The sequence below is a fragment of the Paenibacillus sp. P46E genome, assembly GCF_001909095.1.
Taxonomy (GTDB): domain Bacteria; phylum Bacillota; class Bacilli; order Paenibacillales; family Paenibacillaceae; genus Paenibacillus_AQ; species Paenibacillus_AQ helianthi.
This window is the reverse complement of record NZ_LVYZ01000025.1, coordinates 1-57,671: the sequence shown is the minus strand read 5'-3', so window position 1 is coordinate 57,671 and position 57,671 is coordinate 1. Positions and strand designations below refer to the sequence as shown.

Annotated in this window: 47 protein-coding genes, 2 pseudogenes and 1 riboswitch (1 of these 50 running past the window's edge); of the genes and pseudogenes, 36 read left to right on the top strand and 13 right to left on the bottom strand. The window is 50.3% G+C overall.

The genetic code is table 11. The features are described 5' to 3' along the window. The 6 genes from A3849_RS04665 to A3849_RS04640 all read left to right on the top strand — a co-directional run. Nucleotides 1-534 carry the 3' portion of an ABC transporter substrate-binding protein gene (locus A3849_RS04665; protein WP_074110368.1) on the top strand. 1,083 nt of this gene lie to the left of the window's left edge, so only the last 534 of its 1,617 coding nucleotides appear in the window; the start codon falls outside the window, past its left edge; its stop codon occupies nucleotides 532-534. A gap of 84 nt (nucleotides 535-618) precedes the next feature. After that, nucleotides 619-1,569 carry an ABC transporter permease gene (locus tag A3849_RS04660; RefSeq protein ID WP_074088856.1) on the top strand — a complete coding sequence of 317 codons (951 nt, stop codon included), beginning with the start codon at nucleotides 619-621 and terminating at the stop codon, nucleotides 1,567-1,569. A gap of 4 nt (nucleotides 1,570-1,573) precedes the next feature. After that, nucleotides 1,574-2,419 carry an ABC transporter permease gene (locus A3849_RS04655; protein WP_074110367.1) on the top strand — a complete coding sequence of 282 codons (846 nt, stop codon included), beginning with the start codon at nucleotides 1,574-1,576 and terminating at the stop codon, nucleotides 2,417-2,419. A 16-nt stretch (nucleotides 2,420-2,435) separates the two neighbouring features. Further along, entirely contained in the window at nucleotides 2,436-3,452 is a 1,017-nt protein-coding gene (locus tag A3849_RS04650) for an ABC transporter ATP-binding protein (RefSeq protein WP_074110366.1), read from the top strand. Continuing rightward, complete coding sequence (locus tag A3849_RS04645) at nucleotides 3,424-4,353, top strand: ABC transporter ATP-binding protein (RefSeq protein WP_074110365.1); 930 nt, start codon at nucleotides 3,424-3,426, stop codon at nucleotides 4,351-4,353. The genes A3849_RS04650 and A3849_RS04645 overlap by 29 nt, the downstream gene beginning before the upstream one ends. A gap of 39 nt (nucleotides 4,354-4,392) precedes the next feature. Continuing rightward, nucleotides 4,393-4,839 carry a hypothetical protein gene (locus A3849_RS04640; protein ID WP_074110364.1) on the top strand — a complete coding sequence of 149 codons (447 nt, stop codon included), beginning with the start codon at nucleotides 4,393-4,395 and terminating at the stop codon, nucleotides 4,837-4,839. A gap of 156 nt (nucleotides 4,840-4,995) precedes the next feature. Here the strand turns inward: A3849_RS04640 and A3849_RS04635 are convergent, their stop codons facing one another. Further along, entirely contained in the window at nucleotides 4,996-5,835 is an 840-nt protein-coding gene (locus A3849_RS04635; RefSeq protein WP_074110363.1) for an SDR family oxidoreductase, read from the bottom strand. A gap of 319 nt (nucleotides 5,836-6,154) precedes the next feature. Here A3849_RS04635 and A3849_RS04630 point away from each other — a divergent pair, with 319 nt between their 5' ends. Both A3849_RS04630 and A3849_RS33925 read left to right on the top strand, forming a co-directional pair. Continuing rightward, on the top strand, nucleotides 6,155-7,180 hold the full coding sequence (locus A3849_RS04630; RefSeq protein WP_074110362.1) for an AI-2E family transporter: 1,026 nt from the start codon (nucleotides 6,155-6,157) through the stop codon (nucleotides 7,178-7,180). 289 nt (nucleotides 7,181-7,469) lie between these two features. Then, nucleotides 7,470-7,758, top strand: a pseudogene (locus A3849_RS33925) (LD-carboxypeptidase); the annotation flags it as partial. On the opposite strand, the gene A3849_RS04620 reads toward A3849_RS33925, so the two are convergent. Beyond that, nucleotides 7,748-8,980, bottom strand: a complete 1,233-nt coding sequence (locus A3849_RS04620) for a hypothetical protein (RefSeq protein WP_074110361.1) — start codon at nucleotides 8,978-8,980, stop codon at nucleotides 7,748-7,750. The pseudogene A3849_RS33925 and the gene A3849_RS04620 sit on opposite strands and share 11 nt — an antisense overlap. Before the next feature lie 109 nt (nucleotides 8,981-9,089). Further along, nucleotides 9,090-9,479, bottom strand: coding sequence for an SHOCT domain-containing protein (locus A3849_RS04615; RefSeq protein WP_074110360.1), 390 nt, complete (start codon nucleotides 9,477-9,479; stop codon nucleotides 9,090-9,092). A 312-nt stretch (nucleotides 9,480-9,791) separates the two neighbouring features. On the opposite strand from A3849_RS04615, the gene A3849_RS04610 reads away from it, so the two are divergent. From A3849_RS04610 to A3849_RS04500, 23 genes and pseudogenes are all read left to right on the top strand, one after another. Next, a complete protein-coding gene (locus A3849_RS04610) occupies nucleotides 9,792-10,487 on the top strand; it encodes a response regulator transcription factor (protein ID WP_074110359.1) in 696 nt (231 codons plus the stop codon). Then, nucleotides 10,484-11,950 (top strand): sensor histidine kinase, encoded by a 1,467-nt coding sequence (locus tag A3849_RS04605; protein WP_074110358.1) that lies wholly within the window; start codon nucleotides 10,484-10,486, stop codon nucleotides 11,948-11,950. The genes A3849_RS04610 and A3849_RS04605 overlap by 4 nt, the downstream gene beginning before the upstream one ends. 95 nt (nucleotides 11,951-12,045) lie before the next feature. Then, the gene (locus tag A3849_RS04600; protein WP_074110357.1) at nucleotides 12,046-13,167 is read left to right on the top strand and encodes a TolB family protein; all 1,122 of its coding nucleotides are present in this window, start codon (nucleotides 12,046-12,048) and stop codon (nucleotides 13,165-13,167) included. A gap of 247 nt (nucleotides 13,168-13,414) precedes the next feature. Continuing rightward, nucleotides 13,415-14,455, top strand: coding sequence for a zinc-dependent alcohol dehydrogenase (locus tag A3849_RS04595; protein WP_074110356.1), 1,041 nt, complete (start codon nucleotides 13,415-13,417; stop codon nucleotides 14,453-14,455). A 37-nt stretch (nucleotides 14,456-14,492) separates the two neighbouring features. Continuing rightward, entirely contained in the window at nucleotides 14,493-16,481 is a 1,989-nt protein-coding gene (locus A3849_RS04590; protein WP_074110355.1) for an alpha-amylase family protein, read from the top strand. Continuing rightward, on the top strand, nucleotides 16,444-17,583 hold the full coding sequence (locus tag A3849_RS04585) for a sugar ABC transporter substrate-binding protein (RefSeq protein ID WP_074110354.1): 1,140 nt from the start codon (nucleotides 16,444-16,446) through the stop codon (nucleotides 17,581-17,583). The genes A3849_RS04590 and A3849_RS04585 overlap by 38 nt, the downstream gene beginning before the upstream one ends. An 18-nt stretch (nucleotides 17,584-17,601) precedes the next feature. Next, nucleotides 17,602-18,261 (top strand): dihydrofolate reductase family protein, encoded by a 660-nt coding sequence (locus A3849_RS04580; RefSeq protein WP_074110353.1) that lies wholly within the window; start codon nucleotides 17,602-17,604, stop codon nucleotides 18,259-18,261. 71 nt (nucleotides 18,262-18,332) lie between these two features. Continuing rightward, nucleotides 18,333-19,697, top strand: coding sequence for an MATE family efflux transporter (locus A3849_RS04575; RefSeq protein ID WP_074110352.1), 1,365 nt, complete (start codon nucleotides 18,333-18,335; stop codon nucleotides 19,695-19,697). Between the two features lie 85 nt (nucleotides 19,698-19,782). Then, on the top strand, nucleotides 19,783-20,220 hold the full coding sequence (locus A3849_RS04570) for a MarR family winged helix-turn-helix transcriptional regulator (RefSeq protein WP_074110351.1): 438 nt from the start codon (nucleotides 19,783-19,785) through the stop codon (nucleotides 20,218-20,220). Between the two features lie 77 nt (nucleotides 20,221-20,297). Further along, the gene (locus A3849_RS04565) at nucleotides 20,298-21,416 is read left to right on the top strand and encodes an alpha/beta hydrolase family protein (RefSeq protein ID WP_074110350.1); all 1,119 of its coding nucleotides are present in this window, start codon (nucleotides 20,298-20,300) and stop codon (nucleotides 21,414-21,416) included. Between the two features lie 191 nt (nucleotides 21,417-21,607). Continuing rightward, nucleotides 21,608-22,720 carry an ABC transporter substrate-binding protein gene (locus A3849_RS04560; RefSeq protein ID WP_074110349.1) on the top strand — a complete coding sequence of 371 codons (1,113 nt, stop codon included), beginning with the start codon at nucleotides 21,608-21,610 and terminating at the stop codon, nucleotides 22,718-22,720. Between the two features lie 99 nt (nucleotides 22,721-22,819). Then, nucleotides 22,820-23,743 (top strand): ABC transporter permease, encoded by a 924-nt coding sequence (locus A3849_RS04555; RefSeq protein ID WP_074110348.1) that lies wholly within the window; start codon nucleotides 22,820-22,822, stop codon nucleotides 23,741-23,743. Beyond that, entirely contained in the window at nucleotides 23,740-24,540 is an 801-nt protein-coding gene (locus tag A3849_RS04550) for an ABC transporter permease (RefSeq protein WP_074110347.1), read from the top strand. The genes A3849_RS04555 and A3849_RS04550 overlap by 4 nt, the downstream gene beginning before the upstream one ends. Nucleotides 24,541-24,580: 40 nt before the next feature. Beyond that, nucleotides 24,581-25,624 (top strand): ABC transporter ATP-binding protein, encoded by a 1,044-nt coding sequence (locus A3849_RS04545; RefSeq protein ID WP_074110346.1) that lies wholly within the window; start codon nucleotides 24,581-24,583, stop codon nucleotides 25,622-25,624. A 736-nt stretch (nucleotides 25,625-26,360) separates the two neighbouring features. Next, the gene (locus A3849_RS04540; RefSeq protein ID WP_020433541.1) at nucleotides 26,361-26,597 is read left to right on the top strand and encodes a DUF6953 family protein; all 237 of its coding nucleotides are present in this window, start codon (nucleotides 26,361-26,363) and stop codon (nucleotides 26,595-26,597) included. A gap of 251 nt (nucleotides 26,598-26,848) precedes the next feature. Next, a riboswitch (cyclic di-GMP riboswitch) is annotated at nucleotides 26,849-26,941 on the top strand. 51 nt (nucleotides 26,942-26,992) lie between these two features. Beyond that, nucleotides 26,993-29,077, top strand: coding sequence for an S-layer homology domain-containing protein (locus A3849_RS04535; RefSeq protein ID WP_074110345.1), 2,085 nt, complete (start codon nucleotides 26,993-26,995; stop codon nucleotides 29,075-29,077). A gap of 25 nt (nucleotides 29,078-29,102) precedes the next feature. After that, entirely contained in the window at nucleotides 29,103-36,239 is a 7,137-nt protein-coding gene (locus A3849_RS04530; RefSeq protein ID WP_074110344.1) for a DUF6531 domain-containing protein, read from the top strand. Between the two features lie 14 nt (nucleotides 36,240-36,253). Then, on the top strand, nucleotides 36,254-36,832 hold the full coding sequence (locus A3849_RS04525; protein WP_074110343.1) for a hypothetical protein: 579 nt from the start codon (nucleotides 36,254-36,256) through the stop codon (nucleotides 36,830-36,832). A gap of 408 nt (nucleotides 36,833-37,240) precedes the next feature. Next, a pseudogene (locus A3849_RS33920) lies at nucleotides 37,241-37,510 on the top strand (RHS repeat-associated core domain-containing protein); the annotation flags it as partial. A 36-nt stretch (nucleotides 37,511-37,546) separates the two neighbouring features. Then, complete coding sequence (locus tag A3849_RS32285; protein ID WP_218619206.1) at nucleotides 37,547-38,296, top strand: nucleotidyltransferase domain-containing protein; 750 nt, start codon at nucleotides 37,547-37,549, stop codon at nucleotides 38,294-38,296. A gap of 13 nt (nucleotides 38,297-38,309) precedes the next feature. Beyond that, a complete protein-coding gene (locus tag A3849_RS04510) occupies nucleotides 38,310-38,690 on the top strand; it encodes a 1,4-dihydroxy-6-naphthoate synthase (RefSeq protein WP_074110342.1) in 381 nt (126 codons plus the stop codon). Nucleotides 38,691-39,061: 371 nt separating this feature from the next. Then, nucleotides 39,062-39,625 carry a hypothetical protein gene (locus A3849_RS04505; RefSeq protein ID WP_143191737.1) on the top strand — a complete coding sequence of 188 codons (564 nt, stop codon included), beginning with the start codon at nucleotides 39,062-39,064 and terminating at the stop codon, nucleotides 39,623-39,625. A gap of 20 nt (nucleotides 39,626-39,645) precedes the next feature. Beyond that, nucleotides 39,646-39,990, top strand: coding sequence for a hypothetical protein (locus A3849_RS04500; RefSeq protein WP_074110340.1), 345 nt, complete (start codon nucleotides 39,646-39,648; stop codon nucleotides 39,988-39,990). A gap of 677 nt (nucleotides 39,991-40,667) precedes the next feature. Here A3849_RS04500 and A3849_RS04495 read toward each other — a convergent pair. From A3849_RS04495 to A3849_RS04470, 6 genes are all read right to left on the bottom strand, one after another. Then, nucleotides 40,668-41,291: a hypothetical protein gene (locus A3849_RS04495; protein ID WP_074110339.1), complete on the bottom strand. Its 624-nt coding sequence runs from the start codon at nucleotides 41,289-41,291 to the stop codon at nucleotides 40,668-40,670. Beyond that, nucleotides 41,281-41,733: an RNA polymerase sigma factor gene (locus A3849_RS04490; protein ID WP_143191740.1), complete on the bottom strand. Its 453-nt coding sequence runs from the start codon at nucleotides 41,731-41,733 to the stop codon at nucleotides 41,281-41,283. Before A3849_RS04490 ends, A3849_RS04495 begins: the two co-directional genes overlap by 11 nt. A 256-nt stretch (nucleotides 41,734-41,989) precedes the next feature. After that, nucleotides 41,990-42,523, bottom strand: coding sequence for a hypothetical protein (locus tag A3849_RS04485; RefSeq protein WP_074110338.1), 534 nt, complete (start codon nucleotides 42,521-42,523; stop codon nucleotides 41,990-41,992). A gap of 381 nt (nucleotides 42,524-42,904) precedes the next feature. Continuing rightward, a complete protein-coding gene (locus A3849_RS04480; RefSeq protein ID WP_074110337.1) occupies nucleotides 42,905-43,987 on the bottom strand; it encodes a mannose-1-phosphate guanylyltransferase in 1,083 nt (360 codons plus the stop codon). Further along, on the bottom strand, nucleotides 43,980-45,089 hold the full coding sequence (locus A3849_RS04475) for a glycosyltransferase (protein ID WP_074110336.1): 1,110 nt from the start codon (nucleotides 45,087-45,089) through the stop codon (nucleotides 43,980-43,982). The genes A3849_RS04480 and A3849_RS04475 overlap by 8 nt, the downstream gene beginning before the upstream one ends. Then, nucleotides 45,089-46,270: a glycosyltransferase family 4 protein gene (locus A3849_RS04470; RefSeq protein ID WP_074110335.1), complete on the bottom strand. Its 1,182-nt coding sequence runs from the start codon at nucleotides 46,268-46,270 to the stop codon at nucleotides 45,089-45,091. The genes A3849_RS04475 and A3849_RS04470 overlap by 1 nt, the downstream gene beginning before the upstream one ends. Before the next feature lie 199 nt (nucleotides 46,271-46,469). Here A3849_RS04470 and A3849_RS04465 point away from each other — a divergent pair, with 199 nt between their 5' ends. The 3 genes from A3849_RS04465 (at nucleotide 46,470) to A3849_RS04455 (ending at nucleotide 48,347) form a co-directional block, all read left to right on the top strand. Continuing rightward, nucleotides 46,470-46,766, top strand: coding sequence for a helix-turn-helix domain-containing protein (locus A3849_RS04465; RefSeq protein WP_074108466.1), 297 nt, complete (start codon nucleotides 46,470-46,472; stop codon nucleotides 46,764-46,766). Continuing rightward, a complete protein-coding gene (locus A3849_RS04460) occupies nucleotides 46,732-47,676 on the top strand; it encodes a DUF1861 family protein (protein WP_074110334.1) in 945 nt (314 codons plus the stop codon). Before A3849_RS04465 ends, A3849_RS04460 begins: the two co-directional genes overlap by 35 nt. 86 nt (nucleotides 47,677-47,762) lie before the next feature. Continuing rightward, nucleotides 47,763-48,347, top strand: a complete 585-nt coding sequence (locus A3849_RS04455; protein WP_074110333.1) for a 50S ribosomal protein L25 — start codon at nucleotides 47,763-47,765, stop codon at nucleotides 48,345-48,347. A gap of 113 nt (nucleotides 48,348-48,460) precedes the next feature. Here A3849_RS04455 and A3849_RS04450 read toward each other — a convergent pair whose 3' ends face one another. The 3 genes from A3849_RS04450 to A3849_RS04440 all read right to left on the bottom strand — a co-directional run bounded on the left by A3849_RS04450 (nucleotide 48,461) and on the right by A3849_RS04440 (nucleotide 51,604). Beyond that, nucleotides 48,461-49,339, bottom strand: coding sequence for a carbohydrate ABC transporter permease (locus tag A3849_RS04450; protein WP_218619205.1), 879 nt, complete (start codon nucleotides 49,337-49,339; stop codon nucleotides 48,461-48,463). A gap of 18 nt (nucleotides 49,340-49,357) precedes the next feature. After that, nucleotides 49,358-50,242, bottom strand: coding sequence for a carbohydrate ABC transporter permease (locus A3849_RS04445; protein WP_218619204.1), 885 nt, complete (start codon nucleotides 50,240-50,242; stop codon nucleotides 49,358-49,360). A 66-nt stretch (nucleotides 50,243-50,308) separates the two neighbouring features. Continuing rightward, nucleotides 50,309-51,604, bottom strand: coding sequence for an ABC transporter substrate-binding protein (locus A3849_RS04440; protein WP_074110332.1), 1,296 nt, complete (start codon nucleotides 51,602-51,604; stop codon nucleotides 50,309-50,311). A gap of 751 nt (nucleotides 51,605-52,355) precedes the next feature. On the opposite strand from A3849_RS04440, the gene A3849_RS32020 reads away from it, so the two are divergent. Continuing rightward, a complete protein-coding gene (locus tag A3849_RS32020; RefSeq protein WP_083613362.1) occupies nucleotides 52,356-54,314 on the top strand; it encodes an S-layer homology domain-containing protein in 1,959 nt (652 codons plus the stop codon). A gap of 16 nt (nucleotides 54,315-54,330) precedes the next feature. Further along, nucleotides 54,331-56,880, top strand: a complete 2,550-nt coding sequence (locus A3849_RS04415) for a hypothetical protein (protein ID WP_074110331.1) — start codon at nucleotides 54,331-54,333, stop codon at nucleotides 56,878-56,880. A gap of 12 nt (nucleotides 56,881-56,892) precedes the next feature. Here the strand turns inward: A3849_RS04415 and A3849_RS04410 are convergent, their stop codons facing one another. After that, nucleotides 56,893-57,609, bottom strand: a complete 717-nt coding sequence (locus A3849_RS04410; protein ID WP_074110330.1) for a GntR family transcriptional regulator — start codon at nucleotides 57,607-57,609, stop codon at nucleotides 56,893-56,895. Between the last annotated feature and the right edge of the window lie 62 nt (nucleotides 57,610-57,671).

Below are 57,671 nucleotides of genomic sequence, written 5' to 3'. Positions count from 1 at the left end.
GCAGCGAAGGCCAAGGAAATGCTCCAAGCGGCAGGAGTCAGCAATCTGAAGCTGAGATTCATCGTGCAGAGCGGCAACAAGGCGCAGGAAGCCATCTCGCTGTATGTACAGCAGAAGCTGAAGGCTGTCGGCGTGGATGTTGAACTGAAGAGTATGGATTCTTCGGCCTGGGTTCAGAAGTTCATTGACCTGAAGGCTACTGATTTCGAACTGGCCCTGACCGGCTATATTATGGGTTATGATCCGGATGCTTACCGCATTCTGTTCACTTCTGGAGCGTCATCGAACTATTCGCATTATGCGAATCCGGAAGTCGACAAGCTGCTGAATGAAGGTGCAGGCGAAGCTGACCCAACCAAACGTGCGGATATTTACAAAAAAGCGCAGGAGATCGTCGCCGGAGATGCGCCGATTTATCCTATCGCATATACCAAAACCGTTGTTGCGATATCCAAGAACTACGGCGGTCTTGAAGAAGCGGTACTGAAGCCTGTCGTGATTTTCGAAGACCTGTCCAAGATCTATCAGAAATAAGCGCGGGAAAAATAAATGCGGGGAAAAAGTAAGCTGGGCCGCCCAGCTTATTTTTTTGCCGGCGGGGAACGGGAGAAGCTGCGTATGAGACAACTCATCGTCCGAAGATTGCTGCAAACACTGCCGATGCTGTTTTTTGTATCGGTAGTGTGCTTTACCATGATCAAGCTGGCTCCGGGAGATCCGGTGCTGTCTTTTGTTACACCGAATATGCATGCGGATGATATTGAGCGTATCCGTCATAACCTGGGACTGGACAAACCGGCCTATATTCAGTATTTCATCTGGATCAAAGAAATGGCACAGGGGAACTTCGGGTATTCCCTGGTTAATCACCAGCCCGTCCTTGGGCAAATTCTGGAGCGCCTGCCGGCAACCGCCGGTCTGATGGGCAGCGCGATCGCGCTGGCTGTGCTGCTCTCGATTCCGCTCGGCCTGATTGCCGGAGCGAACCGCAACCGCTGGGCCGACAAGCTGATTAACTTCATTTCCTATGTTGGAATCTCCATTCCATTATTCTGGCTGGCGATTCTGTTGATGTACCTGTTCGCGATCAAGCTTCACCTGCTCCCAAGCATGGGCATGCGCACTATTGGGGTAGAATCCGCGGCAGATGTGCTTAAGCACGGCATTTTGCCTTGCTCCGTGCTGGCCTTTGGTTTTCTTGCCGGTTATGTGCGTTATATCCGCTCCAGCACTATTGGGCAGCTGAAGGAGGAATATGTACAGATTCAGTATGCTTTTGGCTCCAAAAAGTCGACGATATTGTTCCGTCATGTCCTGAAGCATGTGCTGCTGCCGGTGATTACGCTGCTCGGTATGTCGATGGGGGATCTGGTGGCGGGTGCTATCGTGACGGAGACGGTTTTTTCCTGGCCGGGCATCGGCTCACTGGGCATGACAGCAGTCAAGGGAATGGATTATCCGCTAATCATGGGGATTACCCTGTTCTCCTCCCTGATGCTGATCTTTGGCAATCTGGTGGCAGATATACTCTACAGCTTCGTGGACCCGCGAATCCAACTAAAGGGGTGACCTCATGAACCGCAGTAAATGGAAAAATGTAAAAGACGAGCTGTTTGCGAACGGTCTGGGTGTCGCCGCCTTGCTGACGCTGATCGTGTTCACGCTTGGGGCAGTGTTTGCCTTTCTGTCCGGCTATGACCCCAATGCCATGGATGCCATGGCCCGGCTCACGCCGCCGGGTACCGGCCACTGGTTCGGTACGGACGACTATGGCCGGGATTATCTGGCGAGAGCGCTATACGGCGGGCGCATCTCTCTCCTGGTCGGCTTCGCTTCAATGATTGTGGCGACAGGCATCGGGGCTACCATAGGTGTAATCAGCGGCTACTTTGGCGGCTGGCTGGATAATCTGCTGATGCGGATGCTGGATGTAATCATGTCGATTCCGTCCTTTCTGATTCTGCTGCTGCTCAGTGTGTATTTGAAGCCAAGCGTCGGTAACCTTATCATTATAATTGCTCTCTTGATGTGGATGAACGTGGCCCGGGTTGTCCGGGCGGAGACGATGACGATCAAGGAACGTGAATATGTGCTCTATGCCAAAGCTTCAGGACAAAGCGCCTCCGGCATCATTTGGCGGCATATTCTTCCCGGCCTGGTCCCGGTCATTATCGTAGGTGCGACGAACAATATCGCTTCAGCGATTATGATGGAATCCTCGCTGAGCTTTCTCGGGTTTGGCGTGCAGCCGCCGAATGCGACGTGGGGCAGCATGCTGAACAGCGCGCAGGGTTATATTGCCCAGGCGCCTTATCTCGCGCTGTTCCCGGGTCTTTTGATCCTGCTGACTGTACTGAGCTTTAATGTGCTGGGTGATATTTTACGTGTCGGCTTTGAACCGAAGCTGATGCGGAGATAGGGAGAGTGAAGACATCATGACAAAGCGGCTGCTGTCTGTTGAGGATTTACAGGTTTCGTTCGCTACCCGGGATGGGGAGAATCAGGCCGTCCGGGGGGTCAGCTTTCATATCGATGCCGGTGAAACGGTGGGGATTGTCGGGGAATCCGGCAGCGGCAAAAGTGTCACGGCCAAAGCGATCATGTCGCTGATTACGCCTCCGGGACGTATAACAGCCGGGAATATCGAGTTTCGGGGCGAGCGTCTGACCGGGCTTTCAGAGAAGGAGTGGCGGAGTCTGCGGGGCAACCGGATCGCAATGGTCTTTCAAGACCCGATGACCTCCCTGAATCCGGTGAAAAAAATTGGCCAGCAACTGACGGAGGTCATCCGCAGACACCGTGGACTGAATAAAGAAGCGGCGGTTGCCGAAGCAGCCAGGATGCTGCTCCAGGTAGGTATCCAGAATCCGGAACAGCGTCTGAAGCAGTATCCGCATGAATTCAGCGGCGGAATGCGTCAGCGCGTAATGATCGCCATGGCGTTGTCCTGCCAGCCGGAGCTGCTGATCGCCGACGAGCCGACAACAGCGCTGGATGCGACGATACAGGCGCAGATCCTGGACCTGTTCAAGGAGCTCAAAGAGAACTCTGATACGGCCATTGCATTGATTACCCATGACCTGGGTGTGGTTGCACAGGTCTGCACCCGCGTGATTGTGATGTACGGAGGGGTGATTATGGAGGAAGGGACGGTGGAGGATATCTTTTACCGTCCCCGGCATCCGTACACGGAGGGCCTGCTGCGCTCGATTCCGAAGCGCGGCGGCGGTTCACGTGAGCGGCTGATTCCGATTGAAGGCACACCCCCGGATCTGCTCGACCCGCCGCCGGGATGCCCGTTCATGGAGCGCTGCCCCCATGCTTTTGCCCGCTGCAGCGAACGTCCGCCTGTAGTAGAACTCACTCCGGGCCACCGCTCTATGTGCTGGCTGGCAGAGGGTGCGCAGGATCAGACTGCAGTTCATGCTGAAGGGAGGAATTCCGGTGAGTGAGAGCAAAGTATTGGTGGATGTGAATAATCTTCAAAAGCACTTCTCTAAAGGCAAGGATATGCGCGGACGCGATACAGCTGTGCTGAAGGCTGTCGATGGCGTAAGCTTTCAGATCCGCCAGGGAGAAACCTTCGGGCTGGTGGGCGAATCGGGCAGCGGCAAGTCCACGGTGGGGCGCTGCCTGCTCCGGTTGTACGATTATACCGGCGGTGAGGTGTTCTTTGATGGCCGGCCGCTTGGCAAGCTTGGGGAGAAGGGACTTAAGCCTTTCCGCCGCCGCATTCAGTCGATCTTTCAGGACCCGTATTCTTCCCTGAATCCGAGCTTGAATGTGCTTGAGCTGATCAGTGAACCGATGAAGATCCATGGCATCTATAAGGGGGAAGAACGCAAGGAGGCGGTCGCTGCACTGCTGGAACGGGTAGGGCTTAAGCGGGAGCATCTGTACCGTTTTCCCCATGAGTTCAGCGGCGGGCAGCGGCAGCGCATCTCCATTGCACGGGCGTTGTCGGTCAGGCCAGAATTTGTCGTCTGTGACGAGCCCATTTCGGCGCTGGACGTTTCGGTTCAGGCCCAGGTCGTCAATATGCTGGAGGATCTGCAGTCCGAGTTCGGACTCACCTATCTGTTCATTGCCCATGACCTGTCGATGGTCCGGCATATATCGGACCGCATCGGCGTCATGTACGGCGGCCGGCTGGTTGAGGTAGCGGACAGCGACGAATTGTATGACAACCCGCTCCATCCCTACACTAAGGCATTGCTATCCTCCATTCTGGAGACGGACCCGCGTAAGGGCAGCCAGAGAATCAGGCTGGAAGGCTATTCTGGTGAAGGGGAAGCAGCTGCACAGGCAATGCTGCGTGAAGTAAGCCCGGGCCACTATGTGGCTCTTGACTGAATACAACACCAATTTACAATGATAATGGGAGGTAATGAGATGACAGAGACCGTACAAAAAGTAAAGCTTTCGCAATGGGATGCCCTGCTGGTAGAATCTCTGCGATCCCTCGGCTGGTCCGATGACGAACTGCTGCGCAGAGTAGAGGCAGGCGAACTGCCGGTGGATGAAAGTGAATATGAATTTGATTATGCCCAGCTGGCCGTTCTGGCGGGTGAGCAGCCGGAAACATTCCGTCAGGCGGTAACACAAGGCTACCAGATCAAATACAATACCATTCGCGGCATCCGCAGCTGGATTTCTGTTGCTCTTGGCAAGCAGGCCGAGCTGGAGCTGGAGGAAGGTAAGGAAGCGGCGGAAATAGCTTTGACCGAGGCCGAAAAAAACAGACTGGCATCTGTGCTCTCCTTCGGCTGGCAGATTACAGGCGGGTCATCAGATACTGGTGGAACCGGAGTATACCGGATTGAGCCGATTCAGAGATAAGTGTGATGTGAAACGCGAGGACAGGCAATAGACAGTTGTTCGCCTATGGCGTTCCAAACGCAGGCACAACTGAAAACCGGACCGGGCAAGCAGCTGCCCCGGTCCGGTTATTTTTTCATCTATTTGTGCTTTTTCAGCAGAAGGGGTAAGCGTGACCTACATATTCAACTGGATCTTACGGGTGCTGAGCACACCTTCCAGGCCGGTAGGGTCTGTGCTTACTTTGCGGGAGACGAATTTCTCAGCCTGCTCTGAAGTGCGGATACGGAGCGGCTTGGTCTCCATTTGCACCAGGTCCCACATCACTTCGGCGACGGAGTCAGCGGTCTGAGGCTCCGTATTACGTTCAAGGAACGTGGCTCTGTAGGCATCCAGAATCGGCTTATATTCGTCTTCCAGAATGCCACCGGTATTGGCTACATGCCCAAGCACGGTGTTGTTGAACTCCGTGGCAATTGCCCCGGGCTCAAGCAAAGAGATATCAATGTTGAACTGTGGTTTGTAATAGGTAGCCATACTTTCCAGTAAGCCTTCCAGTGCGAACTTGCTGGCACAGTAGATCTCGTTCATAGGCTGGCCCACTAGTCCGCCTACGCTGGAGGTTGCCACAATATGTCCATATCCGGTCTTCCGAAGCAGAGGAAGCGCCGCACGGATCGTATGCATCACTCCATAGACATTGGTGTCGAATACGCGGTGGATATCTTCAATCGGTGCTTGTCCAAGCGCCCTAAGGTAGCCGAAGCCAGCGTTGCAGAACAATACATCCAGGTGGCCTTGCTCCTGCTCAATCTGATCGATTACCCGCTGAATGCTGTCAGGTTCTGTGACTTCCAGTTCTACGAATTTCAGATGGGCCACTTCGCTGTATCGCTCCTGATCCCGTTCCAGGTTGCGGGTTCCCGCATAGACAGTCCAGCCCTCCTTAGCGAATTTCAGAGCCGAAGATAGCCCGATTCCGGATGATGCGCCGGTGATGCAGATGATTTTCCCCATAAAGGTTAAGCCTCCATTTGTTTGCAAATTATAAGGATTTGTATATAGTACGGTATAAATCATACTTCGATTTCTCGCTGAAACGGATTCCTGAAAGCGATACGCAGTATCGCTGCTTAAGAAGCATAAGTTTCTAAAAGAAGCGAAGCCGTTTCTACTGGCATATTATAACATATAACAGTCCAGCTCCCGAAATCCGACATAAAGTTAGTGTTTTCGCATATTTGAAGAGGCTTGCAGTTGCTATATGTGATTTCGGTAATGTAGACTATATTATAAAGGTCCTAATTGCAAGCGAATGGAGAGGAACAGAGGAACAATGGATGTATTTAAGCGTTATTATGCGAATTTAACGGTCCGGCGCTTTTTGATTCTGGCGCTGATCGCACTGTTGCTGTACAGTATCCGGGATATGCTCAATCTGGTGCTGCTGACATTTTTGATTGCTTATGTAATGAATAGCTTTCAGGTGCTGCTGTCCAAGCAGATCGGCAAATTCGTCAAGGTGAACAGCAAGGTGATTATTATCATTTTATACCTCGCTCTAATCACGATGATCGTGCTGGCGCTCGTCAAGTATCTGCCCAAGGTATATACGCAGATTACGCAATTGACCGATTTTCTAACCACCCTAACCTCTGAAGATCTCCCGCAGAACGAAATTACACAGTACCTGTTCAATCAGTTGAAGGATTTGAATTATGAATCCTATATGACCCACGGAATTGGATATATACTCAAAATCAGTAACTGGGGGACTACCTTCGTATTATCAACCATTCTGAGCTTTGTCTTCATCCTTGAGAAGAACCGTATTGTCAACTTTACCTCCCGTATGAGAGACAGCAAGATTTCCTGGTTCTATGTGGAACTGGAGTACTTTGGTAAGAAATTCATCTCTTCTTTCGGCAAGGTCATTGAAGCACAAATTCTCATTGCTCTTTTTAATACCCTGTTCACTGTGATAGGCTTATGGATCATGGGCTTCTTTTTTGAACCGTTCCCGTACCTTTTCGCGCTCGCGATCATGATCTTCCTGCTTAGCTTGATTCCGGTGGTTGGGTTTTTAATTTCACTCATTCCGTTGTGTATCATCGGCTACAATATCGGCGGTCTCGTAATGACGCTGTACGTGCTGGGACTGATTGCTGTGCTGCATTTCATGGAAGGCTACTTCCTGAATCCGAAGCTGATGTCCTCCAAAATGAATCTGCCCATGTTCTACACCTTCATTGTGCTGTTGTTTTCCGAGCACTATATCGGCGTATGGGGTCTGATCCTTGGGATTCCTATTTTCGTCTTTTTCCTGGATATTCTGGACATTACCCGGGAGCCTAAAGCCTAAGCTTTGCCTGGCGAAGTTCAATAGCAAGTGGAAACGGCTTCGCCGTCCTTATAAAAGCTTATGCTTCCGAAGCAGCGATACTACATATCGCTTTCAGGAATCCGTTTCAGCGAGAAGTAGAAGGATGACTTATAGCGTGAAACATATAAATCCTTATATTTAAAACCAAAGTGACATTCCTGCTGACCGTAGTGTGAATGTCGCTTTTTTTATTGGGGGAGATTTCAATGATCCGATATCCATCTTTTCATGCGGGAGCCACAATAGGCACAACCGCACCCTCATCTGTGTACAGATGCAGGGCCGCATGCTTGGCGGTTGCATCGGTGTAATCAGGCATTTGATCGGTAGCCGTTTGGCGATGCAGTATTTCCGGAAGCAAACTACCAGGTTGAGGACTACACAGTGGATGATGTATACCAAGAAGCTGTCAGGAGGAGCTGCAGGTTCCTGTCCTCTACGATATCGATTGCGGGCATGTTCCGCCGCAGTTCACCCTCATCAACGGCGCGTATGCCGAAGTAGAAATGAGGGCCGGCGAGGGCGTTGGCTCGTTAAGACAGACTTTTAAACCGTAACGGGGCAAAAAAGAGGGCATCGCCATGCGTCATCGGCGCAGCAGGCCACCGGGCACGAAACAACGGCATAAATGCCGTTATTGGCGGCGCCGTAGGCCGCACGGCGCGAAACAACGGCATAAATGCCGTTACTGGCATCGCAGCAGGCCACTGGGCGCGAAGCAACGGCATATATGCCGTTATTGGCGGCGCAGCAGGCCACCGCGCGCGCAACAACGGCATAAATGCCGTTACTGGCATCGCAGCAGGCCACTGGGCGCGAAGCAACGGCATAAATGCCGTTATTGGCGGCGCAGCAGGCCACTGGGCGCGAAGCAACGGCATAAATGCCGTTATTGGCGGCGCAGCAGGCCGCACGGCGCGAAACAACAGCATAAATGCCGTTACTGGCCCCGCCGCAGGCCACCGGACGCGAAGCAACGGCATAAATGCCGTTACTGGCCCCGCCGCAGGCCGCGTGGCGCGCAACAACGGCATAAATGCCGTTACTGGCCCCACCGTAGGCCACGTGGCGCGCAACAACGGCATAAATGCCGTTACTGGCCCCGCCGCAGGCCTCGTGGCGCGCAACAACGGCATAAATGCCGTTACTGGCCCCACCGTAGGCCACCGGACGCGAAGCAACGGCATAAATGCCGTTACTGGCGGCGCAGCAGGCCACTGGGCGCGAAGCAACGGCATAACTGCCGTTATTGGCGGCGCAGCAGGCCACACGGCGCGAAACAACAGCATAAATGCCGTTACTGGCCCCGCCGCAGGCCACCGGACGCGCAACAACGGCATAAATGCCGTTACTGGCCCCGCCGCAGGCCACGTGGCGCGAAACAACGGCATAAATGCCGTTACTGGCCCCGCCGTAGGCCGCACGGCGCGAAACAACAGCATAAATGCCGTTACTGGCCCCGCCGCAGGCCACCGGACGCGAAGCAACGGCATAACTGCCGTTACTGGCCCCGCCGCAGGCCGCGTGGCGCGCAACAACGGCATAAATGCCGTTACTGGCCCCGCCGCAGGCCACGTGGCGCGAAACAACGGCATAAATGCCGTTACTGGCGGCGCAGCAGGCCACCGTGCGCGCAACAACGGCATAAATGCCGTTACTGGCGGCGCCGTAGGCCGCACGGCGCGAAACAACGGCATAAATGCCGTTACTGGCATCGCAGCAGGCCGCACGGCGCGAAACAACGGCATAAATGCCGTTATTGGCGGCGCAGCAGGCCACCAGGTGATATCGCCGCCGTTACCCAAATAAAAACAGGTTATCTCCTAGCAGTTTTCTGCGGGGGAGACAACCTGTTTTTTCAGACTATATCGAGCGTATGTACCCTCTGTCAGCCGAATGAAGTCATTACACTTTGGGTTACAATCTCTTGTAATTCAGCTTTTTGCGCGGTATATTGCTGCCGGGTGATGCTACCGCTGGCGAGGCGTTGATCAAGCTGCTGTGTAAGCTGGTTCACCTGCAAATTAATGATGCTTCCAATATTTCCGCCATTCTCCACAGCGATATCCTTCAGCGACTTACCGTCGTACAGCGCGTCATACAGCTCTTGGTCCGAGGATTGATTCAACGCTTCCAGCAAATCATCTTTCTCGGCTACATTGGTGGCAGACCATTTGGCGACTGGACTCGCATTTGCGATGGGTTTGCCCCAGGTGGTTCCACCGAAGGAGATCGCTACAATCATGCTCCCGACAATCATCACTCGTTTAATATTCATACTATTCATCCTCTTTTCAAGTTATATTATATCGGCACAGGGTTATTAGTTTCATGGGATAGGATACTTATGCTTAAATTCATTGTAACCGGCAAAGCTGAGGTTAAGCTTAACTCTTCTTTAAGATAACCTAAAGAATAGGCCTCTGCCGGATACTACGTTTTACATCATACGGGGTCTCAACTATTTTCAGGCAACGGAACTTTTCCGCACGGTGTCCGTCTGGAAGTATATGTGCACTTAGGGGCAAGATTAAGGCTGAACAGGCCGGGCATGAAATAAATAACCGCAAGTGAAAGAGGTGAACCTCCATTGACCAAAAAAGTGCTGGTAGTCGATGACGAGCCTGGTATTGTAAATGCGATTGCCTATGCGCTGAGGCGTGAAGGCTATGAGGTGGATACCGCCGGAGACGGAGAAGAGGCGCTTGCCAAAGCACAAATTTTTCATCCCAACGTGATGGTGCTGGATGTGATGATGCCGAAGCTGAACGGGTATGATGTATGCCGCAAGCTGGAGGACCGTGATGACATAGGGATTATATTGCTTACCGTCAAAAATGACATTGTCGATAAAATCGTCGGCCTGGAGCTGGGAGCGGACGATTATATGACCAAGCCGTTTGAGATCCGCGAGCTGCTGGCCCGGGTGAAGGCGCTGCTGCGCAGGCTGGAGAAGAATACGGCCGAGGTCAAAAGCGAGCTGATCGAATATGGTGCGTTGCGGGTTCACCCGGACCGGAGATCGGCCCAGCTTGGGGAGGAGCTTCTGGAGCTGACACCGAAGGAGTTCGATCTCCTGCACCTGCTGCTCTCCCATCCGCAGCGCGTCTATATGCGCGAAGAACTCCTGGAGCAGGTCTGGGAAATGGACTATGCGGGCGGTACGCGCACAGTGGACATTCATATCCAGCGGCTGCGCAAAAAACTGGGCGAGCCCTACCAGAATATTCTGCAAACCGTCTATGGGGTTGGTTACAAGGCTGTTCCGGCGGGTAGCTTCGCATGAGGATGAGCATCAAGCTGAAATTCAGCCTGTTTCTGGCGGTGCTCTTGATTCTATCGATTAGCATCCTGAGCTATTTCGTACTGCAAGGAGTAGAACGTAACCAGCAGGCACAGATCGAGAGTGCACTCGCCCAGCATGTCAAAACGGTAAATCTGCGCGTCAAACAGACCTATTATACCGGTACACGGCTTGAGCCGCAGGCATTCATGCAGCAGCGGGGGAAAGCGCTGGCTGTAGAGCTGGCCGGGTTCACCGGTCTGCAGGTGACACTGTACGATGCAGACGGGCAGCAGGCGGGGACGTCCCGGCAGGGGGGAGACCCGGCGGCGGGGCAGAAACCCGCCGATGCGCTGGCCTATGCGCTGCAGAACAAAATCGCCTACCAAAGCTCCGGCGATACCATGCTCTATCTGGCACCGCTGCAGGGGCCTGATCAACAGATGGGAGTGGTCCAGCTGGAGTATCCGCTGCAGGATGCCCAGAACTTCCAGCGGACGCTGTTGAATCTCTTCCTGACCACGGGCGCCGCAGTTTTGGTCTTAAGTTTCATTGGCGGCTACCTGTATTTCAACAAGGCCGCCGCGGCCATCGGGCGGCTGAAGAGGGCGGCGGAATCGATCCGCCGCGCCGAGTACATCTCGGCTCCCCCGGTCAAGCGCAAAGATGAGCTGGGCGAGCTGGCTGAAGGCATTTACTTCATGAGCCGGGAGATCGACAGCAGCATTGCCGCGAAGGACGAGGAGCAGCGCAAGCTGCAGCTCGCCGTGCAGAAGCTTCAGGCGCTGGAGCAGCAGCAGAAGCAATACATCGGCAATATCAGCCACGAATTCAAGACGCCGCTGACATCAATCAAGGCTTATGTCGATCTCTTGAACATGTACGATGATGATCCCGGGCTGCTGTCGGATGCCAAGCTCAGTATTGCGAAGGAGACGCAGCGGCTCTATGAAATGGTGGAGAAGGTGCTGCAGCTGACGGCGCTGGAGAAATATGATTTTGAATCCCAGGCGGAGCTGCTGGAGGTAGCGGACGTATTGCAGGATATCTGCGGACGCATGAAGGGCAAGGCAGAACGGTACGGGCTCACCATCACGCTGGACGTACAGCCGGCGCGGATCTGGATTGATAAGGAAAGTTTCATGCATATCTTCATTAATCTGCTGGATAATGCGATCAAATATAATGTCCCGCAAGGGACGGTTCATCTTCACAGCGTGGTCCGGGATCAACGGGTCTGGATCACGTTCAGGGATTCCGGCATTGGCATACCGACAGAATTCAGAGAGAAGATTTTCGAGCCCTTCTACACCGTTAACCGTGACCGCTCCCGACAGTCAGGAGGGACAGGATTAGGTTTGTCTCTGGTCCGTAATCTGGTGGAGAAGCAGAACGGAACCATTGCCCTGCTGGAGCCGGATGGTGAAGGTACGGCGTTTCAGCTGTCTTTTCCCGTCATGACCTGAAGGGCTTAAGTTTACAACTTGGAAACATCTGGCGGGTTATTTGGAAATAAGTATCCGTTATGCTGGGAGCAACTCAATCAGGGGGGAACCATACTATGAATCCTGACCACAACTTCAGGCCAGGCAAAGCGGTGCAGATTCTGCTGTGCTGTGCTATTCTTCTGTCCATGGCTGCCTGCAGCAAGGAGAATACGGATTCACGTCAGACCGTCGAGAAATCGGGCACAACAATCACGGTCATGGATAATACCAGTGAATCCGTATATACGAAGCTGAAGCTTGCGGGTATCGAAAAAACCGAGGGTATACGGGGTTTGGATTTTGTCAGCGAGGAGGTCATCGTACTCGATAAAGAGAACCGTAATCTCCCTCCGCAGACGGTGGAAGGCCAGGAACGGTATCCGCATAATCTCTATCTCCGCACACTCTCTTCGGGTGCAGAAACGCCTCTGCAGGAGGGGGAGAAGAATTATGGCGCGGCGCAGCTGTCCCCGGACAAAAGCCGAGTTTTTTACAAAGAACTCTATGATGCTACCGGAATTGGTTTCATTATGAATCTGGCCACGGGTGTATCTGTGAAGGCGAGTGCTGCAGAGTTCCGAAGTGAGGAAGGGGCGTGGGCCGACAATGAACATGTGCTTTTCCCGGATATGGAGGGGAATATTGTAAGAGCAGATGTGAACGGCAAGCAGGAAACAGTGCTGAAGACTGGCATTCCTTACGTTCATGAGGTTGTTCAGTCCGGCGGCCGGATTCTGTATATTACAGGGGAAGACAGCCAGCTCAGTGCCTATGATACCGAAACGAAGCAGACCAAGGTGCTGAAAAAGAATGTGATGTGGGCGATTCCGTCACCGGACGGAAGCAGACTGGCGATTGTAGAGCGGACGAAGCCTGGAGAGATGGTGCTGCTGATCTGCGACAGTGAAGGCAGTGAACAGTCCCGGCTGGCTGCAGGCCAGCAGATCTTCGGGACCAGCTGGTCGCCGGACGGCAGCAAGCTGGCCTATGTAACCACATCCGCAAACGCTGCCGAGGACCAGGATGGCCTGTTCATCACCGAGGTAGAGACGGGGGAGCAGACACCTGTGCTAAATGACATTGAGGTGTCGGACCAGCTGCGCTGGAGTCCCTCGGGCAAAAAGCTGCTGGCATCCGTTTCGGTCCTGAAGGATAATGCATACCAGTTCATTACGTATGTCGTACGACTGTCTTAATATGCCGAATAAAGGCATCCTTAGGGATTATTGGGGATGCCTTTTTGTGGTTTGGCGGGAAGAAATTCACGACCCCATAAATATAAATAATAACGCTTTCGCATGTGATATTTATGTGAAAATGTTAATGGATAACATTTAATTACAAAATTCACCTTACTTCGACAAAGGCAATGTGATATATTTTGGACGAAATTGAAAGGGAATCAAATTTTTCTGAAAAAAGGATGAAAGTGGAGGCGAGTAGATGGAAGCTCTGGTATGGTCATCCAATCACAAGCTGGAACTCTGCGATTGTGAGGAGCCGCAGATCACAGCGGCGGATGAAGTCAAAATCCGGATTGAAATGACAGGTGTGTGCGGAACGGATCTAGCGGTCATAACCGGTAAAGAGGAGGGTGCTCCAGATATTATTCGCGGTCATGAGGCTGTAGGCACCGTCGTAGAAATCGGCAGCAGCGTCGACCGCGTGAAGGTGGGAGACCGGGTAGTTATTGATCCGAATCAAAGTTGCGGTGAATGTTATTTTTGCCTGAAAAACCAGCCTCACCTGTGTATGGGCATAGACGGAATGGGAATGCCCATAGCAGGCTTGAATCGAAATGGGACATTCACTTTTTTTTACTCAACTGCACAAACGTTTGCACACCGTATTCCGGATCATATGAGCTGGGAGACGGGGGTGTTAATTGAGCCGCTTGCCTGTGTGCTGCACAATTTCAAGGAGGCTGGCGTTTCGGCAGACGATAAGGTGCTCATTCTCGGGTCGGGCCCGATGGGGATTTTGTGCCAAATGGTCAGCAAATCGATAGCAGCGCTCACCGTTGCGACAGAAATTAATCCCTACCGGCTCGCCTTTGCAAGAGAAATTTCAGATTTCGCTATGACACCATCCCAATTCACCGAAGCCACCGTACACGAGATCTGCTCGGGCCACAAATTTGATCTGATTATCGATACAGTGGGCACCCAGCTCGAATTCGCAGAGAGATGGATTGAGCGTGGAGGGCGTATTGTTCCTTTTGGGATTAATGCGAAGTACCGGTACACATTTTCCCCCACCAAATTTGCACAGCAGGCGATCAAAATTATCGCAGCAGGGGAGTACCGCCACATGTTCGAGGAGGCTTTACGATTTGCTGCTGAGACACCGGAATTGAAGAAACTAGTCACTAGAAAAGTGAAGTTGAATCAGCACGAAGCAGCAATTAACGAGCTTATCGGCTATGAATTGGACACTTTGAAGCCGGTTGGGAGTGAAACTGTAAAGACGGTTTTTGTTCCGTAAACGTAGAATTACGATCAACGAGAGGGGGTACCTGCCAATGAGCAAAGACAGCAAATTAAGACTTGTTCAGGATTACTTGTCTACTCACAAGGATAAAGACGTGGAGCCGATTTGGATACCTGCTGTGTGGAACGAGTGCCAATATGAACGTGTTCTCTTCGCCAAAGAGGGTGAAATTTGTGTGCACCCGTATGATTTTATGACAGAGCACTTCAACTATTTGGACAAGCTTTCGTGGAGGTATTTGCTCAAGGAGCGCACGAACCTGGATGACAGTGCGATCTATTCTGCGCTTGTCCGTTACTCAACAGCTTGGGATTACAATCATGACGGAACAACAGAGTCCGGTACTTTTTTGCGGTTCTGTATTCTTCTGCCGCTGCTGAAAAGGATGGGTATCAATATTTTGTACATGCTTCCGGTTAACCAGTATAGCACGTTGAACCTGAAGGGAGACATCGGATCGCCTTACGCTGTGCAATCGTTATTCCGCCTGGACCAGAACCTGCATGACAGCCTGCTCGACGGGATGGACAACTTCACCATTCACGATGAGCTTGGCGCTCTGGTAGAAGCCTGCCATTTGCTTGATATTAAAACCGTTGTCGATTTCATTCCGCGTGTAACCGCCAAAAACAGTGAGTTCATAGCTGAACATCCTGATTGGGTGTATTGGATCAAGACGGATGCTCTCGAAGGCTTTGCACCGCCATCGATTCCAGAGCTTGGTTTTTTTGAGGAATGTACGCCTGACAAGCTGGAGCTGGTCTATCGAAGCCAAGAGACGGAAGCGTTTCTTCGTAAGTTTTCACAGCCGCCAAACGAACTGAATCCAGTCATTTGGCAGCAGTTAAGAGAAAGGGCTGCCAGAACCGGAGAAGAAATACTGACTTTGGTGGAGGAAGAACTGGGGATAACGACTTCTCCGGCGCATTCTGACTGGATTAATGATGTGCAACCGATTTGGACAGACATTACGTTCTTGCGCCTCTATAAGGATTTCTCTCCGCAAGTGAGACATCTTATACGTCCGGATCAAGCGCCATTTGTGCTGTTCGATACCATTAAATGCAATGACTACCCGGGAGAAGAACCCAATCTTGAGCTGTGGGATGTTCTGGAGCAGGCAGTACGGTTTAATCTCGAAACATATGGTATTGACGGCTTCCGGATTGACATCGGACATGTGCTTCCGACTCAGCTGCTTACCCGTATTTTTGACACGATAAAAGAGATACATCCGAATGCCATATTGATTAGCGAAGACTTGTTTAACCGTAATCACAAGAAAGCGGCCAGCACCGGCTACAATATTATGCTTGGCAGCGGATGGAATGTTATGACGCAAATGACGAAGGACAATCTGGTTGCCTACCTGGAGGAACTGCCTGAGTTAAATATCCATGTGTTTGCCTGTGCAGAAACGGCAGATACACCCCGGATTACGAGCCGGGGCGGGGTAGAGGTTGCCCGTATGACCGCGGTATTTAATCAATTTCTTCCGAACGCGATTCCATACGTGACAACCGGTTATGAAATGAACGAAGAGCAGCCGTTGAACTGCGGTCTTGGAGACAATACGAACGGAAGTGACATCCCGCGCGCATTTTTTAATGTCCTGCAGATTAATTGGACGAATCCTGCACCGCTTCTGCCACTGCTGGCTGAGCTAAGTGACTTCAAAAAAGACTGGCTCGAGCTGGTCAAGCCGGACAACTTCTTCGTGGCTGAATCACCGGAGGGGACCGTGCTCTACGGATACATGCGTGGCGATCTAACGATGCTGTGCTGCTTTAATTTGAATGCTGATGCTAGCTCTGAAATTGATTTGATGGCTGCCGTCCCTGGCCGCGGTCCAATGACTGTGGCACTGGATAGCTCCTTAACTACCGGCAGCATAGGTCAGTCGCTAGACCACTTGCTGCTAACACCCAATCAGGCTGTGGTGCTTGTCAGCAACCATAGTCAATTAAAGGAGAGAGGCTGCTATGCAGAGGAACCACAAAGAACTCGTCTTATGGCATGAATTTGACGGTCCGGGGGATACCTCGATTGAAGTGCTGGAGGGAATTTGCAAGCTGTACACGGAGCGCTTCGGTATACAGGTGACCCCACAAGTGATGAACATTACGGAGCTCATTGCGGGTCTGAACCGGATTAAGGACACACGTCAGGGTCCGCAGCTGGCAATGGTTCCTGCTGACATGTCCTCCTATGTCGGGAACGGGCTGTACTCCGAAGTGCCGGGCGGGCTGTTTGCCGATGTGCTCACTGAGAGTGCTCTTTCAACGATGCAGGTAAATGGTGTTCAGTATGGTGTACCGGTATTGCGGGGCAACCATTTGGTTGTCTATTACAATACAGAAATTTATGCCAGTCCGCCGACGGCATGGGACATATTCGAAGAGGCAGCAGAGCAGCTGTCCGCTCAGGGTATCGTGCCCATCGGAGCGGATTTACAGCAAGGCTACTGGTTTATTCCGTTCCTTTCGGCATTTGGCGGTTGGCCCGTAGAGGCAGGCAAGCCGAATCTTGCCACCTCTGAAATGAAGCAGGCGCTTCATTTTATCCGCAACAAGATGGACCAAGGTGTACTCACCAGTCTCGACGGCTCAAACGGGCTGCTTGAGCAGTTCATCGACGGTAAGGTCGGCGCTATTATTTGCGGCGAGTGGATTTATAACCATCTGGACAAGCATATGAAGCATAAGCTTGGGGTTTGTCAGCTTCCAGTCATTGCAGGCCGGCAATCTTTGTCCATGTCTTCTTCCATCGGCCTGCTTTACCCTAATCATTCGTTAGCGTCGGAGGAACGGGACCATATCTTATCGTTCACGCGTTTTATGCTAAGCGAAGAATGCCAGTCGATGTGGGCGTTTCAAGTACAGCGGATTCCGGCTCATGAGAAGGTACAGAATCGTCTGGCCGCTTCTGCCGCCCCTAACAAAAAAAAGATTTTGTCGCTTCTGGATCATGCGCGCCCGATGCCTAACGATTCATTCATGATCCATATCTGGGAGGCGCTTAGTGCCGGTCTGACCGAACTGTCTATGAGTAATCCGGAACAGGCGCTCCAACAAATAGATCTGACGATCCAGAAATCTTTAAGCGCATTTCAAAGCCAATAAGAGACGGGGAGAAGCGAAATGAAAACTACTATATTCAGCCAAATTTCTATAGATGGAAAGCTAACGATGGGGGCAGGCAATTCGAGTAAGGAGCTATTTTCGTTGTTTTCCAGTCAGGATATCGAATTTATCCATCTATTCCGGGGCAATGTACAGGGCATTATGGTCGGTAAAAATACAATTCTGACGGACAATCCGTTTCTCACGAACCGATATGAGGCCAACAAAAATCCAATCCGCATCATTCCGACGACCACTTTGGACATTCCGCTGGACAGCAATGTGCTCTCCGATCAGGGAAAGACGATTATCGTCACGACCGAGAAGGGGCGGGACGAGGAGAAAATGAGACTGATCCGGGAAAAGGGGAAGGAATGCCTCATCTGCGGCGAGGATACAGTCGACTTCGTAGAGCTTGAGCGCCAGTTAGAGGAAGACTACGGTATTACCAGCCTGATGGTAGAAGGAGGAGGCTTTCTGAACTGGCATATATTCAATCAGGATATCGTCGATGAAATTATTCTGATGCAGCTTCCGATCATCATAGGCGGCTCCTCGAACATAACTTTAGTGGATGGGGACGGGTATCAGGAATTGTGCTTTGCGAAGAAGTTCAAGGTTGTAGAAGTTCAGCCAAAAGATAATTATACGCTCATGCGCTACAAAAAAGTGATATGACCTCACTTAAGTCATAGACTTCGAATGGCTTGGGAGCTGTAAATCGAGAATATGGGGGTTGTGTAAAATCTATGCCAGACAAGGACGATTTCTACAAAAGTGTATACAAAATTGCTGTGCCCGTTACGCTTCAAAGCTTGCTGATGGCATTGCTCAACTTGACGGATCAATTGATGGTGGGACAGCTGGGAGATGTGGCGATTGCCTCGGTCGGGATGTCTACAAAAATATACGGGATCATCTCGGTCGTGCTGGCCGGTTTATCGACGGGTGTATCGATTTATGCTGCCCAGTTTTGGGGGAACAAAGATTCCAAAAGCGTATCCCATGTGCTGGGTCTCGGGCTGATCGTAGGCTTCGTGTTCTCGTTCTTGTTCTCCGCAGCGGTCTTCATCGACTCGCCGTTCTTTCTGGGCGTGTTCACCACAGACGTGAATGTAATAGATAATGGGTATATTTTTCTGCAAATTATGTCGTTAGGCTTTGTGCCTGTTATGCTCACGATGATGTATTCTGCGATATTGCGTAGTACCGGCCATGCCAAATGGCCAATGTATGTCAGCTTAATTACAGTTGGTTTGAATATCGTCCTGAACTACGTGCTTATTTTCGGCCATTTTGGTGCGCCTGAGCTCGGACTTAAGGGCGCCTCTATTGCTACTCTTGCTTCCAGGGTTTTCGAATGCTTGTTGATTATTGGTGCCGTGTACCGGTATCGCTTACCGGGAGCGGTTGGTTTAAAGAACTTATTCATCATTCCCAGACCGCTGATCGCCAAGTTTTTTGCAACGACTTATCCGCTTCTGTTGACTGAATTAATCTGGGTATTGGGAGAAACGGCATACGCAATTATCTATAGCCGTATGGGAACGACTGAGATGACTGCGATGACCATTACATTCCCGCTGCAGGGGCTTTGCATCGGTTTGTTGTCCGGACTGGCTAGTGCAGCCGGGGTAATGGTTGGCAACCGTTTAGGCGCGAACGAGACTGATATCGCACTCCATCACGCCAAACGGTTCATTCGCCTTGGAATCATTATCTCTCTGATCGTCGGTGTTGTTATTGCGGCAGGCTCGAAGCTGTATGTCTCAACGTTTAATATCTCCGGGGATGCCAAACAAATGAGCGTTTATATCATTATCGTGTTCGCTGGATTTCTATGGGTGAAAGTATCCAATATGATCATGGCCGGAGGCATTCTGAATAGCGGGGGGGACAGCAAGTTCGTGTTCGGCATGGAATCCACCGCAACGTGGCTTATAGGTGTCCCATCCGGCCTGCTGTTGTCATACATTTGGAAACAGCCGATTTTCCTCGTGTATCTCGTTATATCTCTTGAGGAGGTTGTCCGCTTTGGTTTCGGCTACGCCCGGATTTACTCCCGCAAGTGGATGCGGAATTTAGTTAGCGATCTGAGTAAACTCGAAGTCTGATTTTTTTGCGGTTAAAGGTCCTTGACAAATAAAGGTTGTTGCAGCTACTATAGCTGTGACAACTTGTTGAGGATGGGTGAGGTTTATGCCTGACGGATTTGATTATACAGAGCTGATTGGATTTCAGATTATCAAGGGCGAGGTGCTGATCAAGCGCAGGATGCTGGGCATTTTTATGGAGAAGGGTTACGACCTGACCTTTGAGCAATGGACAGTGCTGAATGTGCTGTATGCGGAGCCTGGGATCATTCAGAGCGAGATTGCGGCCAGAACCTTCAAGGACAAGACGAATGTTACGCGTATTCTGGATGTGCTTGCCAAGAAGGGGTATGTGGCCCGCGAAGCGCATGGTACAGACCGCCGGAGCTATCAGATTTATCTGACAGCAGCGGGAAAAGAGATGTTTGCCGACCTTATTCCTCATGTGAACCATTTAAATGAACAATTTAAGCAAGATATCCCCGATGAGGAACTGGCGCAATTCATCCACACCTTGGAGAAAATTTGCCGGAATGCACAATAAATTTTTTTGTTCAAATGGTTGTTATAGCTATTATATATATAACTATTAAATCTCAACCACGAAAGGATTGGGTGTTCATGACAGAGCTCACGATGAAGGAAAGATTCGCATTCCGGTTTGTATTTAATGAAGAGAGAGTGTATCAGCACTGGTATGGCAGGTTTCTAATGTTCGGGACGGATTATGGAAGACTCCGGAGAGTGGTGGCGAGAATCGGCGATTGGCGCAAATGGTGTGAGATCTGGACGGCGGAAGGAGATGAGGTGTACCGTACTGCGGAAAGGGCACTTGCGGAAGGCAGCCTGGGCAAATCCAGGGCTTTGTTCCATGAAGCGGTGGCCTGCTACCATGCGGGACAGCATATCTTTTTTATCGACAGCGTACAGAAAGAAGCCACACAGGAAAAGGCAAGGAAAAGCTATGTCAAGGCCCTCTCTTTGTATAACGACACGGAGAAGCCTGTCCGGGTGGATATCCCGTATCGCGGAGTCTCCATCCCGGGATATTTGCGAAAAGCGGACACGGAAGGCAGGCCCCTTGTTATTTTTGTGAATGGCATGGATAACATTAAAGAAGCGGAAGGGCATCATTTCGGCTCCGTATTTAGCGGGCAGGGTTTTAACTTTTTTACATTCGACGGACCGGGACAGGGGGAAATGTGGCGTTCGCTAAAATTTGACGCCCGGGATTACCATTCTGCGGTATCCGCGGTAATCGACTGGTTCGAACAGCAGCCGCCGAGCGGAATGGATCTCACAAGGATCGGCCTTGTCGGCTTCAGTCTGGGGGGATATTTGGCGCCTGAGGCGGCAGCACGCGATTCGAGGGTGAAATGTACGGCCGGTAACAGCGGTCTGGTGTATATCGGCGGGTTGCGGGGGTTGAAGCAACTGAATCCGATCTGGCAGCGGGGGGTTACCTATATGACGGGCTGCGAAACACTGGAGGCGGCGCTCCCGCAGTTCAATTATGATATTGAAGAGGCTCCAGCCCTGCGCTCACCGCTGCTCTTTTACCATGCGGGCCATGATGAGGTGATGCCTTCGCCCAAGACGCATGCAGACAAAATGGCGGGCTGGGCCAAAGGGGAAACGACGCTGAATTATATGGAGGATGCGGAGCATTGCACCATGAATTATCTGGATGAAGTCTTCCCGGAAATGTTGGATTGGTTCAAAAAGCATCTGCGTATGTAGGTTGAACGGCGTAACGTACAAAGATTTACAGAAAACAACTGTCTGCAATCCAGGCAGTTGTTTTATTTACAAATGTTACTATTACTCTTAATGTCTGGCGAATAGTGTCCCCCTATACTTCAGTTGGGCAGCGAATAAGCTTGGATCAGAGAGGGAGCCCGCAAATCAGAAATAGGAGTGATAGGGAAATCATGAAAAAAAGATTCGCAAAACTTTTATCCATGGGTCTGCTGTTGTCCTTGCTCGTCCTGTTGCTTGCCGCTTGTGCCAACTCGGAAGCCAAAGCTGATAAAGAGAACGGTAATACCGGGGCCAAAGAGCTGAGCTTAAGCGAAATTGAAGCCGAAGCTACCAAAGAAGGCGCTGTAGTCAGTGTGGGCATGCCGGATTCGTGGGCTAACTGGAAGGATACCTGGAATGATATTACGGCCAAGTATGAAATTACACATACCGATACAGATATGTCGAGTGCAGAGGAAATTGCCAAGTTCGAAGCGGAAAAGGATAAGCCGACAGCCGATATTGGCGACGTAGGCATTGCCTTCGGTCCGGTTGCAGTAGATAAGGGCGTAACCCAGCCCTACAAAACCTCCCATTGGGACGAGATCCCCGCTTGGGCCAAGGATAAGGACGGCAACTGGGTGGTGGGTTATCAAGGCAGTATTGCTTTTCTGACCAATACCAAGCTGGTGGCCAACCCGCCGAAGAGCTGGGAGGACCTGAAGAACGGCAATTACAAAATCATCGTGGGCGATGTGACCAAAGCGGCTCAGGCCCAAATGGCTGTGCTCGCCGCAGCGATTGCTTTTGGCGGAGATGAGTCGAACATTGAACCGGGTATTGCCTTCTTTGAAGACCTGGCGAAAAAAGGCCGGCTCTCCAATGCTGAGGCTTCACTTGCCAACATCGAGAAAGGTGAAGTGGAAGTGACGCTGCTGTGGGATTTCAACGCGCTGAACTATAAGGACCAGATCGACAAAAACGGTTTTGACGTCGCGATTCCAAAGGAAGGCAGTGTGGTAAGCGGTTATGCGACGGTCATCAACAAATGGGCCCCGCATCCCAATGCGGCCAAGCTGACGCGCGAGTATATTCTTAGCGACGAAGGGCAGATCAATCTGGCGAAAGGCTATGCCCGTCCGATCCGCGACAGTGTGAAGCTGCCGGAGGATGTTGCCGCGAAGCTGCTCCCTCAAGCGGAATACGCCAATGTGAAGCCGGTCGGTGATTATAAAGTGTGGGAAAAAACCGCGAAGAGCCTTCCCCAGCTGTGGCAGGAACGCGTGCTTGTGCATTTGAACTAACCGTCTTTAGAATCAGTTTTCATACAAGAGATATGGGGGCGCCTGAGCTGTATGCCTAAGGCGCCCGCTTGCTTATTCTACACGAGAGGAGCGTGCAGGATGAAACAGAGACAACGCGGCCTGATACTGGCCCTGGCTCCGTTAGTGCTGATGGTGCTGGCCTTTCAGGTGGTGCCCGTTTTCTCCATGCTGTCGGGCAGCTTCCGCAGCTCGGACGAAGCGGGTTTCACCCTGGCCAACTACCGGCACGCGCTGAGCAGTGCCTACTATATGCAGGCGATCAAGAACAGCCTGCTAATCTCCGTCCTCTCCAGCCTGATCGGGGTGGGTGTAGGGCTTCTATGTGCATACTGTATTACCCGCTTTGCACCTGCGGTACGGGACCGGCTGCTGATGCTGTCCAATATGACCTCGAACTTTGCCGGGGTTCCGCTGGCTTTTGCCTACATTATTCTGCTTGGCAACAATGGCGTGTTCACGCTGCTGTTCAAACAGTGGGGCTGGAGCGTATTTGACGGATTTAACCTGTACAGCTGGTCCGGTCTGATTCTGGTATATGTCTATTTCCAGATTCCTCTGGCCTTATTGCTGCTGTACCCGGCGTTCTATGGCATTCGTGAGCAGTGGAGGGAAGCGGCTTCCCTGCTTGGAGCAGGACCCTGGCAGTTCTGGAAGACGGTCGGTCTGCCGGTGTTGTCTCCGGCAATCTTCGGTACACTTGGCATTCTCTTTGCCAATGCGATGGGCGCATACGCCACTGCTTACGCGCTGGTTGGGGGGAACTACAACCTGCTGGCCGTCCGCATCGGCTCATTGGTCGCCGGTGATGTGGTGACCCAGCCGGAGATGGGCAGTACACTCGCGGTTCTGCTGGCAGTAAGTACGCTGCTGGCTGTATTTCTTAATCAGCGGATGGTGCGGCGGATGGAAGGATTCGGCGGCAGAAGTCCTGCCAGGCGGGAGCGCAGCAGCGGATTATTCAAACGGCGCTGGCCTGCAGTCCGTGAGGAGGCGGGACAATGAATACGCGCAAAGCGGGCTTCGCCCCGCGCACCTTCATGCTCCTGCTCATGGTCTATCTGCTGCTGCCGCTGCTGGCAACGGGATTATATGCTTTTGCCCAGGATTGGCAGAATACGCTGCTTCCCCGCAGCTGGACACTTAGCTGGTTCAGTGACATGTTCCGGGATATCCGCTTTCTGGAGGCGCTGTGGACTTCGTTGTATCTGTGCATCATCAGCGTGCTGCTCAGTCTTGCCGTGATGCTGCCGGCTGTTTTTGTCATTACGGTTTACTTTCCGCGCTGGGAGAGCTTCATGAAGGGGATTGTTGTTCTGCCTTACGCTGTGCCGGGAGTTGTGGCGGCTGTAGGCCTGATCCGCACCTATTCCTCTGGCCCATTCGACATTTCGGGTACCGCTTATTTGCTGGTAGGGGCTTATTTCGTGGTCATTCTGCCGTATATGTATCAGGGCATCCGCAACAGCCTGCTGAGCGTATCGGCTGTAGAGCTGCTGAATGCCGCCGAGCTGCTTGGGGCCAGGAGACGGACTGCGTTTGTGAATGTGATCCTGCCGAATATCTGGCCGGGGGTCATGGTCTCTGTGCTGCTGTCCTTCTCTGTGCTGTTTGGAGAGTTCGTACTGACGAATATGCTGGTGGGAGGCCATATCCAGACGATTCAGGTCTATTTGTACCAGCGGGTGGGTGAAAGCGGACATTTAGCCAGCGCGATTGCCATTTCCTATTTTGTATTTATTCTGCTGCTGTCGGCCGTGCTGATGAAGCTTGGCTTGAAGATTAAAGGGCAGGCGAAGTAAGGTCTAGCCACCGGAGACCCACAATAAGGAGGATAAAGGAATGGAAGATTATCTGAAGCTGGAAGGTGTCCGCAAAAGCTTTGGTGATGCGCCTGTGCTGGCTGGAGTGGATCTGAACATCGCAGAGGGGGAGCTGATCACACTGCTGGGCCCTTCCGGCTGCGGCAAAAGCACGCTCCTGCGCTGCATCGCCGGGCTGACCGAGCTGGACAGCGGCAGCATTGTGCTCGCGGACAAGGAGCTGACGAAGCTGCCGCCGCGCAGCAGAGATGTGGGCATGGTGTTCCAATCCTATGCGCTGTTCCCCAATCTGACCGTAAGCCAGAATGTGGAATACGGGATGCGCATGCGCGGCGTTGCACCGGCGGCGCGGCGCAGCCGGTGCGAAGAACTACTGGCGCTGGTCGATCTCGAAGACAAGCGCGATGTCTATCCGCAGGCGCTGTCCGGCGGACAGCAGCAGCGGGTGGCGCTGGCGCGCTCGCTGGCCGTCCAGCCGAAGCTGCTGCTGCTGGACGAACCGCTTAGCGCGCTCGACGCCAAAATCCGCAAGAATCTGCGCGCGGAAATCCGCGATATTCAGCGGCGGCTGGGCATGACGACGCTGTTTGTCACCCACGACCAGGAGGAAGCGCTGATCCTCTCGGACCGGATCTGCATCATGAACCAGGGGCGCATGGTGCAGGAAGGTTCCCCGGAGCAGCTGTACACAGCGCCCCGCACAGAATTCGCCGCGCGGTTCATGGGCAGCTATAACGTATTTAACCGGGCGGAGGCACTCGCGCTGTTCCGCAGGATCGACAGCCGTTCCGACCGTTTCGCGATCCGCCCCGAGGCGGTAACCCTGCTGGCTGAAGGTGAAGCGATTCAGGATGATGCGGATGGCATGGTAGATGTACGCGGACAGGTTCAGTCCGTGTCGATTCTGGGCAATATTATCCGCGCCACGGTCGTGGCCGAGGGGATTAGTCTGACCGTAGACCTGCTGAATGACGGCCGCTGGCTGCGGGTTCGGGAAGGGGATTGTGTAACCCTGTTGCTTGATCCCTCCCAGCTGCTGCATCTGGAGCAGGAGGGGGCGTAGAGGCGGGGATATAAGTCCTGACTCCAAGGCTTAGCGCCGATGCTTTCGCTGGAATGGACGTTTGCTATGTGTATCGCCCAACGTTCTTAAATTATGATTACTTATCGTTGATATACAAATTTATTTGGAAAAACTACCACTAATCAGCTGGAATTACGATATCGCAGCACTGAAGTGGAAAAAGTAAAACTAAAAGTCTACTTTCGGCCCGAATTATCCATATTGACCAATATTAAATGGATTAATTCCAACTAATACTAGTATTTCTTCTATTTATAAGAAATTAGTTTTATAAATTCCAACTAATCTCCATCGTGCATAGATGAGCTAGCCTTTTCGTTCAGCATAAACGATATAGAGATGATTTAGAATCGATCTCTGTGAATCGGATGAATCTCTGTAGGAACAGAAAGTTCATTGGGTAGCATATTCGAATTCTTAAGTTAGGCTTAACCACCGCCAAGCAGCGGGCATGCGCTGGGAGGCGGAAGAGTGACCGTCTGCTTTCACTTCTTCCGCTTCTTCCGATCCATTTATGCGAACCCGTTCTGCCCGAATGGCCTTAACTGTTGCCCCGTCCGCCGTGCTGTTCACTCCCCGTTCTTGTTCTTCGGCCCGCCTCTTCTCTCTCCACTATCCCGCCCCTTGCCCCGTCCGGCGAACCTCCCGAGTGACCATATTCATGCTATAATGGGAAGGCATTGTAGAGGGATTTACAGGAAGGAGCAGTACCCTGATGGAAGCAACCGCACAAGAGGTAGCGGAGTGGATGGTCAAGGAGATCCGTTTTACGGGAACCCTGTATCAGACCGCTGCGATTGAATATGTGAAGGCTAACTTTGGTGAGCAGTTTGTATTTGTGAATGAGAACGGGAATGCTTCGTTGTCCAAGGATGTGAAGAAGGCCTTCCGCAAGCTGCACGGCGGTAGAATCGCCTGGGACCGTGACGGATTCCTGTGGGCATGGACCTGAAATATGCCCCCGGGCCAGCTATGACGCTGCTGACCGTTGAAGCCCTTTCTGCTTGTCCAGTAGAAGAAGTATAAAAGCTGATAATAAACCACATGTGGGTTATCCCCTGCATGTGGTTTTTTCTATGCTTAGATCCCTTAAAAAGGAAAAAATAGAACATCTTAATTCTACAGGAATAAATTCCGATAATGATAGAGTCCTGTACATCGAAAGTCACGAATACATAAGGTTAAAGAGACTGAAAACCGAGTTTGGAACAAAGGCAAATCCGTACGAAAGTCGGAGACGCAAAGCCACGGGCCTACTTCATCCGGGAAGGATGTTAGGGCAGCCGGGCCGCTCAAGGCACTTGGTTTTTTGGCGTGCCTGCAAATAGCACTGGGGGAGAGAAGTGAATGAGGTTGGAAAGGAAAATGAAGTTGTCGCGGCCCCTTGTGGCCGCAGTGGCGGTGGTGTGTATGCTTGGGGGCCTGTTAAGCGGGGGGCTCAGCATGAAGCAGGTCTCGGCAGCGGGGACAGATCCGGGCAGAACGGACTATAGTGTATCCGGTGACCGGATTGTATGGCTGGAAGCAGATGCGGGCGGGGTCAGACAGGTGCACGCGCTGAATCAATCCAGTGGTGCAGGTACGGTACTTACGACGAGTTCATCCGCTAAGGATGCCCCTTCTGTGGGCGGTAATATTGCCGTGTGGGCGGACAAGGGAACGGAGCAGGAATCTTCCCTGAACTGGGATATCTACTCTGCCAATCTTGCAACAGGCACCCGCATCAAGCTTAACAAGCAGTCCGGCCAATACGGGAATCCGACTACGGATGGAGTTGGCGTGGTCTGGTACGAGCGCAAAAATTACGGCAGCATGATCTATCATGATCTGGCTACGGGGGTTGAAGCCGACCTCGGCGAAGGACGGTTCCCGGTACTGGCAGGTGGAGATGTGGTGTATAAGAATGCCCGTGACGGGGGCCTCAGTCTGCTGGATGTAAGCAGTGGGGTCACGCGTGCGCTTGTTAGTCTGGGCGGAGCGAATTACGTGGACTGGTTTGTTTTTAACGGGAGCCATGTGTTGTTTAAGCAAAAGAACGGCGCCTCTGAGAGTAAATATGTGCTTCTGAATATCAAAGATCTCACGGCACAGCCTGTGGATCTCACGGAGATGAAGCCTGGAGGAACAGAGTATGCCTTCATGTCCATAGGTGGGGGACAGGCGGTTTTTCAAGAGGATGTTAACGGTGCAGTTACGCTGCAGCAGGTGGATCTCTCTACTTATGCAGTAAAGCCTCTGCCGGCGGTACCGTCCGGGGCGAAGCTGATCGGAATTAACGGAAGTAAGCTGTTGTACAGCAAGAAAGACGACTACATAGAATCAATGGAATTAAAAGATGGAAGCCTCCCGACTCCAAGTCCGGGAACAACTCCATCCCCGGGTACAACGCCAAATCCAGGTACCGGCTCGAACTCGGGCTCAACCCCCGACGTTAAGGTCCCTGTAGTAACCGGAGCCAAGGATAGTCAGGTTATTGGAGCTGCCGCTGGCACCTTATCCGTTCTGAATGGCTGGGCGCGGCTGGAGATTTCAGCAGGAACCTTCAAGGACAATACCACTGTAAGCTTGGCCCAAGCGGAGATGGAGACACAGGCACTGCTTGACGCAAACGGCAAAAAACTGCTGAAGGCAGGCTCCGCCTGGCAGATACAAGCGAGTTCTCCATTCCTGATCCCGGCCAAGCTGGCGGTAGCGTATCCCAAGGAAGAGCCTTGGACGACAGGTCGTGAGAAGCTTGGAATCTACAGCTACAATCCGGCAAAAGGCAACTGGACCTATATCGGGGGAGTGACTGCAGCGGAGAATGGATTTGTGCAGGCCAAGATTACAGCCTCCGGACTGTATGCGGTTATGCTGCGCGATATTGATTTCACAGATTTGTTAGGCCATTGGGCACAGCAACAGGTAGAAGTACTCGCAGCAAGAGGAATTGTGAACGGGATGAACGGAACCCTGTATGCGCCAAAAGGTATTCTGACCCGGGCGGAATTCACGAAGCTGCTGGCAGCAGCTCTTCAGTTGCAGCCGGTGCAGCCGGATACGGCGACCTTCCGTGATGTCCCGGAGGCGAACTGGTCCTACCCTTATGTGGAAGCGGCAGCTAAGGCAGGCATCGTAACTGGAGAAGCCGGACTTTTTCATGGCAATGATCCGCTGACCCGTGAACAGATGATGGTGATGCTGATGCGGGCGATTGACAGCACTACGGGCAACAAGGCTTCAGCTGCGGATTCGGTCAAACGTGAGGCCGGACTCTCTGGATTCAAGGATAATGACAGCATTAGCGCATGGGCACGGGAATCTGTAGCTGCTGCGGTGGAGCAGAAGCTGGTGCAGGGCAGCGGACAGCTATTGAAGCCTAAGGATTCATCCACGAGAGCCGAGGCGGCAGTCATTGTGTACAAGCTGCTGGCCGAACTGAAATTACTCTAACATATAACGGATAGGAGATCAGTCTATGACATTTCGAAAGATTACAAGGAAGTGGCGCAGCGGTAGCATGAAAACACGTGTGAACCTCATGCTTGTACTGCTGCTGGTCCTCTCTTACGTCCCGGTTGTTCCGGGACTTACCAAGCTCACATCGTCAGCCTTTGCAGCGACTAATATGCGGATTGAGCCTAGCGAGCTGAGCCCGGGACCCGGTAAAAGTGTTGAAATCTCGTTCAGCTTCAATGCGGCGGACGACGGCCAGGAGTCTCACAAGACCAACATCAACCTGTGTACTCCGCAAAAAGATGGCTCGGCCCCGCTCCTGGGGGATCTGATTACGAGCGGAGATTATCAAACAAAACAGAACGGTCAATACATCGTTCATAAATATCAGTGGGATGGCAAGATTGGAGGCGTGCCGCTGGAAGAAGGGCGCTATAACGTCTGCATCTCCCCTGCCGAATATAACGGAGTTGGCGTATACTACGGGCAAATTGCCAGCTTCGAAATTCTTGGCGGCGACGAAGTAGCACCTCCGGCAGCATTGCAGATCAAACCTGCTGCCTCCGGACAATCCGTGGTTTCCGGGACTGCTGAACCGGGGACTTCTCTGGAAGTAGAGCTCTACTATCCTTCCAGCGGGGAGGAGAAGCTCTACTCCGATATTCCGGTCAACAGTGCAGGACAATGGAGCCAGCAGATCGGGATCACACCGGGTGAAGCCGCGCATATCACGGCGAGAGCGAAGAAAGACGGCAAGCTCTCAGGGTATTCGGAGCCGCTTGCGGTGCTGCGTGCGCCTATGCCTGCTTTTTCAATCAGCTGGGAAGCCCTGGCGGCTTATTATTATAAGCTGGATACGGTGCAAGCCATGAAGGAGAAGGCACAAGACATTGCCGTCTTGAACCAGTCGGCTGCTTCCTCGGGAACGGTCAGCGGACTGAGCTCCATTTTGCTGGTCAATCCGCAGACAATTCGGGCTATTGCCAGCGGGGATCTGACGCAATTTACGGAAGCAGCCATTCATGACCGACTGCGGATCGTGAACCCGTCGGGACAGGCGCCGGTTGATCCGGCCCGGGGTGATTTTGTCTACTCCTCAGATTCAATTACATTGCAGGCATTGATGCCGCTACAATTCGGGTTGAGCTATTTAAGCCGTGACCCGTTCACAGGTGTCGCTGGACTTGGCTGGCATCACAGCTATGAATGGAAGCTGAAACCGCTGAGCGGCGGCAAGGTGGAGGTCATGAGCCCGGACGGTTCGCTTTTTGAATATGTGCCGTTGTCCGGAGGAGCGTATCTGACCCCGCGCGGGACCGACTGGACGCTAAGTGCGCCATCTGCCGGGACCTATACCCTCACATCGCCTCAAGGCGATGGTTACCGCTTCAATGCGGAAGGACTGCTGCAATCGGTCACGGACTTGAATGGGAATAAGATCACCTTTTCATATCAGGGAACGAAGCTGGAGGCGGTCAATACAGCCGGGGCATCCCTAAGTCTAAGCTATGATGGAGCAGGCAAGCTGATTGCTGTAAGTGACCCGGCCAGCCGGCAAATGTCTTTTCACTACGATACGGCAAGTGGAGATCTGACTTCGATTACAGATGTGGATGGAGCCACAACCAAGCTTACCTATGATAACAGCCATCATGTGCTCAGCGTAACGGATGCCAAGGGTTCTGCGACGATGGGCGTAGCCTATGATGACCATCAGCGTGTGACCAGCTTTACCGATTTTTACGGGAATACGAGTTCTTCGAGCTATGAAGGGCGCGTGGCCCCAGTGGTTCGGGGCGAAGAGCCTGATGACGGTCAGACAGGGATAGATCCTGCGAACGGACGGGATATTCCGGACTCGGATGAAGTGATTTTGTCCGGTACGATGAACAATCTCGCCCATGCACCGGCATACAAGAAGGTAGAAGGGCTGAAGCCGCTCATAGCCGACTATTTAACGGGCAGCATCGGAACCAACGACAGCAAAAGGGATGCCTTCATTGCTTCTGCGGTTGCTGCTCCGGGTGGTATTCCTGCGGTCCAACAAGTTATTGCGGCGAGCAATGCATCCCCGGCTGTGATCAGCACAGGCCAGCTGAATGTGGAGGAGAGCGTTACCTTCGGATCGCCCAGTAAGCCCGTAGTCCTGATCGTGGACGGGATGAATACGAATAAGGATATCACCGTGCGCGTGTACGGCACATTGATTCTGAAGCAGGGACTGAACGCCAACACCAAGCTTGCACTCGACGTGCAGAAGGTCCAAGGCTTATACGGCAATCTGTGGTCCGGGGGAACGATTCATCTCAACAATGATTCTTCCGTTACTGTGGGGGATACGCTGCAAACCGGCAGTCTGACCTACAACAGCGGCGGGCTGACCATAGATGCGAAGCGGATTCTGATTGCCGGAGATTTGTCGATCAACACCCGTGTGGAGATGAACATTGCCCAGGAAATGGTCGTCGGCGGGATTGTGTCCAATAACCAGACCGCGAATTTGACGGTAACCGGCGGTGACTTATTCGTCCGTGACAATGTTAGTGTCAACAATAATCTGAATGTGCAGACTGGCGGGCTATTCGTTCTTGGCGGAGATATGACCCCCAACCAGACACCTATCGTTCATACGGGTGTAGGGACAGGCCAGACGATTTTGACCTATTCACAAAGCGGAGCCAGCAGTGCAAACGGAGCCAATGGAGCGAACGGTGCCAGTGGTACCAGCAGTGCCAATGGAGCCGACAGAGCCAGTTCCGGACATGCTGCTGCGGCAAGTACTGCCGGATTAGCCTCTTCGATCGCCACTACGGCGAACAAGACCACATGGACCAATGCGCTGCATCAAGATACAGCTTATGTATGGAACAACAATTTCAAGGTTGCACAGCGCCAAGCGGCGAATGGAGCCATCGTCAAATACAGCTATGACAGCAGTGACCAGGTAACAGCCATTACGGATGCTAACGGCAACAAAGGGAAATTGGCCTACGACGAGCGCGGAAATGTAACGCAGAGGACGGATGAGAGCGGTTATTCCACACTCACACGTTACAATGCCTTGAACCGTCCGGTTGAGGAGATCGATGCTCTCGGCAACCGCTCCGCGTATGCTTACGATACGGCAGGCAACCTGGTCAAAAGTACGGACGCCCTTGGCCACGCAGTCGCCATTGCCTGGGACAGCAAGGGAGTTCCTCTCTCCGTGACCGATGCGGAAGGGCATACGACGGCTTACACCAACGATGCTGACGGATTCGCCAAGGAGATTAAGGACCCAAGCGGCTACACGACCATTATTGAACGTGATACCCTGCACCGGACCACTCAGATCAAGGATGCGGAAGGCAAACTGCAGGCCGTTGAATATGACAAGAAAGACCGTGGGGTTACTGTCACCAATGCACTGGACCAGACGAGCAGCGTCACCTATGATGCCAATGGCAATCCGGTGGAGCAGACAGATGCAGCTGGAACCAAGAAGGTTAGCAACTATAATGTGTACCGTCTGAACGGCACAGAGGACGCACTCCATAACAGTACCAGCCAGACCTATGATGCGCTTGGCCGTGTCAAAGAAGCGAAGGACGAAGCTGGAGCCGTTACGGCTTACAGCTACGACAGTGTCGGACAGCTGGAGGAAGTTACTAATGCTGAAGGCCAGGCGAGCAACTATACCTATGACGACAACGGAAACATGCTCACCCAGAAGGATGCGAAGGGTAACATTACCTCCTACACGTATGGTAAGCGCAATGAACTGCTGAGCGTAACCGATCCGCTTGGGGCCAAGACCCGTTACCGCTACGATGCGGCAGGCCATACCATCAAAGAGACGGATGCGCTGGGCAACAGCACTTATTATGACTATAATGCGCTTGGACAATTGGTGAAGGAAACGGATGCGCTGGGTGCAGTAACCGAATACCAGTATGACAAGAACGGCAACCAGGTCGCTGTCATCGACCCTAATCATTCGGTCTGGACGACCAAATACGACAGCCGGGGACTGGATGCCGGAACCATCAATCCGCTTAATGAAGAAACGACAGTCACCCGCAATGACCGCGGACTAATGACTGAATTTACAGATGCGGCGGGACAAAAGACTTCTTACGAATACGATGCGCTGGGACGCAGCACACGGGTGCGCAATGCCCTTGGGTATGAAACCTCCTATACCTATGACGCCCAAGGCAACATAGAGAAGATCGTGGATGCGAATCATCACGAAACGGCATTTACGTATGATCCGCTCGGCCGCTTGACGGAAGTGAAGAATGCAGAGGGCAGTACTACTAAGTACGCCTACGACGCCTCCGGCAACCTGCTGGACAAAACCAATGCGCTGGGAGCGGTGACCTCCTACCAGTACGATGCACTCAATCGGGTCACTGAATCAGTGAATCCGCTGCAGGAGAAGACGACCCTTGCCTATGATGCCAACGGCAATCTGCAGAAGATCACAGAACCGGACAGCAATACAACCGTGTATGCCTATAATAAGGGCAATCAGGTGGAGCAGATTAAGAATGGCAGCAATCTTACGGTAAAATATGAATACGACCTCGCGGGACGCCGTACCCTCATGACAGACAGTACCGGGAATACGCGTTATACCTATGACGCACTGAACCGGCCAACGTCAGTCATTGATCCGCGCGGCAATAACGTGCGTTATGAATGGACCGCAACCGGACAACGCAGCCGGATCATCTACCCGGATAACACCGTGGTCAGCTATGATTACGATAAGTTAGACCGGATCAAGCAGGTGACGGATGCGCAGAACCAGATCACCAGCTATCAATATGATGCGGGCGGCCGCCTGACAGAGAAGCTGCTGCCGAACAGCGGGAAGAGTACCTATAGCTATGACGGCGCGGGGCAATTGCTGGAGATGAAGCATACGGCGCCGGGCGGCGGGCTGTTGGAGCAGCTAACCTATGTCTATGATCCGGCTGGCAACAAAACACGCACAGAACGCCAGGAAGGCGGAAGTGATGAGGATAATCCGAGCGGAGCCCAGCGTCCGGCAGACATCTCGGACTATGCCTATGATGCGCTGAACCAGCTGGTGCAGGTGCAGAAGCAGAACGGCTCCAAGGTCGTATACTCCTACGATACCGTGGGCAACCGGTTAGGGAAAGAAACCACAGAAGCCGGAAGTACCACCATGGAGAGCTATACCTACGATGCAGCGAATAAGCTGACCCATTTCGAAAAAGGCAGCGACTACAAAGACTACACCTATGACAAGCGCGGCAATCTGCTGGAAGTGAGCGGGGTCGACAGCGAATCGGCTCTGAAGCTGTTCACGGCGCAGGCGAATGCGCAGAAGATTTCAGTACCGGATAGTGTTTATTCGGATGCAAAGGGATTGGAAGCGGGCAAGAATGCAGGTGCAGATGCTGGAGCAGTCACAGCGACAGGTGCAGGTGCAACTACAGATGCAGTCACAACTACAGGTACTGTCAAAACGACAGATGCATTGTCTGACCTGTTAGATCCGTTGTCGACAATTACTGATCCTTCCGTGAGTTCTGCGGGAACACTCTCACCAGATGCTGCCGAAGCTTCATTATCCAGCTTACCGGATGCGAAGCTTGAGTCTGGTGTAACGCAAGGGGTATACGGGGCAGACAAAGCACTTAACCCTGAAGCGATGCTGAAGGCTGCACTGGCCGCAGGCCCGCAAGTGCTGGAGAGCAACCGCTGGGATGCTTCGAACCGCCTGATAGGGAACACGAATACGTCCGGCGACATCACCACGTACCAGTATGACGGTGACGGCAACCGGGTCAGCATGCGGACTACCCTCGGAGACGGTGCGATTCAAGATGCGTACCAGCCAGGAAATCCTGCCGGCAACCGGGATGGCTGGGAGCCGCAGTACAAGAAACGGCAACTGGACATTTATTTTACCAATGACATCACCATGGGCATTCCGCAGCCTTTGACCGCAAGCGGAGCAGACGGACAGAACTGGAAACAGTCGTATGTGTACGGAGCCGGTGAAGAACGGATCAGCATGAGCTATCTGGTAAGCGGAGACGCGAGCAACGATTGGGAGCCGACCGCCGGAGCCAGCGGAGCTAGCGCTGTGTCTGCTGCGCCGAAGACACTCTTTTACTTGAGTGATGCACAGGGCAGCGTCATCGGGCTGGAAGGCCAAGACGGCAGCGTGTCGGCACGGTACCGCTACGACGAATTCGGCGTAGCTGAGAAACCGGAGAAATTCGACCTGAACGGGTCCGGCCCAGACAACCTGTTCGGCTACACCAGCCTGGGCTATGATTACTACAGCGGCTACTCCCATGCACAGGCGCGGGATTTTGACTCGAGTATTGGGCGGTTTATAAATGAGGATACGTATGAAGGGGAACTGACAAATCCGCTGAGCTTGAATTTGTATACTTATGTGCAGAATAATCCATTGAGGTATACGGATCCTACCGGACATACATCAGAGGGGTATGTTGTAGATAGTTTATTACAACTTGCTAGAAAGAAAGGTGAGAATTCTGAATCCTATTGGAATATAAGATCTTTCTTAGGGGAACAAGCTTTGGGATTTTTCCCCGATGCAAGGGAAGATGGGAATAATTCATTCCTATATCTTTATAATATGGCGACGATGACCAGCTCAATTCAATCGGATAATACACTTGGAAATGCCGATTGGGCAAAACAAATACTAATGGATGCATTTCAACGTCAAAGTGATTATGAATTAGCTGAGTTTGATATGTATCTAAGTGGTTTACTTGTTACATTAGACCTGAATATGCCTAAAATGGCTAAATCCAGTTCTACAATAAGTATTGCCGAGTTAGGGATAGGCGGCGAAGTAAAACTTGGACAGATAATTGGGGGAGGAAGTGCAAATAAATATTTCAGTACGAGTTTAGGAGCAAGATATGTTGATGTTCTATCAAAAGGGATTGCTTACGAATCTAAAGTAGGTTATGTGAAATATGCGCCTAGTAGTCTTGCATGGAAACAAATGTTGAAGGATGCTGAACTTATTAAAAAAGGAGAAATAAAGGGAGCGACTTGGTACTTCTTCAGAAGTTCCAGAACTGGAAAAATAGGTGCTGATCAACGCTTTTTGGATGAGTTAACTAAACGGGGAATAAAATATATTATATACAATTAAAGAGGTGAGCTATTTTGTATCCGAAGCTAGTTGCACCATTCGAAATTATCCCATTTGAATTAATGACAAAAAAAGAAGCCAAGCAATACTTTGATTGGTTTATTTCACAGATACCAATTAGGATTGAGATACTAACTGCACATTATGAAGAGACAACGGGAGGTAGTCAACAGGAATTAAATTTATCCCAAGAATCACTGGTTAGACTATGGGCATGGTTTAGTCAGCGAATAAAGATGGTTCCTAAAACGAGACAAGAGTTAAAGGAAGAGATAGACGCGGTGCCAGATTGGTTGAAAGAAGAGGTCTCTAACAACACCTTGAAGTTCAGCGAGATAACCAGTTCATTAATCATTGATGTGGGTATCTATTTTGGATCAGTGTTTATAAATGAATTACGTACATTGGAGTGGGGGATAGTACACAAGCCTAAAAAATATGTGTATGTTAATCAGCCTATAGTAATAGGCTTCAAAAAATCCGGTCTAAATCCTATTACAGTTGTTAATAATTGTTCACTTATAGAATTGGAACAAGATCCAGATGATAATCGCCTTTTTGATTTGTTTAATGTTTGGAAAGAATATTTATAAAAGTGTTAAATTAGAGGCTATCCCAAAAGCCATGAAATGGCTGCTTGGGATAGCCCTCTGTTTTTAGTAAGAGCTCCGGAACGGGCCATTGTTTCAATTGCTATATGACGAGACTATCAAACGCAAATGTAGCTCCTTCGTTTTTCCTCCGTATGCAGAGAGTACACCACTAACTATGCGCGTGCATCTGGTGCATAACGAATGCGTGGATTCTTTAATGAGGCTTGTCTTCTGGTTTCTTCGATTTCTGGAGCAACAGACCTTGAGCATTACTTTATGGATGGAACTAAATCGAGAGATACGCCAATCGCTTCATCTTCATTTTGGGAAATTTGTAAGTAAGTAAGAAATAGAAAAAGTGAAATTGATGACCCCTGCGATGCAGGCTAGAACTGGAAGCAGTCCAATCTGTACGGAGCGGGTGAAAAGCGAATCGGCCTGAGTTATCTGGTCAGCGGGGAAGGCGGTAACGACCTGAACGGGTCCGGCCCGGACAACCTGTTCGGCTACACCAGCCTGGGCTATGATTACTACAGCGGCTACTCCCATGCACAGGCGCGGGATTTTGACTCGAGTATTGGGCGGTTTATAAATGAGGATACGTATGAAGGGCAGATAGATAATCCGCTTAGTTTGAATTTGTATACGTATGTGCAGAATAACCCGTTGCGGTATACAGACCCAAGTGGGAACAAGCCATGGGAGCCTTATGATGTGAACGAACTTAGGTTCTTACTGAATGATGCAATTGGGAAAAACCTAAATAAAGGAAGCAAACTGTATCAGGCATATCATGATAAAATATGGGAACGGTACGGCTTTGCATCCATTTTGAAAACCAACCGGTACAATTACTTGTTTGGTTTATTGACAGGAACAAGTGCGTATAAGAACAGTGCCGGAAATGCAAGCTGGGCAAGAGAAGAGTTAATCCGTGAATTTTTTGATGCAAATTTGTCAGGGTATATTGCATCTATGGCAATGGATGGGGTAACTCATGTAAGTACCGTTAAGATAAAAAACCCTACGGTGACGGATAGTGAGGCGGTTGTTCCTAAGGGGACGGGAAAACTTACAATTCCTCAAGGGGTGACCAGTGAACAATTCAACAATGCTTCATCAATAATAAGACAAAAAGTAGGCTCTATAAGCGATGATATTGTTGTTCAAGGAAGTAGAGCCAATGGTACTGCAAGACCTGATTCGGACATTGATTTTGCTGTACGGGTTTCTCCTGAGAAGTTCGATGAACTTATTACCCAAAGGTTCGGAATACCTAATCCGGGTTCGGCAAAAGAAAGAACTATGCAACATGCAATAGAAACAGGGAAGATTCAGTCCGGAGAAGCAGGATTGCGTAGTTTGCGTCAAGAGTTACAGAAGGCTTTAGGAATGGATGTAGATATCTCAATTGTCAAGTCCGGCGGTCCATTCGATAATGGAACTCAAATACCATTACCATGATAGAGGTGAGAATATGTTAAATGATGATTTTGACCCTTTTTGTAAAATATTTTTGGACACTGATTTTGCTAGAACTGCCGTTCTAGAATCTGTTAAGGAAAACATTGGTGGAGTGTTAGAACAATCAAGCATTACAAATGATATCTGTAATCTTGATTTATTAAGAAATGATGATTTTCACGAACACAAACGAAACGAATCACCTGACGGGTTTTTGTTTTCAAGATATTTACTTGAGATTGAACCTAATGAGGATGTTGGTACAGAAACATACATCGCTACACTGTCACGCTTGCTCGAAGGATTATGGAGAATAGGTTATAGTGCGGTCGCGTCGTGTGATTTTGAAGAATTGTTACCCCGTAAGGGTGGTTACAATCCCGATAACAGATAGTATTGTGTATCACTTTTCTTACCTTGATTAGTTTATCACTAGTCAAGGTTTTTTTGTGGGGGCTACCCAGTGCCGAATAAACCCATCATTTAACCAATAACACATCTAACCCATGTAATGCCCGTATAAAGATTTCGTTAATTCGGTTGCAGGCACATCAACGCTTGAATGTTATACCCCGAATAATGCTATTGCTTTACATTGAACAGGTTCATTATGGTCAGATATCACCTTGATTGACCTGTGTTTTATTTTATCTCTGTTATAAGGCGCAGAATTCGGACTCAGCATTGGGCCGTTTGTAGATGAGAATCCTATGAGGGGAAAATGACCGATCCGCTGAGCTTGAATTTGTATACGTAAGTGATTACTTGTTTGGTTTATTGACAGGAACAAGTGCGTATAAGAACAGTGCCGGAAATGCAAGCTGGGCAAGAGAAGAGTTAATCCGTGAATTTTTTGATGCAAATTTGTCAGGGTATATTGCATCTATGGCAATGGATGGGGTAACTCATGTAAGTACCGTTAAGATAAAAAGCCCTACGGTGACGGATAGTGAGGCGGTTGTTCCTAAGGGGACGAGGAATGTTAGGAATTTTACTTCAACTGACAAGTATGTAGGCGAAACTGCAAATGCAATTGAAGCAAGATACCCAGGAAAAGTTGTCGATGTTAATAAAAAAGTTTATAGGCCGGATGGAACTCCATTAACAGATTATGATATAGAACTTGACAATGCGATAATACAAGTTAAACAAGGTGGCGGAAAAGGTGCGACGCGGCAAGCAATTAATACTGCCACAAGTACGAGTAAAGAAGTTGTTGTTTATTTACCTGATCAGAGTCCAAATTCCGCTATTGTAAAAGGGCTTCAAAAAGAAGGATTCCGTGTGTATACAAATCAAGAGGAATTAATTAATTATGTTGGTAGATAACAAAGAAGGGAGCATGCGACGTGCAATGGATAATTCTAATAGGCAATGAACATTTTAATCTAAATCTAATTCGTGATCTGCAACATGATGGTGAGAATACAACCACCTGCCTTAATACGAATAGATTTGTTGTAGATTACGGTAACGATCATGTGTTTTATGAGAGTGTGGAAGATATCATTAATGATTATGAAGAAGATGATATAAAGCGAATTCCTTTTCCAAATCCTCATTTCATTATGATGACGTATACGAATGAAAACTTGATGAAACAAATATTATCCCAAGATAATTTTCCACGGGGCATCTATATTGATGATGATAACGGAAATATCTTGCCAATAGAGGAATTCATAGTATCTTGAATCTATATCACTTTCAATCTTGATCGAGTGTACGTTGAATAAGGAATACTTATTTCTTTAAGGTTTGGGGGCTACCCAGTGCCGAATGAACCCAATATTCTACAAACAACATATATATCTCATGTAGTATACCTGTATTAAGATTTCGTCATTTCGTTTGTACGCACAGTAATGCTTGAAAGGTATAACTCAATTAACGCTAAAGCGTTACATCAAACAGGTCGATTATGGTCAGATACCACCATGACCGACCTGTTTTGTGTTATTTGGTTATCTTGCAGTTTTTTCAAAAGAAATCGCAACAATGTAAATAACCGCAACGATAGAAACGGTGAAAGGACTTGGTTGCCTTGCAACTTATGATTGGGGTAAGATGACAACTATTATTGTCAGGTCGTCATCTATCCAAGGAACCTTTAAAGTGAAGAGGATATCAGGTCACTGGTATCATGCAAGGTTCGTAGAAGATTAGTAAATGTTTGATTCAATAATTATAACGAATAGAGAGAACCTAAAAGATTGGACAGTAGGCTAGGTACTTCAACTTGTCGAAGCTTCAGATGGATAAAAGCCCATCTCCCGGAATAGCGGAAGAAGGGCTTGGTTGTATGCCGAATGTCAAACCCTTCTGCATATTTCTATTCACATGTTATCATTCGGGTTTGTGCTTTATGCAATCACCGCACGCTCTCAACAGTATTTTTCAGTTCCTGTTCGGATACAGGCTTAGTAAATTGCACGGAATAGGAGAAGCCATCGTTTTGCCAAAGCGCAAGTACGTATTGATAATCGGTTCCTTTTATAGTCACGACATTTCCATTAATGGTTAAGTCCTTAATACTGGTGTATTCTGCGTAATCTCCACTTACTTCCTCGTTGCCGGATGACATTCTGAACACAACGCTATTGGCTTCTCCCGTGTAGATGACTTGCCCAAGTTCATTCCAGTAAGCCGTATACTGTACGCTATCAACGATAAATGGTAAATGTTCGGGTTCCTGCATGGTAAATCCTACAGCCTTGGACAATTCTTGAACTGAATGGAGTTCAACAATGTTGGGTTTCACCATAACCGGAGGGTCGCTTGGTGTTTGGGTAGCATGCTGGATTATTAATGAACCCGCCAACAAAAACATGAAACATGCTGCTATGGCGATGTACCTTCTGTAAGTTGAAAAAGAGAATCTTGTTTTGTTTGGTTCCTGTTCCCAATCCAGCTTTTGAAGACGATCTAGAATGCGCTCTTGTATCTCTGGGGTAACTTCTATCCTCTCCATCACTTCATTATACTTATTCTTCAAAATCGTACCCCTCCTTCAGTACAACCTTAAGCTTGGCTCTTGCCCGCAGCAGACATGAACGTACCGTTGACTCTCTGGCTGTTAATAAGGATGCGATTTGAGCCGTAGAATAGCCCTCATGATAATAAAGGTGTACGACCTCACGATATTTCATGGGAAGCTGCTTGACAGCCTCCCACAAAAAGGCCAAATCCTCTGCGGCGCTTGCTACCAGGTCTTCATTGAGATCATCGGTTTTACGGACCTTATTATAATTGATCTTGTTTTTGCTAATATTCATGGCAACCCTTAGAAACCATGCCTTTTCATGCTCGGGGGATTCAAAATGAGGTTGAGCTTTTATATATTGTATCAATGCATCCTGCAAGACATCCTCTGCATCACTCATGTTGTGCAGATAAGAATAGGCAAGACGCAAGACACTCTTCCCATAGAGAGACATTAAATTCTGGGCTTGGTCATTTATCTGTGCTGACCGTAAATGCTCCTGCATGGGAATTACCTTGTTACGGCTGTCCCCGGCTGCCGCAGAAAACAAGGAGTACAACGGGGAACAAAGCTCCATCCTTAAGAGAAGGAACCATTCCCAAATCAGATTCCTCTTCCTGCATATACCAATCATCCGATCACCTTCCTGAATTAGGCTATGGCGGTTCTGCGGCTACAGTCCCGCCATCCCCTTACAACCTCTGGTTTAATTAACGAATCGTATCAACCATTGCACTTACGGCAGCAGCATCGAGGACAGCCTCGTCACTTGTAGATGAGATCGAATAGGTATATCCCCCGTCAATCCATGTAGCAACGCGGATTTTACCGTCATCCCCTTTGGTTACGACTTTCTTGTCGCCAACCGTTAACGAAAGATTTTCGCTATATTTGTTATGATCTCCGCTAATATCCTTACTGCCCTTTGCTTTACGGATCACTAACTGCTCATCGCCAGATTGATAAGTAATCTGGATCATATCATTTTTAATCGCCTCGATCAGCTTCTGGGTGTAGCCTGCAGGCACTTGGGAGGGCAGTGTCATAGTAACCCCGGCAAACGCCTCTGCTTCTGCAATGCTATCAAATTTTTGAAAAGGATTAGGAATCTGGACATTCTTTGCCCCGATGACTTGCGTACTTTTCGGCGCTTGAGAATTGTTTTTTGCAGACCCGTTAGTAGAACACGCCGTAAAGGACATCAACATCATACCGCTAAGTACAACAGCTACCATTTTTTTCATTGTTATAACTCCCTCTCTTATTGGGCTCGAAATTTACCACCGTTTCCGTGGTTCTGCCCTATATACATTTGAGGAAGCGATTATGTTGCATGCCTAAAAATTATTTCCAAAAACATTTGCCTTGAAGTAAGCTGAACAGGGAAAAGTTCTTGCTCTGCTTAAGACTAGTTTAAAACCCTTTCTGGAGCAAGGCGTGAAGGTTTTGACAGAATAGATAGAATAACATTCCCGAGAAACATATTAGCCGTAGCAGATTTTATTGTGAAAAACCGTAAATCCCCTTTCCGCAGAGCTGGATAGCTAGGAAAAAGGGGGTTTTCTGTAATCCAAAAGAGACCGTAGCTGAATAGCTACAGTCCTTTTTTCTTTTACCAAACCTGCTTAGATATATTCGAGCATGCCCTTCTCTTTGAGCAGATCCACGATATCCTTGACGGATTGGGCCTTGTTCTTGGGGCAGATCAGGACCGCATCGCCGGTGTCGGCAATGATGAATCCGTCCACACCGATGGTGGTAATCAGCCGTCCGTTGCCATAGATGATCGAGTTGTGGGTGTCGATACCTATATGATTAGCTTTGATGATATTACCGGCATCATCGGGAGGAAAGATGGCACCTAGCGCATCCCAGCTGCCGATGTCATTCCAGCCGAATTGGCCGGAGAGAACAACCACCTCGTCGGAACGCTCCAGAATGCCGTAATCAATCGAGATATTCTGCAGCAGCGGATAGATCCGGCTGATGGTCTCCGCCTCCTGCTCCGTACCGAGCGCTTCGCTGATGGGCAGCATCGTGTTGTAGAGCCGCGGCAGATAACGTTTGAAGTTATCAATAATGACTGAAGTCTTCCAGATAAAAATCCCGCTGTTCCATAGATAATTGCCGGAGGCCAGATAGCCTTGTGCTTTCTGGAAGTTCGGTTTCTCTACGAATTCCGCCACATCATACACTGCTACCGGCTTTATGGCGATGGGTTCTTTATCATACGCAATATAGCCGTAGCCGGTGGAGGGGAAGGTGGGCTTGATGCCGATAGTGACGATTCGATCGCTCTCCATTGCGACCGTGCAGGCTTCATCCAGCGTCAGCCGGAACTGCGGTTCATCGGTTATATAATGATCTGAAGGCAGGACAACCATCAGCGAGTCTTCCTGGTTCATATGCATAATGGAGAAGGCAGCGAATAGAATACTGGCTGAAGTGTTGCGTGCCACAGGCTCTATCAGAATATTGCTCTTCAGCACGCTGCTGTGCATAATGCTCTCCAGCAGCACTGCCTGTGTGCGGTTCGTTACGATGACGGTGTTTTCCTGGGGGATAATGCCCTTGAACCGTTCTATTGTATCGTTTAGCATGATGTCGTTTCCGCTTATATTGAGCAACTGCTTAGGGATCTCTTGTCTGGATAACGGCCAGAAGCGGGTACCGCCGCCGCCGGCAAGAATCGTGGCGAATTTATCCATGGTGGGTCACCAGATGGGCAATGGAGAAGGAAATAATGCTCTCCGAGCCCTGATTCAGATTCAGTCCCGTGCTGTGGATGCCGTCGTAGCAGGCCCCGGTCTGGTTATCCACGAGAGGGAGCTTCAGGGAATTATGCCCCGTGTACCAGGCGTAACAAAGGTCCGCCTGCTTCGTATAGGCCGGGTCCTTGAGCACTGCTGCGGCTTCGCGGCAGGCCATCAGCATTTCGCAGGCTTCAATCGGCTGCTCGTCATACTCCGCAGGTTTACCGCCGCGCAGCAGCCAACCATGGCTGCCAATGGGCTTGTAATAACCTTCTGGTGCGAAGGTGCGTGAAGCCAGGAAATCCAGGCTTTCTTTGGCTGTCGCTTTAAGGTCGGGATTACCGGAAATGCGGAAGGCTCTCAGCAGCGCCCAGGGCAGCATGGAATTGCCGTAGGTGAGGCTGTCCTCGAACCAGTTCCAGCCCTCACCCTTAGTGAGGATGTATTGATTATGCAGCCGGACGGCAATATTTTCGATAAGGTCAGTAATAACACTCTTAGGTAGAAAGGCCGCTTCTTCCGATGTATTCTCAGATATGTGCGGATAAGGGAAGGAATAGGTTAATGCACCGGGTGTATTAATAAGATCGCTCAGACCAATGACAGCGTAGGCTACAGCCCGGGGAGAACCCAGTTTCTCAATATGCGGCAGGGATTGATTAATGAGATACCGGCAGGTATTCAGCAGATTATCCGGCAGAATGGAGGAATAGGAGAGCATGAAGCCCAGCGCCCACAGGGTGCGTCCCTGGCAATCCTCAGAGCCGCTATCTTCGATGAAGGAACGGTTGTAATCCATGAAATTGCGGAAGTTGCCCTGCTCATTTTGCGCGTGATGGACAAAAGACAGGTACGTGTGAATCAGGTCCAATGTTGCGGAATCCGGGCTTTGCTCGTACATGAGTACGGCTGCAATCAAGGCCCGGGCGTTGTCATCGGTGGTGTAGCCCTTGGAGCGGTCAGGAACGCCGAATTTAGTGTGCTGGAAAATACCCGTATCATCGGTTATTCTGCGCAGATAGTCGGTTTTGAACTTTACAGCTGCAGGTGTCTGCATCAAATCACACTCCGGTCTGCCTGCTTGGAGTGGGCAATGATGTCCTGAAAGATGGCAGCATACGTCTTCGCAACCTCACTCCACATCATGGTTCTTCCAAGCTCAAGGGTGAGGCTCTCCATCTCTTTTACCTTGGCCGGATCATCCAACAGCGCCAGAATGCAGGTTTCCAGGGAAGCGGAATCCCGGAAATCAGCCAGCAGGCCGCGTCCCCCGGCAAGCATCTCCTTCGCATACCGGTAAGGAGTAGAGACAATCACCCGGCCATAGCCGATACCGTAAGCGAGTGTTCCGCTGACCGCCTGCTCCTTGCCGAGATATGGGGTCATATAGATATCCGACATCACCAGCGACTGGATTACTTCCTCCTGCGTCAGCAGCTTGTCGACGAATAGCACATTATTGGTCAGGCCCAGTTCATGCACGAGGTTTGTCAGTTTTTCCCGGTATACCTCGCCGATTTCAAGCTTGACTACCGGATGGGTTTTGCCCCAGATGATATAGAGTGCATCCGGATGCTGCTTGACCACACCGCTCATGGCCTCAATAGCATATTCAATGCCCTTGCCGGGACTCAGAAAGCCAAAGGTAGAGAGAATCTTACGGTCACCGAAGTTGTACTGCACTTTGAGATCGGCTCTGGAGGCTGTTTCTACAAAAGGCACTCCGTGATGGATAAAGGCTATTTTGGCTACGTCGATATGATAGACGGAGATTAAGTCCTGTACCGTAGACTGGGCCATCGTGACTACCTTAACGCTCAGCTCGGCAATCCGGGTAATAATCTCGTGCTGCTTGGGGGTTGGATTCGTTAATACAGTATGGAAAATGGCCACGTAGGGCACATGAAGCTTCTCGATAAATTTGAGCAGGTATTCGCCGCTTTCTCCGCCATAGATCCCGAATTCATGCTGAATGACCAGCAGATCGGTGTTGGACTGATTGATAGCTTCGGCGGCATCTATATAATCGGACAGTGTGTTTTGGTTGATTTCCCTCATCACCTGGTCATTGTAACGGTAGGTTTCGTTGTTGTTCATTGCGATAATCTTCGGTTTGTTCCAGCCCTGGAGCTTCGAGAACTGATCCAATAGATCTTGAGTGAATGTAGCAATTCCGCATTCTCTAGGCAGGCTGGTGGACAAAAAGACGATGTTACGGCTGCTGCTGGTGTGTTTCATACTGAGGAGCCTCCCTGTTAATCTTGTAATTTGGTATAAAAAAAGAAAATAAAGAGGACTTTATTTTCTAGGCGGAAAATGGTATAAAATTTTTTATTTGCAATTTATTTCCTTCCTGTACTATAACATGACCATTTTTTCTTGTCAATTTATTGACTACCTTCTGAAGTCCAGATATAGTGTTGTTGGAGGTGTATGAATGCCAGTCATACGCAGTAAGTTAAGCGAGGTTATGGAACGCCATGACCCCAAATTATCCATCCGTAAGCTTGCCAAGGATATCAACTACCATTTCGATTCCGTCCGGCGGATGTACAAAGACGAGATGGTGCAGTATCCCCGGGATCTGCTGCTCAAGCTGTGCACCTACTTTAATATTCAACCGGGTGAGTTGATCCGCATGGAATCGGATGAGAACGATTGGGCAATAGATAGAGCACACGATTATAAGGAGGAAGGCAATGACAAGGAGCCCGGTCAAGACGGCAACCTGTAACGAACTGCTGGATACCTTCTTTGCCAATCTTCGAACAGTGCACGTGGAGAAGCTAGTCTTCTCCGGTGTAGGCAAACGAGATGTATACAATATAACCGCCCCTTTTATGCACGATGGGGAAGCAGTAATCTTGGGAAGAGTTGAGGAACGGGACAGCGAGTTCTCTCAAGTCTTCTTTTTTACACTCCGGGAGGGAGTTTGGATTCCCCGGGCACATACGCATACATACAACCTGCAGGACCCGTGTGTAACCTTAATAAAAGGGGAACTCATTGTCGGAGGGGTAGAGGTTATTACGGCCGCAGATGATCCGAACCGGATCGTCTCGTGGGTGACCCAGTTCTACCGGGGCTATCGTATTGACTCCATGCGCCACTTCTCCTCGGGTCCGGGAACGATGAAGGATATCCGGCTGATTGAGCTTCAGGATGGCAGAATAGGCGTATTCACACGGCCGCAAGGAGCCAAAGGCGGAAGAGGACAGATCGGGTTCACCATCATCGATTCACTGGAGGAGCTGAATGAACAGACCTTCGTAGAAGCAGAGGTATTTCAGGATCAGTTTGTGCCCGAAGAATGGGGAGGAGCAAACGAAGCGCAATTATTGAAAAATGGCCATGTTGGCGTGCTTGGGCATATTGCCTGCTTTGACCGCTTGGGACAAAAACATTATTATTCCATGGTCTTCTCCCTCAATCCCGAAACGTTTGAAACGACACCAGTCAAAATTATTGCTACCAGAGGCGATTTTCCCATTGGTCCAGGTAAACGCCCGGATCTGCAGGATGTCATTTTCAGCGGAGGGCTGGTGCGTGGAGAGAATGGGCGGGCGGTGCTGTCCGTGGGGGTTAGCGATGCCGAAGCCTACCAGATTGAGATCCCGGACCCTTTTTTGGAGTATGAGCAGTAGAAAAGAGGTTGGTTTGACTAGATTCTATGGTCATGGTATACTTGTAATGACAAGAATTTATGGTCGAAGAGAGCAGGAAATAAGAAATGAGTAAATTTATTCTACTGAGCAATCGTACGGCTGAAACTAAGTCCAACCTGAATATCGCCAGAAAACAGGGGCGTATCCCGGCTGTACTGTACGGAATTAATAAAGATACTCTAAGCCTCGAAGTCAATGAAAAAGAGCTGATGGATGTGCTGAGAACGAATCCCCGCGCTATTCTACAGGGTAAGCTGTCTGACAATACATCTGTTCCTGTAGTTGTACAGGATATCCAAAAGGATTCCATGTCAGGCAAGGTCCTGCATATTGATTTTCAGCACGTCAATATGAATATCAGCATGGACAGCAAAGTTACTATTCATTTTGCGGGAGAAGCAGCCGGCATCAAGGCAGGCGGTTCACTGCAGGTCGAAATATATGAAGTTGAAGTCCGCTGTATGCCAGACGATTTGCCAACCTCAATGGAAGTGGATATCAGCGGTCTTGCCATCGGCGACCAGCTGCTCGTGTCTGATCTGATCTTCCAGGATGGCGTTGAAGTGCTGACGGATCCAAGTACAGTGATGATTCAGATCAAAACCGTACATGAAGAAGAAGCAGAAGAACCGGCAGCGACTCCGGCTTAAATACAAGATGAACCATACAGCCCCTTCGGGCAGAACGTGCAGGGAACTCATGATTTCATGATTCCGGCTATGTCTGCTGGAAGGGGCTTTTGTGTTTTTTTCTATTTCCCGCGTTATTTCAGTGCGCCCTCGGTCAGACCGGCAACGATATAGCGGTGGAAGAAGAGGTAGACCACAATCATAGGAAGCGTAATAATCGCCAGTGCCGAGAACAGCAGCTTGTAGTCGGTCATATAACGGCTGGAGAAGGCCAGCAGGCCAACCGGAATAGTCTTTAGCGCATCGTTCTGAATGTACAGCATCGCCAGCAGCAACTCGTTCCAGGCATTCAGCGCTGAGAAAATCCCTACAGTAGCCATATTAGGAACCAGCAGCGGGAGGATGATCCTCCAGTACATCAGCCAGTCCCCGCAGCCATCCATGCGCGCAGCTTCCATCAGTTCTCCCGGGACAGCATCGAGATATGCCTTGAGCAGGAGGACCGCCAGTGGAAGTCCGGTTCCGATATAAGGCAGGATCAGCCCCAGATAGGAGTCTTTTAGATTCAGGTGTTCAAAAATATAGCTTTGGGCAATGAAAAAGGATTGCAGCGGCATAAACAGTCCGAACATGAACAGCAGCATCAGGAAGCCGCTGCCGCGGAAGCGCAGCTTGCTGAAGGCAAAAGCCGCCAAACTGGCAAACAGCAGAATGCCTGCGACGGTAAGGGTAGTGACGATTACGCTATTTTTGGCATAAGTGCTCATGTTACCCACATTCCAGGCTTCGGACCAGTTCTGCAGATTTACCTTCTCCGGCAGCGCGAACGGGGCGGAGAAAATCTCCCTGTTTTCACGGAAGGAGGAGAGTACCAGCCAGATGATCGGGTAGAAGTAGAAGCAGGAAATCACGATCATGAACAGATAATACAAAAGATGCGAAAACCGCTTGCGGCTGGCCGCTTCGCCTCCGCTGTAAGCGTCTTTCTTGATGTCTAGGGCTGTGGTCGTCAAGGAGAGCACCTCACTTTCTCAATACTCCAGCACACTGGAGTCTTTCTTGGTCAACTTGCCGGCAATCAGGCCGATCACAGCAATCACCAGCGTCATAATGACGGCAAGTGCGGAGCCGTAGCCGATGCTCGTATGAGTAAAGACAACTTTAACGAGATAGGTGGTGACGATTTCTGTAGAATTATAAGGTCCGCCGTTAGTCATGACATAGAACAGATCGAAAGACTGGAAGCCGGTAAGTACGCAGAGCATGATGCCTGTCTCTACCAGATTGCGGATCATTGGAACCTTGATTTTGAAGAAAATCTGACCTTCATGGGCACCGTCGAGATAGGCTGATTCATAGACCTCCTTGGAAATACGTTGAATCCCGGAGTAAAAGATCGTCATATAGAACCCTGCATATACCCAGCCGGACACTATGCAGATGGCGTAAAGTGCAGTATCAGGATTGCCCAGCCAGACGCGCGTCAAGCTCTCGAGGCCAATCTTCTCCAATAGAATATTGATCAGGCCAAAATCGGAATTATAGACAAACTTCCATAAATAGGACACAACAATCATGGGCAGCATCACGGGGATAAAGAAAGCGAGACGGAACAGTGCGCTGCCTTTGCGGCCCATGGTGATTAAGCCTGCAAGCCCGAGTCCGACAATCACTTCAACAAAAACGGTGGCGGCAATATAAATGAGGGTGTGACTGTAAGAGTTGATGTAGACCCGGTCGTGGAAGGCGCGGATATAATTGCTGAAGCCTGCGAATTTCATATTGCCGATCCCGTTCCAGTCGTAGAAGCTAAAGACAAATGTCATCAGGACCGGAACAAGCACGACAAAGGCAAACAATAGAATGGCCGGGGCAATGAACAGGTAAGGGGAGAGCTTATGGCTTTTGCCGGACATGGATCCACCTCCAAAATAGGAATAAGGGGAGACCGCCGATGTGCGATGCACGGACGGTCTTTTTGTTTACTTCAGCGGGGAAATGGTTGTTTCAAGCTCGGCCAGCGCGTCCTCCGGTGATTTGGCTCCGCCAATAACCTCGGAGGTAGCCATATTCAGCGCATTGGCTACTTCGATGGAATAGCCAGTGTCGGGAGGCGACACCAGTACGGGGGCATTTTCCATCAAATCGTTCAGTTCCAGTGAGAGTGGAAGCGTGGTAGTCTTGTCGATGCCATCCTTGGTAATGGGCACAGCGCCGGCATCAGACAGTTTTTTGGAGGATTCGGCAGAGCTGTAGAGCTTCATGAATTCTACAGCTTCATCAATCAATTTGGAGTTTTTGTTGACGACCATGCCATTCAGTACTCCGATGACGCTCTCCTGATTGCCCTTGCCGTCCGGCATAGCCGGAGTATTGAAGTAGCCCAGTTCCAGATCCGGTGTTTCTTTAACTGCGGTTGGAACCAGCCAACTGCCGATGGGATGCATCGCACCGCTGCCGTTCAGGAACAGCATGTCGGCTTCACTGTCGCTAACGGCGGTTATGTTGTCATTGATGTATCCTTTATCCCACAGTTCCTGCACATAGCCATAGGCTTTGACGAAGTCCGGCGAATTGAACGGCTGTTTCAATTGCAGAGCCTCGCTATAGGCATCCTCTCCTACAACCCGGGAAATGATATGGGCAATCCAGTTACCTGCCGTCCACAAATCTGAATTGCCGATAACGAGCGGAGTCATACCGGCTTGTTTGATTTTTTCGCACACGGCAAGGAATTCCTCCCAGGTCGCCGGGGGTTGAAGCCCTAGATCACTGAATACCTTTTTATCGTAAAAGATTACATTCGTCACATCGCCTGCGGTTGGAATCATATACGTCTTACCGTCTATGACCATGCCGTTGAAGGTGCCTTCAGCGAACATGTTCTTCAATCCAGAGGTTTGGAGCTGCTCCGTAATATCCGCGGCATAACCATCTGTCACCCGGTTCTGCAGCCGTTGTCCTGCCCATTCAAAGTAAAGGTCAGGAGCGTTTTTGCCGCTTAACAGGTTGGGCAGGCCGATTGTTTGGTAGGTGTCGTCATCCTGGAAGCTGAATTCGACTGAGATGCTGGCATGCTGGCTTTCAAATTCTTTGCCGATCTCCTCCCAGACCTTAATCAGCCCTTCGCCCGGTGAACCCATGGCAATGCGGAGTGTACCTGTTTGGTCATCACTGCTGGTCTTTGCCGTATTGTCCTTTGGATCTTCAGAAGCGGAACAACCCGCAAGAGCGGCAACCAGCATCATCGCAATCCATCCAATCATCCACTTTTTCATTTATTAATCGCTCCTTTAAGTTGGAATGGTATTTTGGTTATTCCGTGTTTTGTCCGAAGACAGCTCCTCAGCCCCCTCTCCTCCATAGAATAAGAAGTCATAACGTCTGCATGCGCTCATTCCTCAGGTAACAACACATACTGCTGTGATTCCACCTTTTATGTAATGTTAGTTAACACAAAGGAGCGATAACGAGGGGCGATTAAAGGAGTTCTGCTCAAGTGGTTCTGATTTGTAGTAACAATATAGTTTTCATTATTAATTATAGTTACTAGCCTGTCAATTGTTTTTCATAGAAAACCGGAGATAAATTTCGTTTTTTTCTAGTGAAAAAAAATATTTCAAGTGTATTGTCTGTTTTTTGAAAGCGTAATCAATGTATATTGTATAAGGTTTACGTGCGGAGCTTATATTCTGCTGTCTTTAGAAAGGGTAAATATACCTCCAATAAATAAATCTGTTGACAACTTGTTGTGATTAAAAATAGAATGTGGATAAATGTTACTACAATAACATTAAAAATATTACATGGAGGTGACACATGGAAGTGAATTAGTACACTGAATGGAATGGTAAAGGCCTAGAAGAGGTTTGGGTGGAGGATCCGGGAAGCGGAGCAAACGGCATTTATTATATGATGCAAGGCGCAACAGCACGTGGTGCGATTCATGAGTTTGGATGCTTACGAAGTAAGTTTTGTCGGAGATTCTCGAGGAAGCATACGCTAACAAAACTTTAAGGGGGAGCGCATATGAAGTTCAACTGGAAGCAGACACTTGGTGTAATCGCTGTTGCCTCATCGATGGTGTTTACCCACGCGTCCGCAGCATCCGCAGAGACAACGGAGAAGATTCCCGTGTGGGCATCGGCGGAAATTGCCTCATGGAAAGACCTGGGGCTGCTCAAAGGTAATGAGAATGGCCTTATTCTTCCCAATGAAGGAATCAAGAAGACAGAATTTGTAGCCTTAATCAACCGTATCTTTCAATTCAGTGAAGAGAGCAGCCAGACTTATACGGATGTCCCCAAGGCAGCATGGTATGCTCCCGAGATCAGCAAAGCAGTTGCGTCCGGTGCGATTATCGGAAGCGGCGGCGGTAAGATTGATCCGCTTGAGATCCTGACCCGGGAAAAGGCCGCGCTTATTCTCAGCAGAGTATTCAATGTTGCAGGCTCCGGGAATGCAAATGCTCCATTTTCAGATGATACAGCGATTTCTGCTTGGGCCAAGGAAGCTATCTATGCCATGAAGGAAGCTGGCTATGTGGAAGGCACACCGCAAGGAGCGTTCCAGCCGAAGAATGCGCTGACACGCGCCGAGGCGGTAAAGATGATCAATAACGCGATGGGTATACTGGTTGCCGACGGCAGCGGTCATTCAGGCCTGTCCGGCAGTAATCTGATTGTCAATACGGCAGGCAGCACTCTAACGAACCTGAATCTCTCAGGCAATTTATATATTACTCCGGGTGTTGGTGAAGGAGACTTGAGCTTGGTCCATGCAACCATCGGAGGCGTCGTCTACATAAACGGCGGCGGCATACACAGCATCACCCTTACGGACAGCACATTGAACAGGATTGTAATCAACAAGCCTTCTGCTCCGGTAAGAGTTCTATTGAAAGGAACGACCGCAGCGATCAATGTGGAGGTAGCCAGCGGCGCCCAGATTGTCAACGAATCAGACAAAGCTGTGGGTACTGTTAATGTGCTGGAAACGGGACAGAAAGCCGTTTCTATATCCGGCAATGTAAGCGAACTGAACGTAAACGGGAAGACCGATTTTACGCTGGCGGGTGGTCAGGTTGGGACATTCAATATCTCTGCCAAAGCTGGCGGGTCGGGCATTAAGCTGAATAAAGGCACGATTGTCAAACGGATGGCCTTCAATGGTGCTGCGAATGTTACCGGGGAGGGAATAATCTCGGAGGCATTAGTCAATGTGGAGGGGGTGTCTCTGACCGCCAAGCCGGACAAGCTGACGATCCATGCTTCAAAAGTAACCATAGGCGGACAGAACTACGACTCTTCAGGCAACCTGATTCCTTCGGCGACCAGCACTCCAGCGGGGGCAGGCACCAATGGCGGCACGGCAAGTCCGAGTCCAACTCCAACTCCAACTCCAACTCCAACGCCAGGTGCGACTTCAAGCCCGAGTCCGGGTACGGGAAGCCCAACCCCAACCCCGAGCCCGACACCAAGCCCGGGTACAGGAACTCCAACTCCAACTCCAACTCCAACCCCAACCCCAACTCCAACCCCGGTTGATCCCGGACCTAAAGTTACCGAGCGGTATACCTATGCTGAAGCCTTAAGCTCCTTCAGCTCATTAGGAGCAGAGGGTCTGGCCAAGCAATACCTGGCCTTCCTGCAGGATCCCTCCTATACGCCATCTATAGCCAATGCAGGTGTGGAAATGCCGGATATGGTGAACGCCATCACCTTTGTGAACTATCAGTTTACCCTCAAACCTTCCATATTCGCTTCCTTGCGGGGGGTTAATACTTCCGTTCTGGACAGTACCCGTACCTATTTATGGATCGGAACCGATAGTGGTGTAACCAGAATTAATCTCTTGACGAATGAAATGACGGGCTACACCGCAGTGGGCAGGCAATTGTACGATGATAAGGTGCTTCTGCTGATATCGGACGGAGGTAAAGGTGTATTTGCCATAACGTTAACCGGCGTATCGCATATCTATCAATAAGAAGGGGGAGCTTACCATGCACATGATGAAGAAACGCGGACAAAAGATCACGGGCGTATTGCTCGCCGTAACACTATTCGTGCTGCCGGCAGCACCTGTTTTGGCCGAAAAACCGCCTGGAGCAAGTTATTCGCCTGTTCAGCTGGAGGCCGTGCAGACCAAGGAAATGACCTATTATAAGTCTGGTTCGGCTTCCCTTCCGGGTACCATTGAATGGGTTACCGATGCTGCCGCGCTGAAATTTCTGCCGCTGTCAGTAATCGGTGATGTGACCAGCGTTGTACGGGATGGGGGCATATACTGGATTGGAACGGAGACCGGGCTGCAGCGGGTCGATTTCACGGCAAGTGATACGAAGGACATTGTCCAGTATATGGCGGGTCCCAGATATCTTTACGGCGGCGATGATCATGTAACCGGTCTTGCCAGCGATGGAGAAGGCGGTATATGGGTCCGGACTGCAAGTGGTGTAACCCATATCGCCATGCCGAAGCAGTCGCTGCATGACAAATCGTTTATCTACGAGGACCTGGTCCAGTCCATTCTCGACCGGCGGGGCATGGTTCATGGGGCCGGCTTCACCTTTACAGAGACGGACAGCACGACGGATGCGGTCAACTATAACTCTGCAACCGGACAATTCTCTTCGACACCGTCCACCAGCGACAATGACGGTTTATGGACGACTATGTATGCAATGGGTGAGGTGTTCCGTTACAAGGCACTGCAGGAGGATTATGGAGCCAGTCCTACTCTAGAGGAGTCCGCTGAAATTTCCGCAGCGAGATCGGCTGCGCTGAGGGCAACCAAAGCCGTTCTGTTGCTCGATTATGTATCCGGCCGCGGGAACGGTTTTCCGGCCCGTTCTTATATGCTGACCAGCGAGGAGAGTGCGGCTACTGTAGGCAATTCGGTATATGGCTATCAGTCTCAGAACGGGTTTTGGTTCCAGAATTTTGTAGGCCCGGACATGGTCAACCCGAACGGCATTATCCCGAGCCTGCAGCGTGATGACGGAGTGGAACCGATCGGCTATTCCATGGTCCGTGTAACCAAGGATGCAGAGAACAAAAAGGGCTCCACACTGTTCCCTAGCGGAGGCACGGATGTCTTGAACTACAATGGACTCGGGCTAAGCCAAGCCGCGATTGATGAGCTGAATCTGACGCGTCCTGAAGGGCAGAAGCTGGGCATTGACATCAAAACCAAGGTTGGGACAAACGTAAATGGCGCGGTCTACCAGGTGCTGCCGGTAATCACTGCGGCAACGAACAATAAGGACGCTAAGGAAGATAAAACTACAGGTCCGGATAATAAGCCGCTGTTCCAGCTGACAGCTCCCGTTTATGAGCAGATCCCGGACTTCTTTAATGACTTGTTCCCGGACAGCGTGATTGTGGATGGGCACATCGACATGAACCAGATTGTGTACAAGGCGGATACTTCCGCGGATGAGGTGGACGGTCATTACGCCATGTTCTACACAGCTTACAAGTATCTAATCGGGGACAGTGTAGATCCTGAGATGCTGAAGCTGAAGTCCCTTATTGAAGAAACAACGCACCGCATGACAGAACTGATCTTGAAGGATGACCATTATTATATTGAGGACGCTACAGGCAAATCCACGCAGTGGTCCAGATGGTTCTCCAAGTACTTCAACGACAGTCTGGGCGTGATGGAGAAGCAGGGGCAGTGGGAGAGCAAAGTAGGTGTCGATGAGAACGGAGACGATGCCCTTTCCTATGGATATGAGGATGGCCCGCTTAACGCGCTGGAGGTCATGGCTGCCTTAAAAACGGCAAGCTTCATTACCAAAGAGAGCTATCCGGCCGATTCGGTGAAGTACGAACTGGCTTATGAGCAAGCTTTTGCCGGCAGCTACAGCAAGGATGAGCCTTATATCAACGGCAAGGGTTATATGGATATGGCTCTGGAATATGTCAACCGGAGGCTTGTGCGGCAGGCTACCAATGCTTACAGCGAGAATGACAACCAGATCGTAACCAAGGATAATGCAGGCGCCGGAACCAACACCAATGCGACAATTCATAACGACTGGACCCAGTATATCAATTACTCGGATGAAGAGCTGGGCTGGTTCCCGGTATTCGTGCTGGTTACCCTTGAGCAGGATGCCGGCAGACATGCCAAGGTTGTGGAAGCTTATGACCAGTGGTATTCCAACGAAGTGCGGGAGGAGAATCCGTTCTATACCTTCCTGTACCAGCTTGCGCATCCCGATAAAACTGATGTAGATCTGCAGTCAGCTGTCCGATATCTGTACCGTTTCCCCGCATTTCAGATTGAGTTCCCTGTGCAGTGGAACCGTCAGGATGTTCTGTATATCGAGCCGGGCGACCGCGACGATTACAAACAGACCAACTATGCCCTCGCTCCGGATGAGCGTCGCATTATTAAGCACAACTCCAATCCGTTTGAGAATGACAGCCAGTCGGCAGGAGCCAATCCTGATTATAACTACCACACTGGTAGCATTGAGGCAGGCTCGGTATTCACGCTTCCTTACTGGCTGGGGCGTTATTTCGAGATCATTAAAGAGTAGTAGATACAGTTGTTATCCAAACTGCCGCTCAATCGTGTAGCTGGGGAAATCCCCGCGGAATACACCGAAGCTGTACTCCAGCGGGGAATCATCAGCCAGGTACGTGAACGTTCTAACCTGTAGACAAGGAGCGCCTTCCTTCACCCCAAGCAGTTTGCTGGCGGTCTTGTCTGCAAGTACGGGCTTCAGTTGCTCCACAGAGCGGTGAGCCTTCAAATGATAGGTTGTTTCAAGGAAGGAGAATAGCGAACCGTCCTTATAGTCATTGATAAGGCCGGGAGCAAGCTCCCAGGCAATATAAGTGGTTTCATAGAGGAGGGGCTCATTGTCGGCATAGCGTATCCGCAGCAACTGGTTTACGGGAGCTTTTACCGCGATATTCAGGAATTCATTCAGAGGCATTTCCGCAGGTGTCACTTTGGCTTCGATGATTTTGCTTGTCGGCTCCTTGCCGCTCATCACCACGTCCTCTGTGAAGCTGCGTGTCTGGTTAAGCTGAAGTTCCTTGCGTTTGACGAAGGTTCCCTTGCCCTGATACCGTTCCAGAATGTCCTGAACCTCAAGCTCGCTTAGTGCAAGGCGGATGGTTGTGCGGCTGGCGGAGAACATTTCGCATAATGCGGCTTCCGTTGGAAGCTTCTCCCCGACAGCGTAGACACCGGATTGAATCTGCTTAAGCAGTTGTTCTTTAATATTAAAATATAAGGTGTTATTTGTTCTCTTTGTCATTACAAATTTCCCCCGATACAAATTTGTTATATTATATCATGGAAAAGGATCAGGAGAAAACA

Excerpts from the sequence above, each read along its gene's own strand:
- A3849_RS04640 (WP_074110364.1), top strand. The coding sequence starts at position 4,393 with ATGACAGAGACCGTACAAAAAGTAAAGCTTTCGCAATGGGATGCCCTG.
- A3849_RS04480 (WP_074110337.1), bottom strand. The coding sequence starts at position 43,987 with ATGGATAAATTCGCCACGATTCTTGCCGGCGGCGGCGGTACCCGCTTC.
- A3849_RS04415 (WP_074110331.1), top strand. The coding sequence starts at position 54,331 with ATGCACATGATGAAGAAACGCGGACAAAAGATCACGGGCGTATTGCTC.
- A3849_RS04630 (WP_074110362.1), top strand. The coding sequence starts at position 6,155 with ATGGATGTATTTAAGCGTTATTATGCGAATTTAACGGTCCGGCGCTTT.
- A3849_RS32020 (WP_083613362.1), top strand. The coding sequence starts at position 52,356 with ATGAAGTTCAACTGGAAGCAGACACTTGGTGTAATCGCTGTTGCCTCA.
- A3849_RS04540 (WP_020433541.1), top strand. The coding sequence starts at position 26,361 with ATGGAAGCAACCGCACAAGAGGTAGCGGAGTGGATGGTCAAGGAGATC.
- A3849_RS04655 (WP_074110367.1), top strand. The coding sequence starts at position 1,574 with ATGAACCGCAGTAAATGGAAAAATGTAAAAGACGAGCTGTTTGCGAAC.
- A3849_RS04590 (WP_074110355.1), top strand. The coding sequence starts at position 14,493 with ATGAGCAAAGACAGCAAATTAAGACTTGTTCAGGATTACTTGTCTACT.
- A3849_RS04475 (WP_074110336.1), bottom strand. The coding sequence starts at position 45,089 with ATGCAGACACCTGCAGCTGTAAAGTTCAAAACCGACTATCTGCGCAGA.
- A3849_RS04560 (WP_074110349.1), top strand. The coding sequence starts at position 21,608 with ATGAAAAAAAGATTCGCAAAACTTTTATCCATGGGTCTGCTGTTGTCC.
- A3849_RS04555 (WP_074110348.1), top strand. The coding sequence starts at position 22,820 with ATGAAACAGAGACAACGCGGCCTGATACTGGCCCTGGCTCCGTTAGTG.
- A3849_RS04585 (WP_074110354.1), top strand. The coding sequence starts at position 16,444 with ATGCAGAGGAACCACAAAGAACTCGTCTTATGGCATGAATTTGACGGT.
- A3849_RS04530 (WP_074110344.1), top strand. The coding sequence starts at position 29,103 with ATGACATTTCGAAAGATTACAAGGAAGTGGCGCAGCGGTAGCATGAAA.
- A3849_RS04645 (WP_074110365.1), top strand. The coding sequence starts at position 3,424 with ATGCTGAAGGGAGGAATTCCGGTGAGTGAGAGCAAAGTATTGGTGGAT.
- A3849_RS04535 (WP_074110345.1), top strand. The coding sequence starts at position 26,993 with ATGAGGTTGGAAAGGAAAATGAAGTTGTCGCGGCCCCTTGTGGCCGCA.
- A3849_RS04650 (WP_074110366.1), top strand. The coding sequence starts at position 2,436 with ATGACAAAGCGGCTGCTGTCTGTTGAGGATTTACAGGTTTCGTTCGCT.
- A3849_RS04570 (WP_074110351.1), top strand. The coding sequence starts at position 19,783 with ATGCCTGACGGATTTGATTATACAGAGCTGATTGGATTTCAGATTATC.
- A3849_RS04470 (WP_074110335.1), bottom strand. The coding sequence starts at position 46,270 with ATGAAACACACCAGCAGCAGCCGTAACATCGTCTTTTTGTCCACCAGC.
- A3849_RS04605 (WP_074110358.1), top strand. The coding sequence starts at position 10,484 with ATGAGGATGAGCATCAAGCTGAAATTCAGCCTGTTTCTGGCGGTGCTC.
- A3849_RS04410 (WP_074110330.1), bottom strand. The coding sequence starts at position 57,609 with ATGACAAAGAGAACAAATAACACCTTATATTTTAATATTAAAGAACAA.
- A3849_RS04660 (WP_074088856.1), top strand. The coding sequence starts at position 619 with ATGAGACAACTCATCGTCCGAAGATTGCTGCAAACACTGCCGATGCTG.
- A3849_RS04600 (WP_074110357.1), top strand. The coding sequence starts at position 12,046 with ATGAATCCTGACCACAACTTCAGGCCAGGCAAAGCGGTGCAGATTCTG.
- A3849_RS04460 (WP_074110334.1), top strand. The coding sequence starts at position 46,732 with ATGACAAGGAGCCCGGTCAAGACGGCAACCTGTAACGAACTGCTGGAT.
- A3849_RS04550 (WP_074110347.1), top strand. The coding sequence starts at position 23,740 with ATGAATACGCGCAAAGCGGGCTTCGCCCCGCGCACCTTCATGCTCCTG.
- A3849_RS04485 (WP_074110338.1), bottom strand. The coding sequence starts at position 42,523 with ATGAAAAAAATGGTAGCTGTTGTACTTAGCGGTATGATGTTGATGTCC.
- A3849_RS04490 (WP_143191740.1), bottom strand. The coding sequence starts at position 41,733 with ATGTCTCTCTATGGGAAGAGTGTCTTGCGTCTTGCCTATTCTTATCTG.
- A3849_RS04545 (WP_074110346.1), top strand. The coding sequence starts at position 24,581 with ATGGAAGATTATCTGAAGCTGGAAGGTGTCCGCAAAAGCTTTGGTGAT.
- A3849_RS04615 (WP_074110360.1), bottom strand. The coding sequence starts at position 9,479 with ATGAATATTAAACGAGTGATGATTGTCGGGAGCATGATTGTAGCGATC.
- A3849_RS04580 (WP_074110353.1), top strand. The coding sequence starts at position 17,602 with ATGAAAACTACTATATTCAGCCAAATTTCTATAGATGGAAAGCTAACG.
- A3849_RS04465 (WP_074108466.1), top strand. The coding sequence starts at position 46,470 with ATGCCAGTCATACGCAGTAAGTTAAGCGAGGTTATGGAACGCCATGAC.
- A3849_RS04565 (WP_074110350.1), top strand. The coding sequence starts at position 20,298 with ATGACAGAGCTCACGATGAAGGAAAGATTCGCATTCCGGTTTGTATTT.
- A3849_RS04595 (WP_074110356.1), top strand. The coding sequence starts at position 13,415 with ATGGAAGCTCTGGTATGGTCATCCAATCACAAGCTGGAACTCTGCGAT.
- A3849_RS04635 (WP_074110363.1), bottom strand. The coding sequence starts at position 5,835 with ATGGGGAAAATCATCTGCATCACCGGCGCATCATCCGGAATCGGGCTA.
- A3849_RS04455 (WP_074110333.1), top strand. The coding sequence starts at position 47,763 with ATGAGTAAATTTATTCTACTGAGCAATCGTACGGCTGAAACTAAGTCC.
- A3849_RS04575 (WP_074110352.1), top strand. The coding sequence starts at position 18,333 with ATGCCAGACAAGGACGATTTCTACAAAAGTGTATACAAAATTGCTGTG.
- A3849_RS04510 (WP_074110342.1), top strand. The coding sequence starts at position 38,310 with ATGTTAAATGATGATTTTGACCCTTTTTGTAAAATATTTTTGGACACT.
- A3849_RS04440 (WP_074110332.1), bottom strand. The coding sequence starts at position 51,604 with ATGAAAAAGTGGATGATTGGATGGATTGCGATGATGCTGGTTGCCGCT.
- A3849_RS04445 (WP_218619204.1), bottom strand. The coding sequence starts at position 50,242 with ATGTCCGGCAAAAGCCATAAGCTCTCCCCTTACCTGTTCATTGCCCCG.